Origin of the sequence: Actinomadura litoris (assembly GCF_009733595.1) — a bacterium.
GTDB lineage: Bacteria > Actinomycetota > Actinomycetes > Streptosporangiales > Streptosporangiaceae > Spirillospora > Spirillospora litoris.
On record NZ_WOFH01000009.1, the window covers coordinates 341,277 to 398,947 of the forward strand.

Consider the following 57,671-nt stretch of genomic DNA (forward strand, 5'->3'; position numbering starts at 1 on the left):
AGCCCGATCCCCGCCACGCCCGCGAGGCCCATCGCCGCCGTCACGCCCGCCCCGACCGCGGCGCCCGCGCCGACCGTGGCCAGCACCGACAGCAGCAGCGCGCCGCGCACGCGCGGGTCGAACCGGTCGAACACGGTGAGGCTGTCGCCGACCCAGCTCGTCTGCACCGCCGTGATCATGACGAGCACGGAGACGAACAGCGCGTACGCGCCGTAGCCGGACGGGCCGACCGTCCGCGCGCACAGCGCCTGGACGACCAGGCTGCCGCCCGCCGTGACGAACTGGACGGTGACCGCGCCGCCCGCCGATGCCAGCACGCGGGCGACCTTGCCCCCGAGCCCCCCGGGACGCCGCACGCCCGGCCCGGAGGCGGCCTGGTCTACCTGTCCAGGTCGTAGTGCATCAGGGACGTGTCGCCTTTTCCCTTGCCGGACCCGTTGCCCGAGTCGGGCGTGCCCGAGTCGGACGAGCCGGACGGCGTGCTCCCGAGGGAGCCCTTGCCGCCGAGCAGGGAGGCGGGGTCCTCGGCGGTGCGGGTCGGGTCGCCGCCGTCGGCCCACAGGTCGGCCGGGACGTCCGTCCCTGTGCCGCCCTCCGGTTCGGCCGGGGTCTCGCCGCGCGGCTTGCCGCGCCCGCCCTTCCCGCGCGGCGCCTTGCCCAGCGCGGCCGACCCGTTGCCGGAGCCGCGCGAACCCCGCGAACCCGAACCCGACCCGGAGGCCGGGGTCACCGGAAGCCCGGAACCCGGGCTTGAGCTGGAGCTGGCGGGACTCGACCCGTTCAGCCGCGGCCTGCCCCGGTCACGCTCGGGGGGCAGCGGCGGCGGCGCCGCCGGGACGGCCTGGGTGGCGGACGCCGGACGCGGCGCCGCCGGGGTCGCGGACCGGCCCCGGCGCGGCTGGCGCCCGCGCCCGGACGCGGGGGCGAGGGGGTCCTCCCGCTCGCCCTGTTCGGGCCGCTCGCGCAGCGGCTCGCGGGAGTCCTCGGGGCGGGCGCCGCCGACCCGCACGTCGGAGGCGTGCCTGCGGCCCTGGTAGGAGCGTCCGGCGGGGAGTTCGGGCGCGCCGCCCGTGAGCTGCCCGCTGCCGAGCGCGCCCACCGGTGCCCCTCCGGCCGCGCCGCCGAGCCCTTCCGGCGGCCCGCCGGCGGGACCGCCCGCGGGCAGCGGGCCGGGGCCCACCGGACGGCGCGGACGGGCCGAGGCCCGCAGGAACGACACCACGCACGCCAGGATCACGCCGATCGCGAAGCCGATCGCGGCGTTCTGCGGGAGCTTGCTCGGCATGGGCGCCGACGGGTCGGCGGTGTCGAGGAACTGGACGCCGTCGTTGGTCTTGGACCGGGCCGACAGCAGCCCGCTCTCCTCGCCCTGGAGCTTGGTGAGCTGGTTGGCGAGCAGGCGGTAGGCGCGGCTGCCGGACTGGGTGACCTCCATGTCCTGCGTGACCTTGGTCTGGAGCGCCTTGATGCTCTTGATCTGCTCGTCCAGCTTGCCGGTGTTGGTGCTGATCGTCACGTCCTGGTACGCCTGCAGCACCGAGTTGGCGATCACCGCCGCCTCGGTCATGTTGGCGCCGGACGCGGTGACGATCACGACGCCGCCGTCGGGCTTGCTGGAGGTCTTCACCCGGCCGCGCAACTGCTCGCCGGTGAGCTTGGGGCCGCGCTTGTCCCGGACGATCTGCGCCGCCCGCGCCATCACCGGCGTGGACCCGGCGAACGCCGCCCGCTGCGCGGTGTAGGTCGCATACCCCTGGCCGGAGATGACGCCCATGCGCAGCGCGTTATTGTTGTTCGTCGGGTCGGTGACGGCGAACCGCGCGGTGGCGGTGGCACCGCTGAACAGGATCTGCGTGGCCGCCACCGACGCCAGGAGGCAGGCCAGGACGATGATGAGGGACATCAGCCGGTAGCGCCAGACGGCCTCGACGAGGCTGATCTCCGGTGTGACGGGTGTCTGTGCTGTCATCGGGTGCTCTGGGTCCTCAGGAGGCCGGGTGCAGGGGGGACGGGGACGTCGCGGTCAGGCCGTGGACGACCTCCCGCAGGTCGCGGTGGTAGCGGTCGGCGCCGAACCGCTCGGCGGCGTCGGCGGCGGCCCGCTTGGCCATCGCCCTGGCGCCGTCCCAGTCGGCGAGCAACCGGGCGACGCCGTCGGCCAGCGCGGACGGGTCGTCCGGCGCGACGACCACGCCGTTCTCGCCGTCGGTGAAGATCTCGACCAGCCCCTGGGTCGCGCAGGCGACCACGGGCCGGCCGGCCAGCATCGCCTCGACCGCGCCGTTCCCGAAGGATTCGACGCGCGAGGGCACGACCGCGATGTCGGCCTCGGCGAAGGAGTTCCAGACCGAGGGGCGGAACCCCGCGAAGACGACGGTCCCGTCGCCGTCCGCGAGGGCCCGGAGCTCGCTCTCGAACCACTCGTAGCCTGGGTAGACGCTGCCGACCAATGTCAAGGTGACATCGTACCCGCGCTCGCGCAGGACCTGGACGGCCCGGACCGCGATGTCGGACCCCTTACGCTGCGAGAGCCGCCCCACCAGCACGATCCTGGCGGGTGGCCCCGGTTCGGAGCGCGGCGGCGCCACCTGCTCCGGCGGCGGCCCGTCCACCCCGTTGTAGATGATCCGGGTGCCGCCCTTCCCGGCGGACCCGCCGACGGCGGCGGCGCTGGCCCGGCTGTTGACGATCACCGAGCGGGCGAGCCGGAGCGGCGCGTACAGCACGGCCCGCATCGGCCTCGCCATGCCGTCCTCGGCCTCGTGCACGTGGCAGATCGCGGGCACGCGGGCGACCCGCGCGGCCAGCAGCCAGAACGGCAGCGTCACGGTGTTGACGTAGAGGGCGGCGGCGCGCTCGCGGCGCAGCAGGCGCCGGGCGCGGGGCAGGGCGCGGGCGGCGGCCGCCGCGAGCCGCAGGAGGCCGAAGGGCGTGAGGAACGCCTTGCGCAGGACGGGGACGGGCAGCACGACGATCTCGGCGCCCGCTTCGCGAAGGACGTCCGACAGCGGCCCGTCCTCCGGTAGCGTGACGATGACACGCCAGTGAGTGACGAGAGCCCGCACCGACTCGATGAACGTCCGGTCGGAGCCGTAGAGGTCGGGTGACGGATGCGCCAGCACCACCACGGACCGCGAGTCCCGTTCGGCCACTTGCCCTCCTTAGGGCGACCGCGTCCACCAGCGGCGCCACCGTTCTCGCAACCTTCAGATTAACTGTTATTCGCCCCTGGGACGTGCGGTGTCCCTTGCGCATAATCTGTGCGGATCGTAATGAAGCGTCCACAAAGAGAGCGAGGGGTCAGGGTGCGCATCGCCATGGTAGGGACCCGCGGGGTGCCGGCGCGCTACGGCGGGTTCGAGACGGCGGTGGAGGAGATCGGCCAGCGGCTCGCGGCGGGCGGCCACGAGGTCATGGTCTACTGCCGCGGCGAGCGCCACCCCGAGCCGGAGTACCTCGGGATGCGGCTCATCTACCTCCCGGCGATCGAGAAGAAGGTCGCCGAGACGCTCAGCCACACCGGCCTGTCGGTGCTGCACGCCTTCCGGGGCAAGATCGCCCGCGAGGGCGCCGACGTCGCGCTGCTGTTCAACGCGGCGAACGCGCCGCTGCTGCCGGTGCTGCGGACGCTGCGGATCCCGGTGGCCACGCACGTGGACGGCCTGGAGTGGAAGCGCACGAAGTGGAGCGGTACAGGCCAGCGCTACTACCGCGCCGCCGAGTCGATGGCCGTCCGGTGGTCGGACGCGCTGATCGCCGACGCCGCCGGCATCCAGGACTACTACCGCGAGAAGTTCGGCGCCGAGTCGGTGTTCATCCCCTACGGCGCGCCGATCCTCGCCGCGACCGACACCGCCAAGCTCGCCGCCGCGGGCTATGAGCCGGGCGGGTTCCACCTGGTCGTGGCCCGGTTCGAGCCGGAGAACCACGTCCATGTGGCGGTGGAGGGCTACCGGCGCAGCGGCGCGCGCAAGCCGCTGGTCGTCGTCGGCTCGGCGCCCTACGCCGACGAGTACACGGCCCAGGTGAAGGAGCTGGCGGGCGACGACCCGCGCATCACCTTCCTCGGCGGCGTGTGGGACCAGGACCTCCTGGACGCCCTCTACGCGGGCGCGCTGACCTACGTCCACGGGCACTCGGTCGGCGGGACGAACCCGTCGCTGCTGCGCGCGATGGGCGCCGGGGCGTCGGTGCTCGCCTTCGACGTCAACTTCAACCGCGAGGTGCTCGGCGAGGAGGCGGGGCGCTTCTTCGGCGACCCGGCGGAGCTGGCGAAGCGGATCGAGGAGGCCGAGGCCGACCCGGGCGGCGCGGCCGACCGGGGCGACGCGGCGCGCAAGCGGGCCTCCGAGCGCTACGTCTGGGACGACGTGGCCGCCGCCTACGAGCGGCTCTGCCTCGACCTGGTCGAGCGCAGGCTCACCCGCAAGACCGTGCGCCCGAAGTGATCGCGCGCGAACCGAACCGTGGGAGAGGCGGAGCGTGAGATGTCCACTACTGGACAGGGGTTCGTCCGGCCGAGCATGGGGACCCGCAACGTCCTCGTCCCGGCGTGGTCGCGGCGCGGCGCGCTCGCGGGCATATCGCTGATCACCCGTTCCAAGCCGGCGGCGCTGGCGGCGCAGTGGGCGCTGTACGGAGCGGTGGCCGCGTTCGGGCCGCGCGCCGTCCCCGGCCCGAGGGTCGCCTGGGAGCCGCCGGGCGGCCGGGAGCGCTGGGAGGCCCTGCGCGCGCGGGTGGGGACGTTCGATGACCTGGCCCTCTACGAGCGTCCGCAGGCGTCCAGGACGGGCCTCGCGGCCGTGCTGCTGCGCGCGGGCAGGCCGACGGGGTTCCTCAAGCTCCGCGAGGAGCCGGGCGAGCTGGACCGCGAGGAGCGGGCCCTGTCGGCGTTCCCCGAGGGCCGTGCCGAGGGCTTCCGGGTGCCGCGCGTGCTCGACCGGGGCGAGACCGCCGGGTGGCACTGGATGGTCATCGAGGCGATGCCGCCCCGGCCCGCCCGCCCGGTCCGGGGGGTCGAGCTGGAGCCGCTGCTCGGCGACCTCCAGCGGCGGCTGAAGGACGTCCTGCCGCGCACGGCCGAGATCCCGCCGCACTGGGTGCCGATGCACGGCGACCTCACCGCGTGGAACCTGCGCCGCTGCGGCCCGGGGCTCCCGTGGCTGATCGACTGGGAGGACGCGGCGTGGGCGCCGCCGGGCGCGGACGTCGTCTACTACGAGGCGACGCGCGTCGCGGTGTTCGGCAAGCCGTCCTCGCCGGACGCCGGGAGGGGCCACGCGGAGGCGGCCGAGTTCTGGCTGAAGCGGGTGGCGCTGCGCTCCGACGGCGACCACGACGCGCCGCTGAAGGCCCGGCTGAGCGAGGTCCTGCGGTCGATGAACCCGCACGGCCGCCCCTGAGCACGGCCGCCCCCGAGCACGGCCGCCCCTGAGCACGGCCGCCCATGGCCGTGGTACACGAAAAGCGCGCCCCGGCGGGATCGCCGGGGCGCGCCTCGCGTTCGTGCCGGAGGTCAGCCCACCGACGGGGACGCGGCGCTGGTGAGCGTGTTGCCCAGCGGGTCCTTCACGCGGATCCGGTAGGTGTGCTTGCCCTTCGGCGCCTTGGCGTCGGTGAAGGTCAGGCTCGGCCGGTTCCAGAACGTGGAGTCCTTCTTCAGCGTGCCGACCGCCGTGGTGCCGCTGTCACGCAGGACCTCGTAGGTGAGGGCCTCGTTGTCCTGGTCCCAGGTGGACTTCCACGAGACCCGGATGCCCAGCGTGGTCTTGGCCGCGGTCGGCGCGGCCAGGTCGGCCTTCACCGGGCCGGTCTTGTTCGGCGCCTTGGCCTTGAGCGCGAACCGGACGAGCCCCTGCTGCGCCTTCCCGTTCACCTTCGGGAACTCGCCGCCCATCGCCACGTAGGTGGCGTTGCCGGTGACCGCCCAGGCGGCCTGGGACTGGCCGGTGAACGTCCCCGCCGTCAGGGTCGGGAACCAGTGCAGCAGGCTCGGGATCGGCTGGTTGCGGTAGTTGCTGTTCGCGCCGGGCGGGGCGTGGTCGGTGCCCGTCGCGGCCTTGGTCTCGGCGAGCGCCCGGTGCCAGGTCTGCGGCTTGGTCTCGGGGAACGCGCCCAGCGACTCGCAGGCGTGCGCGTGCGACACGCTGTAGACGGCCGACCCCTGCGCGTACATGCCGTAGGTGGCGCCGTAGCAGTTGTCGAGCCAGACCAGGTCGCCCGTGGCGGCCTTGGCGGCGAAGCGCCCGTCGAACCAGTGGCCGCCCTCGCCGTCCGCCGCGCCGTAGACGGTGTCGCCGTCCACGAACAGGTCGGTGACGTAGGAGAAGTGCTTGTTGTCCTGCTTGGTGGGGATCGGGCGGCTGCTCCACGCGGCGGACGCGCCGCTGGTGGTGTTGACCGCGCCGATGCCGACGTGGGCGGCGCCGTTGAGCTGCTGGAACCGGCCGCCGATCAGCACCCGCTCGTTGCCGGGCGCCATCGCGAGCGCGAACACCTCGTTGTCGTCGGCGGTCGGGCGCCAGGTGTTGTCGTTGTCGCCGTCGGAGGCGTTCACGGCGGCCAAGCGCGTCCGGGACTTGCCGTTGACGTTGAAGAAGTTGCCGCCGAAGTAGACCTTGGAGTTCGTCGCGGCGATGCCCCGGACGATGTTGGACACCTTCGGGTCGAACGCGTCGACGAGCTTGCCGGTCGCGGTGTCGAACGCGGCGAGGCGGCTGTGCGCCTTGCCGTCGACCGCGGTGAACTCGCCGCCGACGTAGACGCGCTTGCCGTCGGGCGAGGCGACGATGCGCAGGCCCTGGCCGTTCAGCGAGTGGGCGAAGGAGGTGACGAGGTTGCCGGTGGTGAGGTCGAAGGCGAGGATGTTGCCGCGCGCGACCTCCTTGGCGTTGCCGGGCGCGGTGCCCGGCGGGCGCGCCTTGCTGAAGTTGCCGGTCGCGTAGACGGTGTTGCCGACCGTGGTCATGCTCCACACGACGCCGTTGACCTGCCATGTGGGCAGCGGGTCGGCGCTCACGGTGGCGGGCGTCCCGGACGGGGGCGCGGTGTCGGCGCCGGCGGTCGCCGCCGGCATGATCGACGCGCCTGCGAGCGTGAGGGTGGCGGTGGCCGCGAGACCGGCGCGCACGCTCGTCCGGCGCCGTCGCGATTGAGCTCCCACGAGTCGGTTCCCCTTGCGCTGAAAACCCCTGTGGCCCCTACGGCCACGCTGGATCTGGAGAGCTTAGCGGTCGCCCCGTCCGCGGCATCGGACAACCGATGAAATCGTGACCGAATTCATGGAACGCAAGAGTTCCCCGCGCGCCACGCCCGATGTCATTGTCCAACGCCATAAAGAAAGTGCCCCGGGGCGTAAACCCCGGGGCACTTTCACGCGTCACCGTTTCCGATCACGCGGACCGGTTCAGCCGGTGGCGCGGACCGCCACCAGATCGTCCACCGACGCGACGACGGGCGCGTTGGTGGAGTTGCCCGCGAGATAGGCCCACACTCCGAGGGCGCCGGCGGTCTGCAACTCTGCGGTGGAGTCGGTGCCGGTGAGCTGCCAGTCGGGCTCGGCCGCGCCGTCCGCCCACACCTTGGCCTTCAGCGTCGTCGGCGAGGTGCCCGTCACCTGGAGCCTGACGTGCAGCGGCCTGCCCGCCTCGTAGGCCACGCCCGCGACGGTCTGCTCCGCGGCGACGTCGGTCTCGGCGTTCCCCGCGGCGGTACGGCTGAGCTTGAGCGACACCGCGCCGCTCGGCCGCAGCCGGACCCGCGCCCGGTAGTCGGCGCTCCCGACCCGGCGCCCGATGGGCGAGACGTAGACGCCGTTGCCGGTGCCCTCCTTGTCGAGCGCCACCGTGAACGTCAGGTCGGTGCCGGCCGAGGACACGCCGTTGAGGTAGCCGCCGCCGCTGTTGCCGGGGGCGCCGAGCGCGATCTGCCCGGTGCCGCCCACCGACAGGACGCCGCCGGAGCCGTTGCGGGTCCAGGCGCCCCCGGAGTCGGCGTCGCCCCAGCCTCCGGTGACGGTGCGGCCGAACGCGTCGGCCGCCAGCGTCGCGGAGGTGACCGTGACCGGGTGCGAGACCTCGGCGGACGCGCCCTGGTCGTCGGTCGCCCTCAGCTTGACGGTGTAGGTGCCCGCCGTCGCGTAGGTGTGGGACGGCTTGGCGCCCTCACCGGTCTTTCCGTCCCCGAAGTCCCACGCGTAGCCCGCGACGGTCCCGTCGGTGTCGGCCGACCCCGAGCCGTCGAACGCGCAGGCGAGCTGGTCGCAGGACGAGGTGAACGCGGCCGTCGGCGGCTTGTTCGGCTGGATGCCGCCGGTGCCGAGGCCGTGGTGCCGGGTGATCTCGGCGGCGGTCAGCGCGCGGGGGTAGACGGCGACCTCGTCCAGCGTCCCGTTCAGGAAGTCGCTGGACGGCTTGGCCGGCCATCCGGTGGTGTTGTCGCCGCCGACGCGCCAGTAGCCCGCGTACGCCTCGGCGGTCTTCACCGAGGCGTCGGCGGCCTTCTGCTGGCCGTCCACGTACAGCTTGAGCCCGGCGTCGGCGTCGAGCGTGCCGGCGACGTGGTGCCACTTGCCGTCGTTCAGCCCGGCGGCGCTCTGGATCGTCTTGGCCGATCCGGGGTAGACGCCGAGGACGGCCCGCCCGTCGTTGGTCATGTACAGGTGGCGGTCGTACCGGGTGCTGAGCCCGGACGCGGCGCTCCCGTACCCGACGATCTTCCCGCCGGTCTTGGACGTGGTCTTCACCCACGCCTCGACGCTGAAGTTCTGCGGGGCGGCGGCCGCGCCGCTGGCGGCCGTCCCGGTGGAGGTGCCGCCGAACTTCACCGCGCGGTCGGGGTCACCGGAGATCGCGCCGGTCTGGGACCGGGTCACGCCGGAGCCGAACGTGAGGTCGTTCCCGCCCACGTAGTCGTAGCCGGGGCCGCTGCTCTCGCCGAGGCGCCAGTACGCGCTCGGGCCGGCGCCGCCGATCTCGCCGGAGTAGGGGCCGGGCGTGCCGGCGGCCGTCGCCGGGGCGGACGCGGCGCTGGTCACGCGGTTGCCCGTCGAGTCCACCGCGCGGATCTTGTAGGTGTGGGCCCCGGCGGGCGCGGTCCGGTCGACGAACGCGGCGGACGGCTGGTTCCAGAACGTGGACGCCTTCTCGACCGAGCCGACGGGCGTGGTGCCGTCGTCGCGGAGCACCTCGTACTTGAGGGACGCGTTGTCCATGTCCCAGGTGGTCTTCCAGCCCAGGCGGACGCTGCCGTCGGGGAGGGCCTTGGCCGTGGGGGTGCCCATCTCCCCGTTCAGCGGTCCGGTCTTGTTCGGGGCCTTGGCCTTGAGCGCGAACCGGACGAGCCCCTGCTGCGCCTTCCCGTTCACCCTGGGGAACTCGCCGCCCATCGCGACGAAGTCGTCATTGCCCGTCACGGCCCAGGCGGCCTGGGACTGGCCGGTGAACGTCCCCGGCGTCAGGGTCGGGAACCAGTGCAGCAGGCTCGGGATCGGCTGCCCGCTGTAGTTGCTGTTGGCGCCCGGCGGCGCCTTGTCGGTGCCGGTCGGGAACGTCGTCTCGGCGAGCGCCCGCTGCCAGCTCTGCGGCCTGGTCTCGGGGAACGCGCCCAGCGAGGCGCAGTCGTGGGCGTGCGAGACGCTGTAGACCGACTGGCCCTGGACGAACATGCCGTAGGTGGCGCCGTAGCAGTTGTCGAGCCAGACCAGGTCGCCCGTGGCGGCCTTGGCGGCGAAGCGGCCGTCGAACCAGTGGCCGCCCTCGCCGTCCGCCGCGCCGTAGACGGTGTCGCCCGCGACGTACAGGTCGGTGACGTAGGAGAAGTGGGTGCTGTCCTGCTTGGTGGGGATCGGGCGGCTGCTCCAGGCCACCGACGCCCCGTCGGTGGTGTTCACCGCGCCGATGCCGACGTGCGCCGCACCGTTGATCTTCTGGAACCGGCCGCCGATGACGACCCGGTCCCCGCTCGGCGCCATGGCCAGCGCGAACACCTCGTTGTCGTCGGCCGTCGGGCGCCAGGTGTCGTCGTTGGCCCCATTAGAGGCGTTCACGGCGGCCAGGCGCGTCCGGGACTTGCCGTTGACGTTGAAGAAGTTGCCGCCGAAGTAGACCTTGGAGTTCGTCGCGGCGATGCCCCGCACGATCGAGGACACCTGCGGCGCGAAGCCCTCGTCGAGCGCGCCGGTGGCGGTGTCGAACGCGGCGAGGCGGGCCCGCGGCTTGCCGTCCACCTGGGTGAACTCGCCGCCGACGTAGACGCGCCTGCCGTCGGGCGAGGCCGCGACCCGCAGGCCCTGGCCGTTCAGCGCGTGGGCGAAGGAGGTGATCAGGTCGCCGGTCGCGAGGTCGAACGCCAGGATGTTCGAGCGTGCCACCTCCCGCGTGTCGCCCTCGGCGGTGCCCGGCGGGCGCGCCTTGCTGAAGTCGCCGGTCGCGTAGACCGTGCCACCGACCGTGACCATGCTCCACACCACACCGTTGACCTGCCAGGTCGGCAGCGGGTCGGCGCTGACCGTCGGCGGCGTCCCCGAGGGCGGGTCGATGTCGGCGGCGGCCCCGGGGGCCGGCACGGCGGACAGCCCCAGCAGCGCCGCCGAAAGGGCGGTCGCGGCGGCCGTCGCCGTTCTCCGTACGCGCGGCACACGCCAATGCGAAGGTAGAGGTCTCATCGGGTGCATCCCTGCCAATCCACACCAATCCGCTCCCATGACCCCCACGGTCACGCGAGTAAAGGCAGAGTAACCGAGTCACCATGTCTAGACTGGTCAGCCCCCGGTCGGCCGCATCCGCGACCGGCCCCGCGCGCTTGAATCTTCCAGCCGGACCATTCTTACGAGGAGAACCGCATGTCCGATCGCGGACCACGTCCGCCCCGGCGGCGTCAGGGGCGCCGCCTCACCGCGGCGGCGGGCGTGGCGCTGGCCGCCGCGCTGGCGCTGACCGGATGCGGCGGGGGCGGGGACAAGAAGTCGGGGAAGGCCAAGCCCCCGCCGCCGCCCAGCACCCAGCCGGAGGCGGAGGTCAACGCCGCGCCCGGGTCGCTGGACCTGAAGTCCTCGGCGGGCCTGCGCAAGCCGGTCACCTACGACGACAAGATCACCGTCAAGGTCGGCGGGATCCGCTACGTCAGGAACAAGGTGAGCGGCCCCGGCCAGATCGCCGGACGGGTCCTCACGATCTTCACGCTGAGCTTCTCCAACGGCTCGGCCAAGCCGCTCGACCTCAACCAGGTGCGCGTCGTGGCCAGATACGGCCCGGCCAAGACCGAGGCGCGGCCGACGTCCTACGCCAACATCAACGACTTCTACGGCTCGGTGCCGCCCGGCAAGGACAAGCGGGCCTCCTACGCCTTCGACATCCCGACCTCGGGGTACAAGTCGGTCTCGCTCGGGGTCAAGTTCGACGCCCGGCACAAGGCGGCGCTGTTCGTGGGGACGCTGCACCCCTGACGGGACGCCCGGCGAGGGCGCGCGGCGCGGTGCGGGAGTGGCCGCACGGGCCCGTGGTCGGTACTTTCGTAGGTCAGGACTTATCCGGGGGTGAGGTCGCGCCATGCCGAACATTCCGCACCGGGCGACGCTCGCCGGGGTGCTCGCGCTGCCGCTGATCGTGGGCGCCGGGTTCCTCGGCTGGCGGGCTCCCCAGTCGAACGACCGCGGGCACGGGGTCGCCCCCCCGACCGCGCCGGCCGGGTCGCTGCCGGTCGGCGGCACGTCCTACAAGGTCCCGAAGGGGGCGCTGTTCGTCTCGCCGTCCGGCGACGACGGCGCGCAGGGCACCCGCGAGCACCCGCTGCGCAGCCTCGGCAGGGCCGTCGCCAGGGCGGGCTCCGGCGGCACGGTCGTGCTGCGCGGCGGCGTCTACCACGAGAGCGTCGACGTGCCGAGGGGCAAGCGGCTGACGATCCAGTCCTTCCCCCGCGAGGCCGTCTGGTTCGACGGGAGCTCGCTCGTGACCGGCTGGCGGGCCGACGGCTCCGCCTGGGCGCGCGACGGCTGGACGACGCGGTTCGACTCCAGCCCCACCTACACCAAGGGCGCGCGGCCGAGCGACAAGGCCGACTTCCGGTTCGTCTCGCCCGAGCACCCGATGGCCGCCCACCCCGACCAGCTCTGGGTGGACGGCGTCCGGCAGGAGCAGGTCGCCTCGCGCGGCCAGGTCAAGCCCGGCACGTTCTTCGTGGACGAGGGCGCCTCCCGCCTCTACATGGGCTCCGACCCGCGCGGGCGCAACGTCCGCGCCAGCACGCTCGGCATCGCCGTCACGATCGACGGCGAGGGCAGCACGCTGCGCGGCATCGGCTTCCGCCGCTACGGCACCGCGCTGCCCGACATCGGCATGGTCCGGGTCACCGCGCCGAGGATCACGGTCGAGAACGTGACGACCACCGAGTCCGCCACGACCGGCCTCACCGTGGTCGCCGCGCACGCCCGCGTCCGGCGGCTGACCAGCTCGCGCAACGGGCTCCTCGGGGTCCACGCCAACACCGCCGACGACCTGCGCCTGGAGTCGGTGCTGCTGGACCACAACAACCGCGAGCGGTTCAAGTACTCGCCGGTCTCGGGCGGCTTCAAGATCACCCGGTCCCGGACGGTCGCGGTGGTCGGCAGCACGATCACCGACAACCTCGGCAAGGGCCTGTGGATCGACGAGTCCGTCCGCGACATCACGATCACCGGCGACCGGATCCTGCGCAACGCCCACCACGGCGTCTCGCTGGAGCTGAGCGCGCGGGCGCTGGTCGCGGGCAACGTGATCAGCGGGAACGCCGGCGACGGCCTGAAGGTCAACAACACCTCCGACGTCCGGATCTGGAACAACTCCATGTCCGGCAACGGCCGCACGCTCGGCCTCGACCAGGACCCGCGCCGCCCGGACGACCCGTCCGTGCCCGGCCGCGACCCCCGGCAGAAGACCCCGGACCCGGCGATGACCTGGCGGGTCGAGAAGATCAGCATCAGCAACAACACGTTCGCGGACGCCCGTCCGGGCACCCCGTGCCTGCTGTGCGTGGCCGACCACACCGGCAAGCGCGACGCCGGGCGGATGGGCATCACCGTCAACGGCAACCTCTACGTCCGGCGGAGCGCCTCGAACCCCCGCACGCTGATCATGTGGTCGAACCGGCCCTTCGGCGCCCTTGACCGGTTCCGGTCGGCGACCGGCCAGGAGGCGAGGGGCGCCGCCCACGACGGCGGGACCGGCGCGAGCCCGGAGGGGGCCCTCGACCCGGCCATCGCCGCCCGCGCCAACACGGCCACGGCCCTGCCCCTGCCCGCCGACATCGCCAAGCTCCTCGGCCGCCCGGCGGGCACCCGCCACGTGGGCGCGTTCTTCTAGGCGCCCGGCCGCTCAGGGGCGGGAGTTCACGGGCGGGTCCAGGGGAAGGTTCGGCCGAGCAGTTCCTCCAGGTCGGCGTTGAAGGGCGCGTAGTGCTCGGCGAGCTGCTGCCGGGTGTGGGGGCTCAGCTCCTGGCTGGGCGCGGCGTTCCACACCTTGACCGCCGACGGCGGCAGCGGCGCCGGGTCGAGGCCGAGGAAGCGCGCGACCCCGTCGACGGCCGTCTGGGGGTCGGCGTAGAACTCCTCCGCCGCGACGACGTGGACCCGCTCCGCCGGGAAGTGCTCCATCCAGCGCCGCAGGTGCGGGGCGTACTCGCCCTGCGCGCGGTAGGACTGCTGCTCGTGGGCGTAGCTGAGGTAGCCGGGCTCGGAGACGATCCGCGCCTCCTCGCCCTTCAGCCGGTCGTTCTCGGCGGCGAGGGCCTCCTCGAAGGAGGGGAGGTCCTCGGCGTTCTGCCGGCGCCGCTCCCGGTAGTGCGAGAACGCCCGCTCGATCGGGTCGCGCAGGACGAGCAGGATCCGCGCCTCCGGGACGTCGCGCCCCGCGCGCTCGGCGGCGAGCGGGTGGAACAGGTAGTAGGGCGACCCCTCCCCCACGACCTTGCCCGAGCGGCGCGCCGACGCGGGGAAGTGCGACCGGTACCAGGCGCTGCCCTTGTCGTAGTGGGAGTCGAAGTAGTGGACGCCCTTGGTGTGGTTGTTCTTGGGCAGCAGCCGCGCGTTCGGGAACAGGGGCATCACCCGGGGATGCTCCAGTAGCGTGTAGTACATCGACGTCGATCCGCCGCGCTTCGCGCCGATCAGCAGGAAGTCGGGGCCGGGGCGCAGGGCGGCGGTGCCCATGCCGTACCCGCGGATCACACTTCGGCCCGCGGACACGACCGGGCCCGGCAACGTCGCTCGATTCACAGCGGACAGGTTACCGGCCCGCCGCCCGTATTCTTGGTCGCGTCTTTAGAGCCTGCGAGGACGATCATGACCGTGAAGGGGATCCTGCCGCGCCGCACCCCGCCCGCGCCCAGCGCGGGGTGGTGGGCCGCGGCGCTCCCGCTCGCGCTCATGCTCGCCAGCGACTACAAGCTGCGCAGCCGCGAGGTCGACCAGGCGGTGGGCGGCAGCGCCGACCTGACCGTGCTGGTGGAGATCGCCGTGTACGGCGCGGCGGCGATGTACCTGGTCTACACCTTCGGGCTGCGGCCGCCGACGCGGCGCACCACCGGCCTGCTGTTCGCGGGGTGGGTGTTCTGCGGGTACGTGGCGTTCACGGCGCTGTGGTCGCCGTTCAACCCGCTCGGCATCGTCCGCGGCACGCAGCTGATGATCACGATGTTCCTGGCGCAGACGCTCGCGACCCGGGCGACCCTGGCCGACCTGCGGAAGCTCGCGCACGTGTTCATCGCGATCGTGCTGGTCTCGGTCGCGATCGGCGTCGCGCACCCGTTCCCGCGCACGCGCAACACCGAGGACCGGTTCAACTGGCTGTACGTCCACCCCGTCCAGGCGGGCATCTACCTGGGCATCGCGGTGCTGCTGACGGCCGGCTACCTGATCCGCTGGACGACCCCGCGTGACCGGATGTGGCATCCGATGGTCTACCTGGGGGCGCTGGCCGTCCTGTCGGGCGCGCTCGTCGCGACCGGCACGCGCGGCGCCGCGCTCGGCTGCGCGGCAGGGCTGCTCGTGCTGCTGACCACCGCGCGCGGGCCGAAGGGCCGGGTGGACGTGCTGGTGATGGGCGCCGCCGTGGCCGTCCTCGGCGTGCTGGCCTTCTCCGACAAGATCCTCGCGTTCGTCGCGCGGGGGGAGTCCGCCGAGACCCTCGCCTCGCTGAACTCCCGCACCGACCTGTGGTCGCTGGCGATGAAGGCCTACGCCGAGCAGCCGCTGTTCGGGCACGGGCTCGGCGCGTCCCGGGGCATGTTCCTGGAGGAGATGGGCCTCGGCGGCGGGCACAACGCGTTCGTCAACGCGCTGGTCGACAACGGCACGGTCGGGACGGCCGCGTTCGTGGCGCTGCTGCTGACGCTCGCGTTCGTGCTGCTGACGCTGGCCCGGCACCGGACGCTGCGCGCCGACGCGGGCATGCTGTTCGGCATCCTCGCGTTCTTCCTCGTCGACAGCATCACCACCGAGGGCCTCGCCGCGCCCGCCAACGTGTCCAACATCTGGATGCTGCTGATCATCGCGTGGGCGGAGACGATGCGGCGGCACGGCGGCGACCCGGTCGCCCCGGCCGAGACATCCGAGACATCCGAGGCCGCCGGGGAGGCCGCGGCGGAGGCGGAGCCGCGGACCGCTCCCGAATGGTCAGCCCTGCCGGCGCCCGCGCAGGTAGAAGGCGCCTCCCAGCACCCCTAGCAGCACCAGCCCGACGAGGGCGCCGGTGCCGAGCAGGCCCCCGGGCGGCCCCGACTCCGACGGGAACGACACCGGCGAGCTCCGGTCGCCGACGGGAAGCGTACTGGCCGGTTTCGGCGCCGCGCCCTCCGAGCCCGTCGGCAGCGTGAGGGAGCGGAACAGCGGCTTCGGGCCCGGGTCGGCGAGCAGGACGCGCTTACCGTCCGCGGACACCGCGAACGCGGTGCCGCTCATCCGGACGGCCGCCCGGACGACCTGACCGACCCGCTCCCGGATCCCGGTGAGCACCCGCACGTCCCGGGTCGTCTTGAGGACCACGCGGCCGTCCCGGGTGAACTCGCCGCCGCGCACGGGGAACGCCAGCGTCCGCAGCCGGGTCAGCGCGTTCACCTGGGGCCCGAGGACGCCCGGCAGCGCGAACACGGCGGCGGCGGTCGCGTCCCTGGTGATGATGTAGACGCGGCTCTCGGCGGGGTCGGCCAGCAGCGCGCCGCCCTGGTGGCCGCCGTCGGGGTAGCGGACCTTGAACGGCTTGACCTGGAGGGCGCCGCCCGCCAGCGCGGACGGCTCGGGGACGCGGTACAGCGTGAGGCTCCCGGCGCGGCCCTGGTCGAGGTTCCCGACGAACAGCCCGGACTGGCCCGACCCGTTCTTCACGATCGTGATCGCGTCCAGGCCGCCGCTGACGCCGGCGAGGGTGTAGGCGGCGCGGGTGCGGCCGCGCGTGTCGAGCGCGAACAGCTGCGGGCGGCCGGAGGCGGACCCGATCGTCCACCAGATGTCCGGGTGGACGACGCCCGCGACCAGCCCGGCGGGGCTCGCGAGCCGGGGGTCGGCGGGGCGGAACGCCGCCGACGCGGTCACCGTGCTCGTCACGGCGGGGGACGGCTTCGGCGTCGGCGCGGCGGTCGCCGGAGCCGCCGTTACCACGAGCGCGGCCGCCGCGCCTCCGGCGGCGAGGCGGAGCGCACGCGAGGAGTGTGCTCTCACTGTGTGACGTCCATCTCTGCGGGGAACCGTGTGGCATTCTTGCGCATGTGGATCCGCTCGGCATCAACGGTACTTACTTGTTCACCCCGCGCGTGCACGGCGACGAGCGGGGGTCCTTCTACGAGTGGTTTCGGAGCGACGCGCTCCAGAAGCAGGCCGGCCACGCGCTGAACCTGGCGCAGGCGAACTGCTCCACCTCGTCCAAGGGCGTCCTGCGCGGGATCCACTTCGCGGACGTCCCGCCAGGTCAGGCGAAGTACATCACATGCCTGCGCGGCGCGGTCCTCGACGTCGTCGTGGACATCCGCGTCGGCTCCCCCACCTTCGGCCGGTGGGAGGCCGTCCGGCTGGACGACGAGACCCGCAGGTGCCTGTACATCGGCGAGGGCATCGGGCACGGCTTCATGGCGCTCACCGACGACGCGACCGTCGTCTACCTGTGCTCGGAGCCGTACGCGCCGGGCCGCGAGCATGGCGTCCACCCCCTCGATCCGGAGATCGGCATCGAGTGGCCCGGCGACGTCGAGCCGCTCCTGTCCCCCAAGGACGCGCAGGCCCCGACGCTGGCCGAGGCCCGCCGGACGGGCCTGCTGCCCGACTACCAGAACTGCCTGGACTACTACGCGGCGCTGGGCTAGCGCCCGGGCGGTGGCCGTAGCGGTCACGCGAGCCCCACCGGGAAGATCGCGAAGCGATGCCGCGCCCGCCGAGGCGCGGTCAGGGGGGCGAGCCGCCGGGCGGGTTCCCCTGGGCCGGGACTTCGGTCACCGCAGCGGCGCGCAGGGACGGCCAGGCGGCGTGCAGGGCCTCGCGCCAGCCGCGCATCGGCTCCAGGCCCGCCTCCGCCCACCGCGCGTGCCCGAGGACGCTGAACGCCGGCCGCGCCGCGGGGCGGACGAACCGGTCGCTCGTCGTCGGCCGCACCCGGCCCGGGTCGAGGCCGAGCAGCGTGAACACCTCGCGCGCCAGGCCGTACCAGGTCGTCCGCCCGGCGCTCGTGCCGTGGTAGACCCCGGGGGGCGCCTCGCCCGAGGCGGCGCGGGCGGCGAGGGCCGCGACCCGGTCGGCGAGGTCGCCGGTCCAGGTCGGCTGGCCCGTCTGGTCGTCGACGACGTCCACGGTCTCCCGCTCGGCGGCCAGCCGCACCATCGCCTGGACGAAGTTCGGCCCGTGCGCGCCGTAGAGCCACGCCGTCCGCACCACGTACCCGCGCTCGTAGGCGAGGACGGCCCGCTCCCCGGCCAGCTTCGTCCGCCCGTAGGCGTTGACGGGGTCGGTCGGATGGTCCTCGGGGTAGGGCTCGGCGCCCGCGCCGTCGAAGACGTAGTCGGTCGACAGCTGGACGAGACGCGCGCCGATCTCCGCGCAGCCCTCGGCGAGCGCGGCGACCGCCGTGCCGTTGACGGCGAGCGCCTCGTCCTCGCGGGTCTCGGCGTCGTCGACGGCCGTCCACGCGGCGCAGTTCAGCACGACGCCGGGGCGGTGCAGCCGCAGCGCGTCCCGCACCGCCGAGGCGTCGGTGAGGTCCAGCTCACCGCGCTTCGGCGCGACGGCGTCGCCGGGCAGGCGGGCGAGCAGGTCGGTGCCGAGCATGCCCCCGGCGCCGGTGACGAGCCAGGTCACCGGGCGTCCTCGGCGCGCTTGCGCAGCGGCTCCCACCAGTCGCGGCTCTTCTCGTACCAGGCGACGGTCGCCGCCAGCCCCTCCTCGAACGGCACCTGGGGAGCGTAGCCGAGGGCGCGGAGGCGGGCGTCCGACAGCGAGTAGCGGCGGTCGTGGCCCTTGCGGTCCTCGACGCGCTCGACGCGCTCCCAGCCGGCGCCGAACGCGTCCAGGAGGCGCTGGGTCAGCTCCAGGTTCGTCAGCTCCGCCGTCCCGGCGATGTGGTACACCTCACCGGGCTCGCCGTGCTCGGCGGCGACCTGGATGCCCCGGCAGTGGTCGGCGACGTGGATCCAGTCGCGGACGTTGCCCCCGTCCCCGTAGAGCGGCACCGTCCGGCCGTCCATCAGGTTGGTGACGAACAGCGGGATGACCTTCTCCGGGTACTGGTAGGGCCCGTAGTTGTTGCCGCAGCGCGTCACGCACACCGGCAGCCCGTGCGTCCGGGCGTAGGCGCGGGCGATCATGTCGCCGCCCGCCTTGGCCGCCGAGTACGGCGAGTTCGGCGCGAGCGGGGCGGTCTCGTCCCAGGAGCCCACCTCGACGCTGCCGTACACCTCGTCGGTGGAGACCTGGACGATCCGGGGCGTCCCCGCGTCCAGGCACGCCTGCATCAGCGTCTGCACGCCGAGGACGTTCGTGCGGACGAACTCGCCCGCGCTCGCGATCGACCGGTCGACATGCGACTCCGCCGCGAAGTTCAGGACGACGTCGTGCCCCGGCACGATGTCGGCGAGCAGTCCCGCGTCGCAGACGTCGCCGTGCACGAACGTGTACCCGCCCTCGACGGGCTCCAGGTTCCGCAGGTTGCCCGCGTAGGTGAGCTTGTCCAGGACGGTCACCTCCGCCCCCGCCCACGCCGGATACGCGCCGCCGACGAGCTCCCGCACGTAGTTCGATCCGATGAACCCGGCGCCGCCGGTCACCAGCACCCGCGGCGCGCTCATTTGCTGATCTGCACTTTGCTGTGGTCTCCCAGGACGAGACGGTGGGCCTTCGGGACGCGGGGGGCGGGCGTGACCTCGGCCTCGCGGCCGATCAGCGAGCACTCGACGCGGCCGACGCCGTCGATGGACGCGCCGCGCAGCACGATGGAGTACTCGATCTCGCTGTCCAGCACCGCGCAGTCGCGGTCGATCGAGGTGAACGGGCCGAGGTAGGAGTCGCGGACGAGCGACCCGGCGCCGACGATCACCGGGCCGACGATCCGGGAGCCGGTGACGCGGGCGCCCTCCTCGACCACGACCCGGCCGATCAGCTCGCTGGCCTCGTCGACCTCGCCGCGCACGGCGGGCTCGACGCTCTCCAGCACGAGCCGGTTGACCTCCAGCATGTCGGTGACGTTGCCGGTGTCCTTCCAGTAGCCGGTGATCACCGTGGACTCGACCCGGTGGCCCTTGTCGATCAGCCACTGGATCGCGTCGGTGATCTCCAGCTCGCCCCGGCCGGACGGGCTCAGCCCCGCGACGGCCTCGTGCACGGCCGGGCCGAACAGGTACACCCCGACCAGCGCCAGGTCGCTCTTGGGGAACTCGGGCTTCTCCTCCAGCGCCACGACCCGCCCGTCGCCGTCGAGCTCGGCGACGCCGAACGCGCGCGGGTCCGACACGTGGGTGAGCATGATCTGCGCCTGCGGGCGCTCCGCCCGGAACCGCTCCACCAGCCCGTCGATGCCGCCGACGACGAAGTTGTCGCCCAGGTACATGACGAAGTCGTCCTCGCCGAGGTACTCGCGGGCGATGAGGACGGCGTGGGCCAGCCCGCGCGGCGCGTCCTGGACGAGGTAGGTCACCTCCAGGCCGAACCGCGAGCCGTCGCCGACCGCGCGGCGGATCTCGGCGGCGGTGTCGCCGACGACGATGCCGACCTCGCGGATGCCCGCGTCGCGGATCGCCTCCAGCCCGTAGAACAGCACCGGCTTGTTCGCCACCGGGACGAGCTGCTTGGCGGAGGTGTGGGTGATCGGCCGCAGCCGGGACCCGGCGCCGCCCGCCAGCACGAGCGCCTTCACGCGGCGGCCGGGACGCGCGGGCCCGGGGAGCACGCGCGCGGCGTGCGGTGCCCCGGGGGGACGGGCAGGTTCAAGGGGACTCCAACGATGCCGGAAACCGGAGGGGAATGACTCCCGACATTACCGGCACAACCCAGGTGCGAAGGCGAGGCGACCGGCCCTGGCCGCGCGCGACCGGCCCTGGCCGCACAGGTGAACGGCCGGGCCGGTTCCCGCGTCCCGCTACCGTCCCGCTACCGGGTGCTGGTGATCATGCCGGCCGCCACGGTGTTGTTGGTGGCCTCGTCGATCAGGATGAACCCGCCGGTCAGCCGGTTGCGGCCGTAGTCGTCGACGAACAGCGGCTGGGTGACCCGCAGCGAGATCCGGCCGATCTCGTTCAGCCCCAGCTCGGTCGCCTCGTCGTCGCGGTGCAGGGTGTTGACGTCCAGCCGGTAGTGCAGGTCCTTGACCATCGCCTTCGCGGTGCGGGTGGTGTGCTTGATCATCAGCTTCATCCGCGGCGACATCGCCCGGTTCGGCGTCATCCAGCACACCATCGCGTCGAGGTCCTGCGCGGCCTCCGGGCGGTTGTTCGGCCGGGCGATCATGTCGCCCCGGGAGATGTCGATGTCGTCGGCCAGCCGCAGCGTGACCGACATCGGCGCGTACGCCTCCTCCACCGGGCCGTGCGGGCCGTCGATGTGGGTGATCGTCGTGGTCAGCCCGGAGGGCAGGTGCACGACCTCGTCGCCCGGCTTCAGCACCCCGCCCGCGACCTGCCCCGCGTAGCCCCGGTAGTCGTGCAGCTCGGGGTCGGTCGAGGCGTGCGGGCGGATCACGTACTGCACCGGGAACCGGACGTCGATCAGGTTGCGGTCCGAGGCGATGTGGACGTGCTCCAGGTGGTGCAGCAGCGACGACCCCTCGTACCAGGGCATGTTCACGCTGCGCTCGACGACGTTGTCGCCGTGCAGCGCCGAGATCGGCACGAACGTCAGGTCGGTCACCTCCAGCTTGGAGGCGAACGCGGTGAACTCCCCGACGATCCGCTCGTAGGTGTCCCGGTCGTAGTCGACCAGGTCCATCTTGTTGACCGCCACCACCAGGTGCGGGACCTGGAGCAGCGTGGTCAGGAACGCGTGCCGGCGGGACTGCTCCAGGATGCCCTTGCGCGCGTCCACCAGGATGATCGCGAGATCGGCCGTGGACGCGCCGGTCACCATGTTGCGCGTGTACTGGATGTGCCCGGGGGTGTCGGCGATGATGAACTTGCGGCGCGGCGTCGCGAAGTAGCGGTAGGCCACGTCGATCGTGATGCCCTGCTCCCGCTCGGCCCGCAGGCCGTCGGTCAGCAGCGCCAGGTTCGTGTACTCCTCGCCCCGGTCGGCGCTCGTGCGCTCGACCGACTCCAGCTGGTCCTCGAAGATCGACTTCGAGTCGTAGAGCAGCCGTCCGATCAGCGTGGACTTGCCGTCGTCGACGCTGCCGGCGGTCGCGAACCGCAGGATGTCCATCTGCGCGGCCATCAGAAGTAGCCTTCCTTCTTGCGGTCCTCCATGGCGGCCTCGCTGGCCCGGTCGTCGGCGCGGGTCTGCCCCCGCTCGGTGATCCGCGTCGCCGCGATCTCCTCGATGACCTGCTCCAGCGTCACCGCCGCCGACTTCACCGCCCCCGTGCAGGACGCGTCGCCGACCGTCCGGTACCGGACGGTCGCCTCGAAGGCCGGCTCGTCCTCGCCCCGGTTCGCGTACGGCAGGTCGGCCAGCAGCATCCCGTCCCGCTCGAACACCGGCCGGTTGTGCGCGAAGTAGATCGGCGGCAGCTCCAGCTCCTCCCGCCGCACGTAGTCCCAGATGTCCAGCTCGGTCCAGTTGGACAGGGGGAACACCCGGACGTGCTCGCCGCGCCGGATCCGCGTGTTGAACAGGTTCCACAGCTCGGGACGCTGGTTCTTCGGGTCCCACTGGCCGAACTCGTCCCGGAACGAGACGACCCGCTCCTTGGCGCGGGCCTTCTCCTCGTCCCGCCGGGCCCCGCCGAACGCCGCGTCGAACTCGTGCGCCTCGATCGCGTCCAGCAGCGTCACGGTCTGCAAGCGGTTGCGGGACGCGCGGCGCCCCCGCTCCTCCACGACCCGTCCCGAGTCGATCGACTCCTGGACGGAGGCGACCACCAGACGGACGCCGATCTCCGCGACCCGCCGGTCGCGGAACTCGATCACCTCGGGGAAGTTGTGGCCGGTGTCCACGTGCATCACCGGGAACGGGATCGGCGCGGGCCAGAACGCCTTCTGGGCCAGGCGCAGCATCACGATGCTGTCCTTGCCGCCCGAGAACAGCAGCACGGGCCGCTCGAACTCGGCCGCCACCTCCCGGAAGATGTGCATGGCCTCGGCTTCGAGGACGTCTAGCTGAGACAGCAGATAGTCACAACGCTGCATGGTCTGGAGCTCTCTTCACAATGGTCTGGCAGAAGCGCCGGTGGCATGGGACTGGCGGGGATGCCCACCCACCGTTTCGAACGTCGGCCCGCCGGGATTTCGTCCCGGCGGGTCAGAACGGGGTCAGCGCCTTGGGTCAGCGCCGTCGATCGGACCCGCGGTCAGCCGTCCCTGATGCCGGTCAGCAGCGTCGACGCCGACACCGGGTGACAGACAAGGATATCCGGCAGCCGGGGGTCCTCCCGGTTGTAGGCGAGCGGCGACCCGTCCACGCGGGACGCGTGCGCGCCCGCCGCGAGCGCCACCGCCGCCGGGGCCGCCGAGTCCCACTCGTACTGGCCGCCGGCGTGCACGTAGGCGTCGACCTCGCCGAGCAGCACCGCGGAGATCTTCGCCCCCGCCGAGCCGATCGGCACCAGTTCCACGTCCAGGTCGATCTTCGCGGCGAGGCGCTCGACGAACTCGGGGGGCCGGGTGCGGCTGACGGCGATGCGGAGCTTCCCGGCGTCCGGCGCGGGCGCGTGCAGCGGCACCTCGCGCGGCTGGTCGCGCCCGCCGGCGCGGCCCGTCGCGGGGTCGGGCCCCACCGGCTCGTCCCGCACCAGCAGCGCCCCGCCCGCCGCGGCCGTCCGCAGCGTCAGGCCCTGCGCCGGGAGCGCCACCGCCCCCGCGGCCAGCCGGCCGGCGCCGCCGGAGCCGCGCTCCCACAGCGCCACGTGCACGGCCCAGTCGCGGCGGCCCTCCTCGGAGAACTCGCGGGTGCCGTCCAGCGGGTCGATGATCCAGACCCGCTCGGCGGTGAGCCGCTCGGCGGTGGCGGTGTTGCGCGTCGGGGCCTGGTCGTCTCCCCGCGCCCGCTTGCCGGCGACGGAGGAACGGCCTTCTTCGGAGAGGACGGCGTCGCCGGGACAGCGCTCGCGCAGCGCCGCCATGAGGTGCTCGTGCGCCCGTAGGTCGCCGGTGTCCTTCAGGGCCCGCGCGTCGGCGAACCCCACCTCGTCCCGCACGCCCAGCAGCACACGCCCCGCCGCCGCGGCCAACTCGGCGGCCAGGGCGTGGTCGTCCGCCGCGGGGGCGTCTCCGTCCGTCATCCCTCGATCACGTTCCTGTCTCGGAAGATACGTCCGACCCACGATCTCATGGATACCCGATCCCGGCTTGTGCCAGGGTGCCAGGATGCCCGAGGACGCTTACCGATCCCAGACGTCTGTGATAGGTGATTCAGACCGCGGGGTCAGTACGCGCCGGAGCCCCGGAACACCGCCGACCACGTCTTCCACATGATCTGCAGGTCGAGCGCCAGCGACCAGTTGTCCACGTAGCGCAGGTCGAGCCGGACCGACTCCTCCCAGGTCAGGTCCGAGCGGCCGCTCACCTGCCACAGGCCCGTGAGACCCGGCTTCACCACCAGCCTGCGGTAGACGTCGCCGCCGTACTGGGCGACCTCCTCCGGCAGCGGCGGACGCGGCCCCACCAGCGACATGTCGCCCCGCAGCACGTTGATGAGCTGCGGCAGCTCGTCCAGGGAGTAGCGGCGCAGCCACCGCCCGACCCGGGTGATCCGCGGGTCCTGCCGGATCTTGAACAGCACGCCGTCGTTCTCGTTGCGCTCCATCAGCGCGCCCTTGCGCGACTCCGCGTCCTGCACCATCGTGCGGAACTTCAGCACGGTGAACTCGCGGCCGCCGCGCCCGACCCGCACCTGCCGGAACATCACCGGGCCCGCGCTCGTCGTCTTGATCAGGAACGCGACGACCAGCAGCAGCGGGCTCATCAGCACCAGGCCGCCGAGCGCCGCCGTCCGGTCGAACAGGCCCTTGAGGATCTTGCGGCCGCCGTCCAGCTCCGGGTGCTCCACGTGCAGCAGCGGCAGCCCCGACACCGGGCGGATCGAGATGCGCGGGCCCGTCACGTCCATCAGCGCGGGCGCCACCACCAACTCGACGTCGTCGCGCTCGATCTGCCACGCCAGCCGCCGCAGCGCCACCCCGTCCATCTCCGGGCACGCCAGCACCGCGACCGAGTCGGCGCCGATCCGCTCGGCGACCGCCGCCGCCTGCCCGAAGTGGCCGAGCACCGGCACGCCCTCGACCTCGCCGACCGCGTCGTCGCCCGACACCAGCGGCGCCGGCAGGCACACCGCCGCGATGCTCATCCCGTGGTAGCGCTTCTGCTTCAGCAGGCGGATCAGGTCGGCCACCGACGTGCGGTGCCCCACCGCCACCACCCGCCGCATACACTCGCCGTTCCAGCGCTTGCGGTGCAGCCACTTGCGCAGCCGGTACCGGGCCACGAGGTCCAGGAACGTGCCGAGCGGCATCGCCATCACCACGTAGCCGCGCGCGACCTCGGTCTTCGTCGCGTAGGCGAGGATCGCGAGCGTCGCGGTGAAGATGAACCCCGCCCGCAGCACCCGGTGGAACTCCTCGTACCCGACGCCGATGTAGCGCGGCTGGTAGGCCCGGCACAGCATCAGGATCGGCACCCACAGGACCGGCAGCGCCACCGTCAGCGCCACGTACGGCGCCGTCGGGTCGCTCGGCACACCGGGGAAGCGGAGCGCGAACGCGATCACACCCGCCGCGAACATGCTGAGGAAGTCGAGCGCGCCCGCGAACCGGCGGTACCGCACCCCCCAGTTCTGCGCCGGGGGACGTCGTTGATCACGGCTCACCGGTGACTCGGCCTCGACCTTGTCAACGATGGCCATACGCCCTCACCGTCCCCTGTAACGCCCGCCCCGGAATGCCCGGCTCACCTCGAAGACGGGCGAGGGGCGCTCCAGGTTCACAAACATCACGATGCTCATCCGTGATGAATCTTACGAGGCCATTACCGTTGTCGCGCTCCCGCGGCCGACATAGGACGAAACCGACCTGTCACCCCGCGTGATAGGTGTTCTGTGCCGCGCCGAGCCCCTCGCGCAGGAGCGCCTCCACCGCGTCCGCCGCCCGGTCGACCTCCAGCGCCAGCTCCTTGCGCTCGGCCGCCGAGAAGTCCTTCAGCACGAACGCCGCCGCGTCCATCCGCCCCGGCGGGCGCCCCACCCCGAAGCGGACCCGCAGGTACTCCTTGTCCCCCAGCGACCTGGTCACCGAGCGCAGCCCGTTGTGACCGTTGTCACCACCGCCCCGCTTCAGCCGCAGCGCCCCGTAGGGGACGTCCAGCTCGTCGTGGACGACCACCAGCCGCTCCACCGGCACCTTGTAGAAATCCCGCAGCGCCTTCACCGGGCCGCCGGACTCGTTCATGTACGTCCGCGGCTTCGCCAGCACCACCCGCTCACCCGCCAGCCGCCCCTCCAGCACGTCCGACCGCGCCTTGTGCGACTTGAACCTGCCGCCGGCCCGCTCCGCCAGCACGTCCGCCACCATGAACCCGGCGTTGTGCCGGTTGCCCGCGTACGACGGGCCCGGATTGCCCAGGCCCACCACCAGCCAGACGTCCACCACGCCTCCTTCACCGCGAAGGCCCCCGCAGGTATACCTGCGGGGGCCTGCACACGTTCAGCCCTACTCGGCGGCGGGCTCCGCGCCCTCGGCGCCCTCGCCCGCGGCCTCCTCGCTCTCCTCGGCGGCCGGCTCGGTCGACACCGTCGCGTCCACGATCTGGACGATCAGCGTCTCCTCGTCCGCCGCGAGGTCGGTGCCCTGCGGCAGCTTCAGGTCCTTCGCGAGCACCTGCGAGTCGATGTCCAGGCCCGTGATGTCCAGGCTCACCGACTCCGGAATGTGCGTCGCCTCCGCCTCCACCGAGATCTGCACCTCGGTCTGGACGAGGCGGCCGCCCGCGACCACGTCGCCGACCACGTTCACCGGCAGGTCCACGACGACCTTCTCACCGCGCTTCACCAGCAGCAGGTCGACGTGCTCCAGGAACCCCTTGATCGGGTCGCGCTGCACGTCCTTCGGCAGCGCCAGCTCCGACCCGTCCCCGAGCCCCTCGATCGTCAGCAGCACGTTCGGCGTCTTCAGCGCGAGCATCAGCTCGTGCCCCGGGAGGGAGATGTGCTGCGGGTCGGTGCCGTGACCATAGAGGACGGCGGGCACCTTGCCGGCCCGGCGGGTGCGCCGCGCGGCACCCTTGCCGAACTCGGTGCGCGGTTCGGCGGCGATGCGTACCTCGGACACGGCGAAAACTCCTCGTTTGTTGCGATCCACGGCCGTCCGTCATGGACGTCCGCTACGGACAGAGCGAATCAGGCGATGCTCGACGCGTCAGGCGCCTCGAAGATTCTTTGCGTTCCCCAGGGAGTGCGACTCCAGACAGGCACCGCACTGAACGACCCGGGGCATACGCGGATTGCACAAGTCTAGCAGTATCTATTGGAGTGTCCTTGGCGTCGGGCGCAGAGCGCCCTCCTTCGGCGGACACTCCGGGCGATCGCTGGCATCGCTTCGTCTCGCCTGGCGGCTCGCTTCGCGATCAAGTTCTCGCAGGCTCGAACTTGCCTTCGGACGCGATCGCAACCGTCCCTTGCCGCGGGCCGGGCCCCGCGCTGGTCGCCCTCTGCGCGTTCGTTCGGGCTGGTCTCTTCACGCGACGCAACGACCTCAGGCGGCTGCTCAGACGTCGGCTGCCTCGCCGCCAGGCGCGTTCGGAGCGATGCGGCGATCGCCGCGGGGCCCGCCGAAGGAGGGAGCGGCAGCGACCGGCGCCAAGGGCGCCGCAAGGTTAACTATGGCCGCCGAAGAGGCTTGTTACCGATCCGTCGCTGAAGACCTCGTTGATGGCCCTGGCCACCAGGGGGGCTATGGACAGGACGGTGAGCTTGTCGAACTGCTTGTCCTCGGGGATGGGGAGGGTGTTGGTCAAGACGACCTCGGAGACCCTGGAGTTCTTCAGGCGGTCCACCGCGGGGCCCGACAGGACGCCGTGGGTGGCGGCCACCACCACCTTGGTCGCGCCGTGGTCGAAGAGGGCGTCGGCGGCCTTCACGATGGTGCCACCGGTGTCGATCATGTCGTCGACGACCACGCAGGTGCGGCCCTTGACCTCGCCGACGACGTCGAAGACCTTGACCTCGTTCGCCACGTCCGGGTCGCGCTTCTTGTGGATGATCGCCATCGGGACGCCGCCGAGGCGGTCCGACCAGCGCTCGGTGACGCGGACGCGGCCCGCGTCGGGGGCCACGACCGTGACCTTCGAGGTGTCCAGGCGGCGCTCGAAGTGCTGGGCCAGCAGGTCCAGGGCGAACAGGTGGTCCACCGGGCCGTCGAAGAAGCCCTGGATCTGCGCGGTGTGCAGGTCCACGGTGATCAGGCGGTCGGCGCCCGCGGTCTTGAACAGGTCGGCCATCAGGCGGGCCGAGATCGGCTCGCGGCCGCGGTGCTTCTTGTCCTGGCGGGCGTAGCCGAAGAACGGGGCGACGACCGTGATCCGCTTGGCGGACGCGCGCTTCAGCGCGTCCACCATGATCAGCTGCTCCATGATCCACTGGTTGATCGGAGCGGTGTGGCTCTGGATCACGAAGGCGTCGGAGCCGCGCACCGACTCCAGGAACCGGACGAACGTCTCACCGTTGGCGAAGTCGTACGCGGATGTCGGTGTGAGGTCGACCTGGAGGTTGTCGGCTACTTCCTTGGCCAGGTCCGGGTGGGCTCGGCCGGTGAAGAGCATCAGCTTCTTCTGACCGCTCGCTTTTATCCCACTCACCTCTGACAACTCCCCTTGCTCGAACTGTTTTCCTACGTGGGTTGTTGTCCCCACTCGCCGTGTGTCACACGGACTGCCTTGTTGTTCGGGGGAACGTCGTTGTCCCGCCTGCCGGGCCTACTCGCCCGCGTCCTCCGTGGCCCGGCGGGCCGCCTCGGCCGACGGGGTGCCGGCGCGGCGGCGCTCGACCCAGCCCTCGACGTTGCGCTGCGGGGCCCGCGCGACCGCCATCGCCCCCGGCGGGACGTCCTGGACGATCACCGAGCCGGCCGCCGTGTAGGCGCCGTCCCCGACCGTCACCGGCGCGACGAACATGTTGTCGCTGCCCGTCCGGACGTGGGAGCCGATCACGCTGCGGTGCTTGTCGACGCCGTCGTAGTTCACGAACACCGAGCCGGCGCCGATGTTGGAGTGCTCGCCGATCTCGGCGTCACCGACATAGGTCAGGTGCGGGACCTTCGAGCCCTCGCCGATGTCGGCGTTCTTGGTCTCGACGTAGGTGCCCGCCTTCGCCCCGCGGCCCAGCCTCGTGCCGGGGCGCAGGTAGGCGTAGGGGCCCACGGACGCCTCGGGGCCGATCTCGGCGCTGACGCAGACCGCGTTGGCGACGGTGGCGCCCGCGCCCACCCGGGTGTCGGTCAGCGTGCAGTTCGGACCCACCCGGGCGCCCTCGCCCAGGTGCGTCTCGCCGTGCAGCTGGGTGCCCGGGAGGATCTCGGCGTCCGGCTCGGCGGTCACGCCCGCGTCGATCCAGGTGGTCGCCGGGTCGACGATCGTGACCCCGGCGCGCATGTGCGCCTCCAGGATCCGGTCGTTGAGCTGGCGGCGCGCCTGGGCGAGCTGCACCTTGTCGTTGACGCCCTGGGTCTCGACCCAGTCGGCGGCGAGGTGGGCGCCCGCGCGGTGGCCGTCGGCGCGCATGATCTCGACGACGTCGGTGAGGTACTCCTCGCCCTTGGCGTTGTCGGTGGTCACGCGCTTGAGCGCGGCCTCCAGCAGCGACCCGTCGAAGGCGTACATGCCGACGTTGATCTCGTTGATCGCCCGCTCGGCCTCGCTCGCGTCCTTGTGCTCGACGATCGCGGCCACGCTGCCGTCGGCCGCCCGCACGATCCGGCCGTACCCGGTCGGGTCGGGGAACTCGGTGGTGAGGATCGTCGCCGCGTTCCCCTCGTCCTCGTGGGACCGGACGAGCGCCGCGAGCGTCTCCCCGCGCAGCAGCGGGTGGTCGCCGTTGGTGACCACCACGGTGCCCTCCAGCGCGCCGGTCTGCTCCAGCGCCATCCGCACGGCGTGCCCGGTGCCGGACCGCACCTCCTGGACGGCGGTCTCGGCGTCCGGCGCGTGCTCGGCGAGGTGCTCGGCGACCTGCTCCCGTCTGTGCCCCACGACGACGACGAGCCGCCCGGGTTCCAGCTCGCGGGCGGCGGCCAGCACGTGGCCGAGCATGCTGCGCCCGCACAGCTCATGGAGCACCTTCGAGGTGCGGGACTTCATTCGGGTGCCCTCGCCGGCGGCGAGGACGATGACGGCTGCCGGGCGGCTGGCGCTCACTGGGGAGGCTCCTCGGCGTCGCGGACAGGTTCCTTGGTCGGGCTGTCTACCTGCTGCGACGGCCTCGGACAGGCCACAGCGCACCCGACACGGGGAAGGATACCGCCCGCCACCCCCGCCGCGTCCGCCCGCACCCGGCGACCCGCTGATCGCGACGTTGCGGACAGCTCCGGCGCAAGGACTCGAACCTTGTCTAAGGGCACCAAAAACCCTTGTGCTGCCAATTACACCACGCCGGACCAAAGCGGACAGTTCGGACATGAGCCGACCGTCCGGGCGCCCCAACGATACCGAGCCTCGGGGGGTGGGCCCAGTCTATTGTCCCGCGCCCGCCGCCTCCGGTGTCGTGCGACCGACATGTCGATGTCTGTCCGGATCGGTTTAGGTCGGCCGGATGCGAGCACTCCGTCCTCGTGCCGACGCGTGAACCTTTGCCGCGGGTCGTGCGTTCGTGCTGGGTGAGGGGCATGTCACGTCCCTCCGGCGGGGTCCGTCGGACCGATGGGCCGCAAGAGTGTTATGTGGCCTGTGGGGGAGATTCCCACTGTTTTTACCGTTTGCCCCTGCACAACTTACGAACCCGTAGGTTACGGTGGCGTAGGTAGGACAGCCCAGACACAGGAAGCGGTGACTCTATGACCACGGCCCCGGCCCTCGACCCTCCCCGGCCGCAGCGCCGACCCGAACTCGACCCGGACCGGCAGGGCAACGCGGAGCGGCTGCTCGTCGCCGTGTTCACCGGTGTGCCGTTCCTGGCGCTCTTCGCGGCCGTCCCGCTCGCCTGGGGCAGGTTCCTCGGCTGGACGGACATCGCGATCATGGCGGTGTTCTACGTGCTGTCGGCGGCGGGGATCACGGTCGGCTACCACCGCTTCTTCACCCACGGGTCGTTCAAGGCGCGGCGGCCGCTGAAGATCTTCATGGCGCTGGCGGGGGGCCTCGCGATCGAGGGGCCGGTCATCACGTGGGTCGCCGACCACCGGCGCCACCACAAGCACTCCGACAAGGACTTCGACCCGCACTCGCCGTGGCGGTTCGGCAACGACTGGAAGGCGCTCGGCAAGGGGCTCGTGTGGGCGCACTACGGGTGGCTGTTCGACGGGAACCGCACGTCCAAGCCGCGCTACGCCAAGGACCTGCTGAACGACCGCGACATGGTCCGCATCCACCAGTTGTTCCCCGCGCTCGTCGCGTTGTCGTTCTTCCTGCCCGCCGCGCTCGGCGGGCTGCTCACGATGTCCTGGACGGGATTCCTCACCGCGCTGTTCTGGGCCGGATTCGTGCGGATCACGCTCGTCCACCACGTGACGTGGTCGATCAACTCGATCTGCCACACGTTCGGCAAGGAGCACTTCGAGGTGCGCGACAGGTCCCGCAACGTGTGGTGGCTCGCCATCCCGTCGCTGGGCGAGTCGTGGCACAACCTGCACCACTCCGACCCGACCTGCGCGCGCCACGGCGTCCTGCGGGGGCAGATCGACATCAGCGCGCGGATCATCTGGGCGTTCGAGCGGGCGGGGTGGGCCTATGACGTCCGCTGGCCGAACGCGGAGCGGCTCGCCGCCAAACGCACCGAGCAGGCTCGTTGACCGCCACAATTGAGCCCGTGACGGAACCCGCTCCCAGACCCCGCAGAAAGCGGATGACAGGCAAGGAACGCCGCGAGCAGCTCCTCGACATCGGGCGGACGCTGTTCGCCGAACGCGGTCTGGACGGCACCTCGGTGGAGGAGATCGCCTCCGCCGCCGGGGTCTCCAAGCCGGTGGTGTACGAGCACTTCGGCGGCAAGGAGGGACTGTACGCGGTCGTCGTCGACCGGGAGTTCGAGAAACTGCTGAGGCTGATCACCGAGTCGCTGAATTCGGCGACCCACTACCGCGGCAAACTGGAGAAGGCCGCGCTGGCGCTGCTGGAGTACATCGAGGGGAATCCGGACGGGTTCCGCATCCTCGTGCGCGACTCGCACGGCGGCACCGGGACCGGCAGCTACGCCAGCCTCCTCAGCGAGATCGCCGGTGAGGTCGAGTACATCCTCGCCCAGGAGTTCGACCGGCACGACTACGACGACAAGTTCGCGCCGCTGTACGCGCAGAGCCTCGTGGGAATGGTCGCGATGACCGGCCAGTGGTGGCTGGACGTGCGCAAGCCGCGCCGCGAGGAGGTCGCCGCCCACATCGTGAACCTCGCGTGGAACGGGATCTCGGGCCTGGAGCCGCGGCCCTCGCTCGATCCGAGGCAGCGCCGCAAGGAGATGGAGCGCCAGGAGAAGCGCGCCGAGAAGGCGGCGGCGAAGGCGGAGAAGGCCGAGGAGAAGGCCGCCGCGAAGGCCGAGAAGGCCCAGCGCAAGGTCCGGGGCGAGGGCGACGCCGAGCCCCAGGAAGGCTGAGCGGGACCGATTCCCCGTGAAACCGCCGGCCGTCCGGAGTTCGCCCGGACGGCCGGCGGCCGGGGTCGCCGGCGCCGGGTCACGGTGCCGGGATCTGGTCCGGATGCCGCCCGTCCGCCGAGGTCGCGCACCGCAGGGGAACGAGTCGCTCACCTCTGATGGACGGACGGCACCCCGTCTAGGGCGCGTTCCGGCGCGCGACGACGAACACGCGGCGGAACGGGAACACGGTCCCGTAGGTCGCGGCCGGATACGCCTCGTTCAGCCGACGCCGATAGGCGTCGAGGAACTCCTCGGTCTCGGCCGCGTCGAGTTCGGTCAGGATGGGCCGCAGCGTGCTTCCCTTGACCCATTCCAGGACCGGGTCGTCGCCGTGCAGGATCTGCGCGTAGGTCGTTTCCCAGGCGTCGACCGCGTATCCGTGCCGCGCCAGCAGATCGAGGTATCCCGCCGGGGTGAGGACGGGCGAGGGCGGCATCATGTGGCCGACCCTGCCCTTCCATCGGGGCGACCGGCAGAGCGCCCGCAGAAGGGTATGGCTGGGCTCGTCGAAATTGCCGGGCACCTGGAACGCGAGCCGCCCGCCGGGGGCGAGGGCGCCGGCCCATTGCGGCAGCAGCTCGAAATGCTCGGGAACCCAGTGCAGAACGGCGTTGGAAATGAGGAGGTCGACCGGGTCGTGCGGCCGCCAGGCGGCGACGTCCCCGACCGCGAAGCTCAGCCGGCCGGGGATCTCGTGCGCCTTCGCCGCCGCGATCATGTCGGGTGAGCTGTCCCGGCCCTCGATGACGGCCTCCGGCCACCGCTCGGCGAGGGTGGCGGTCAGCTCGCCCGAGCCGCACCCGAGATCGACGACGGACCGGGGTTCCAGGCCGTGGAGCCGTCCGACCAGCTCGGCGAACGGCCTGGAGCGCTCGTCGCCGTAGCGCCCGTACTGCGCGGGGTCCCATTCAGCATCTCTCGACATCAAGACACAGGATGCCCCGCCCCTATCTTGATGTCAAGAATCCGGTCGGCGCGGCGCGCTAGAAGTCCTCCCCCTTGAACTCCATCGGACCCTCGTCCATCTCGAAGGTGCCGTCGGTGTAGAGCATGGGACGGGCCTCGCCGCCGTCGCTGTAGCGCTCCACGTGCCTGATCTCGAAGCCGTCCGGGACGGTGAAGTCCACCAGGGCGATCGCGACCCAGTACGAGTAGTCGTCGCTGTGGAACAGCGGGACCGTCACCGTGGAGCCCCGGCCGTCGGTCACGACCGCGCGGGCGCCGTAGGACTTGAACGAGCCGGTGCCGTTCTCGACGGCGCTGTAGGCACAGATCAGGACATATCCCTGCTGGTCGGGACGTGTGATCCGGACCGTCTCCCGGCCGGGCACCGTGGCGTCGCCGTCCAGCTGGATGAAGGGCGGCGCGGTGAGCGTGCCGAGGTCGCGGTAGTAGACGACACCGTCGCTCTCCTTGCGGCCCTTCTTCAGCTTGGAGGGCGGCGATACCTGGTGGGCGGGGACGAACAGGGCGTAAAGGTCCAGGTCCGCTCCCTCGGACTTCCGCTTGCCCCCGTCCCATTCCAGCGAGGCGGTGACCGTCGCCGTGGTGTCGCGCTTGTCCAGGCTGATCGACGCCTTGCCCGCCTTCTTCAGCGTGATCTTGCCTAGCGGTGCCGCCGCCGGGGCCGCGACCGGGGGCGCGGCCGGCGCGGGGGCGGCGGGGCCAGGGTCGTCCACGGTCACGCCGTAGTCGGCGGCCAGCCCGGCCAGGCCGCTGGCCCACCCCTGCCCGACCGCGCGCACCTTCCAGCCGTCACCGCGCCGGTACAGCTCCAGCAGCACCGCGACCGTCTCGCCGTCCACCAGCGGGGGCGGCTCGAAGGCGACCGTGCCCTGCCCGCAGACGACGGCGGCGCGCGGGGTGGTGGAGGCGTCGAAGCGCGCCCCCGGGCGGTCGGCGTCGACGCTCGCCACGATCGCGACCGTGTGCACCTCGGGCGGCACCCGGCCGAGGTCGGCGGTGACCGTGGCGTTCTCGACGCTCACCCCGTCCTGCTCCGGATGGTTGAAGAACACCAGGTCGTGGTCGCCGCGGACCTTGCGCTCCCCGGTGAGCAGCAGCGCGGAGACGTCGACGGGCACGGCCGCCGTGATCGTGACCGCGGCGGACCGGCCGTCGAGTGGAGCGTTCCCGCCTTTGCCGAGGGTGTGCTGCATGGTTCTCTCCGAGGGGATGGGCGTCGGCCGTCTGCCTGCGGCAACGCGGTTGAAGATCATTACAGCAGGGCTTGATCGCCACCGGCGCCGCCGGGGTGGCCGGAGTCGGCCGCCCGACGATCATCCGCCGGGACCGCCGTCCGCGGCGGGCGTCTCGATATCGAGATGGGTAGGGTGGCGGGATGGAGGATGAGGTCGACCGGCTGGTCGGCGCCTGGAACACCGAGCGTCCCGACCTCGATGTCGCGCCGCTGCACGTCCTCAGCCGGATCTCGCGGCTCGCGCGCCATCTCGACCGCGCGCGGCGGGCGGTGTTCGGCGCGCACGGCCTGGAGTCGTGGGAGTTCGACGTCCTCACCGCGCTGCGCCGGGAGGGCTCCCCCTACCAGCTCAGCCCCGGTCGGCTGCTGCACGCGACGCTGGTCACGTCCGGGACGATGACCAACCGCATCGACCGGCTCGCGGCGGCGGGCCTGGTCGAGCGGCATCCCGACCCGCTCGACAAGCGCGGCGTCATCGTCCGGCTGACACCGGCGGGGCTGCGGCGCGTGGACGCGGCGTTCGCCGACCTCCTCGACCGCGAGCAGGTGTTCCTGGAGGGGCTCAGCCCCGCCCAGCGGAGCGCGCTCGCCGACCTGCTGCGGACGCTGCTGGTCCCCTTCGACTCCTAGGCGGCGGCTCCTAGCCGGCGGCTCCTAGCCGACGTCCTCGGCGAGCATCAGCCACTCCTCCTCGACCTGGGCGGCCTCGGCCTGGATCTCCTTGAGGCGGCCGTCCAGCTCCTGGAGCTTGGCGTAGTCGGTGGCGTGCGCGGCGAGCCGCTCGTGCAGCTCGGCCTCCTGCCCGGCGAGCTTCTCCAGGCGGCGTTCGAGCCGGTCGAGCTCCTTGCGGGCCTTCCAGTCCTGGCCGCCCTTGGGCCTCGGCGGCGCGGCCGCGGCGGGCCCGGCGGGCGTGGCGGGGGCGACCGCGCCGGCGGTTCCGGCGGCGCGGCGCTCCAGGTACTCGTCGACGCCGCCGGGCATCATCGTCACGCGGCCGTCGCCGAGCAGCGCGACGACGTGGTCGGTGATGCGCTCCAGGAAGTAGCGGTCGTGGCTGACGACGACGAGTGTGCCGGGCCAGCCGTCGAGCAGGTCCTCGACCTCGGTGAGCGTCTCGATGTCGAGGTCGTTGGTCGGCTCGTCCAGCAGGAGGACGTTCGGCTCGCCCATGAGCAGCCGCAGCACCTGGAGGCGGCGCCGCTCGCCGCCGGACAGGTCGCCGACCGGCGTCCACTGCCGGTCCCCCGCGAAGCCGAGCCGTTCGAGGAGCTGGCTCGCCGTCCACTCGCGCTTGCCGACGGTGATGCGGCGGCGGATCTCCTCCACCGACTCAAGGACGCGGCGGGACGGGTCGAGGTCCTCAAGGTTCTGCGACAGGTGCGCGAGCTGGACGGTCTTGCCCCGCACCACCCGGCCCGCCACCGGGTCGACCGAGCCGTCCAGCAGGCGCAGCAGCGTGCTCTTGCCGCTGCCGTTCACGCCGACGAGCCCGACCCGGTCACCGGGGCCGAGCCGCCAGGTCATCCGGGAGAACAGGTCGCGTTCGCCGAGCCGGACGGTGGCGTCCTCGACGTCGTAGACGGTCTTGCCGAGCCGCGCGGTCGCGAAGCGGGTCAGCTCCACCGAGTCGCGCGCGGGCGGCTCGTCGGCGATCAGCGCCTGCGCCGCGTCCACCCGGAACTTCGGCTTGGACGTGCGGGCCTGCGGGCCGCGGCGCAGCCACGCCAGCTCCTTGCGCAGCAGGTTCTGCCGCTTGGCCTCGGTCGCGGCGGCGATCCGCGACCGCTCGGCCTTCGCCAGGACGTAGGCGGAGTAGCCGCCCTCGTAGCGCTCGACGCGGCCGTCGACGACCTCCCACGTCCGCTCGGTGACCTCGTCGAGGAACCAGCGGTCGTGCGTGACGACGAGCAGCGCGACCCGGCGGCCGCGCAGGTGCCGGGCGAGCCAGTCGATGGCCTCGATGTCGAGGTGGTTGGTGGGCTCGTCCAGCACCAGCAGGTCGGACTCGGGGACGAGCAGCCGGGCCAGCGCGACCCGGCGCCGCTCCCCGCCGGACATCCCGGCGAGCGGGGCGTCGAGGTCGAGCCCGGCGAGCAGGCCCGCGAGGATCTCGCGGGCGCGGGTGTCGCCCGCCCACTCGTGCTCGGCGCGCTCCCCCAGCACCACCGACCGGACGGTCGCGCCCTCGGGGAAGTCGTCGCGCTGGGTCAGGTAGCCGAGCCGCAGGCCGCGGGCGTGGGTGACGCGCCCGGCGTCGGGCTCGGCCTCCTTCGCGAGGACGGACACGAGCGTGCTCTTGCCGCCGCCGTTGCGCCCGACGACGCCCACGCGGTCGCCGTCGTCGAGCCCGAGGGACACGGCGTCGAGCAGCGGGGCGGGGCCGTAGGCCTTGGCGACGTTCTCAACGTTGATCAGATTCACGACGCCTCCAGCCTATTGCCCCCGGCGAACCGGTCGCGCGGCCCGCCGCGCGGCCCGGTCGCGGGGCTCAGCGGGGCGGCGGGCCGCCCTCGGGCCGCGCCGTCGCGCCGGCGACGGCCGCCGGGACGGCGTTGGAGGTGCTCGCGAGGGCGGGGTCGGGCGCGGCGACGGTGCCGGCGACGGTGCCGGGGGCGTTGCGGCGCAGGTCCCGGTCGCGGCGCACCGACCTCCCGACGAGCGTGACCATCATGGCGATGGCCAGCAGTGCCAGCAGCCCGGACAGAATCGTCATCGCTCCACCTCGTCCGCGGATTTCGGGCGTTCACCCTAAGGACGCCCCCGGCGGGCTCGGAGTTCGCTTGTATGACTAGAGCAGCTAGTGTGCCACCGATCACTCACCGTGCGGTGACCCCCGCGCGCGGCCGTCAGACGAGCGTCGCGCCCGGGACCGGGCCGGACGCGCGGACGACCGACGCGGCGACCCCCGCGCCGTCCAGGTCGGCGGCGAGCTCGGCGGCGTGCTCGTCGTTCGCGGCGAGGAACGCGCAGGTGGGGCCGGAGCCGGAGACGAGCGAGCCGAGCGCCCCGAGGTCGCGCCCGGCGGCGAGCGTGCGGCGCAGGGACGGCCGGAGCGCGAGCGCGGCGGGCTGGAGGTCGTTGTCGAGCGCCTCGCCGAGGCCCTTGGCGTCGCCGGTGGCGAGCGCGGCCATCAGGTCCTCGCTGACGCGCGGCCGGGGCGCGGCGCGCCCGTCGGCGGCGCGGATCCGGTCGCACTCGGCGTAGACGGCGGGCGTGGACAGGCCGCCGCCGGCGGTCGCGAACACCCAGTGGAAGGTTCCGCGGGCGAGCGCGGGGGTGAGCCGCTCGCCGCGTCCGACCCCGATCGCGGTGCCGCCGAGCAGCGCGAACGGGACGTCGCTGCCGAGGTCGGCGGCGAGCTCCAGGAGGTCGTCGCGCGACAGCACGGGCGACTCGCGGTCGTCCCAGAGCCGGGCGCAGGCGACCAGCGCGGCGGCGGCGTCGGCGCTGCCGCCCGCCATGCCGCCCGCGACGGGGATGGCCTTGCGGATGCGCAGCGCCACCGCGGGCGGGGTCCCGAGCCGCGCGGCGACGAGCGTCGCGGCGCGGGCGGCGAGGTTGTCGGCGCCGGTGGGGACGCCCTCGACCGACACCCGCGAGTAGGGCGCCGGCTCGACGCTCACCTCCAGCCGCGCGGCGGGCACGGCGCGCACCTCGTCGAACAGCGACACGGCGTGGAAGACGTTGACCAGGTCGTGGTAGCCGTCGTCGCGGAGCGGCCCCACGGCGAGCTGGAGGTTGACCTTCGCGGGAACGCGTACGCTCACTGCCGTCACGTCACCGAAGCGTACGGGACGCGGCGCCCCCGTACCGAAACCGGCCCGTCCCCGCAGGTCGCGCGGGGTGCCCGGAGGTCAGTCGCTGGTCACCGGGAGGTTGCGCGGGTTGAAGTAGGGGGTGGTCGCGATCTCCCGCAGCGCCGAGACGGCGCGCTTGTCGCCGGTCACCGCGAACGCCCGCCGGGTGTCGCGCGCGTCGTCGGCCTGCTCGTCGGAGTCGAAGTAGACGACGGCCTTGACCTGCGGGTCCTGGAGGGTCCTGGCGGCGGCGCGGAGCCACTCGGCGCGGCGCTCGCCGTAGGACTTCGGGACGCCGAACTCGGCGATCATGATCGGCTTGGCGCGTCCCCGGGCCCACTGCACGAACAGCTTCACCGCCTCCGACAGGTCGCGGTAGTCGTAGTCGCCGCCCGGCTGGGCGTCGGCGCAGATCCAGTCGACCTCGTCGTCGCCGGGGTAGAACGACCCCGCGTTGCCGGAGCCGAAGCCGCGCGCCGACGGGCACCACACCCAGGCGACGTTGTCGACCTTCTCCTGCTTGAAGACGGCCCGCAGGTGCTTCCACGCGGCGATGAAGTCGGCGGCGGAGTGCACGCGCTTCTGCGAGCTCTTCTTGTCCATGTCCCGCGACCAGCGCAGGAAGATCGGCTTGCCGGTGGCCTTGATCGCGCGGGCGCGGGAGCGGATCAGCTCGTCGTGCTCGCCGAGGATGATCTCCTTGGTGTCGGCGCCGCCCCAGGTCAGCAGCAGGTAGCGGCTGCTGGCGAGCACCGAGGAGTCCAGGCCGGTGGGGAAGGGCGACTTCCAGCCCCGGTAGCTCTGGACGATGTCGAGCTGCCGTCCGAGCCCGCTCTCGAACGCGGCGACCGGCTCCATGCCGGGCCTGCCCGCGTCCTTGCCCGTCGGCTTGCCGGACGGGCTCCCCGAGGGGCTCTGCGACGGGCTTCCCGAAGGCCCGGCCGAGGGGCTCGCCGAACCGTCCGGGGAGCCGGAGGTCTTGGAGGGCGACCCGGCGGAGGACTTCGGCCTGGCGACGTCCTCCGGCGGGACGTAGGCGCCGAAGTAGGCGCCCTTCGCCGGGGGCGTCGGGGCGACGCCGGCCCGCGCGGTCGTCGTGATCTTCGGTGCGGCCCCCGCGCCGCTACCGCAGCCGGCGGCTGCCAGCGCCGCCAGCGCCGTGATCACGATCGGCGCCGCCGCGGGCACCCCGACCCGCGCCGTCCGCGAACGCGCCTTCACCATCGCCCTCCGCCTCTTCCGGATGTGATGCGCCCCCTGGAGCACCCGTGGGGGGACAGTGGGAATCGCCCACTGGACCATACTCGGCAATCCGGGCGAAGGAGGCCACGTCAATGGCTTCGCCCCGAGCCCGTGGATCAACGTCCGCCGCGCGCAGCGCCCGCTCGGCCGCGGCCGCCGACCCGGCCCACCCCGCGAGGGCCGCGCGCAGCGTCTTGCGGCGCTGCGCGAAGGCGGCGTCGATCACCGAGAACACCCGCTCGCGGGGGGCGGTGGTGTCCGGCGGGTCGCGCCGGGTGAACGCGACCAGGCCGGAGTCGACGTTCGGGACGGGCCAGAAGACCGCGCGCCCGACCGGCCCCGCCCGGCGGGCCTCGCCGTACCAGGCGAGCTTCACCGACGGCACCCCGTAGATCTTGGAGCCGGGCGCGGCGACCATCCGGTCGGCGACCTCGGCCTGCACCATGACGAGCGCGCGCCGCAGCGACGGCAGCGCGGCCAGCAGGTGCAGGACGACCGGGACGGCGACGTTGTAGGGGAGGTTCGCGACCAGCGCGGTCGGCTCCGGCCCCGGCACCGATGTGATCTTCATCGCATCGGCGCGCACGACCTCCAGCCGTCCCGCGAGACCCGGCTCGCGCGCCGCCGCCGTCGCGGGCAGCTCGGCCGCGAGCGCCGGGTCGATCTCGACCGCGACGACCCGCCGCGCCTCCGGCAGCAGCGCCAGCGTCAGCGACCCGAGCCCCGGCCCGACCTCGATCACGACGTCGTCGGGGCGCAGGTCGGCGGCCCGGACGATCCTCCGGACGGTGTTCGCGTCGATGACGAAGTTCTGCCCGAGCGTCTTGGTCGGCCGGATGCCGAGCCGCCCCGCCAGCGCCCGCACGTCGGCGGGCCCGAGCAACCCCTGTTTGTCCCCCACGGAGCAAGTGTCTCAAACCCGCGGACGGTATTAGAGGCAGACCGATGTCAGGAGAAGACCGATGTCAGGAGAACAGGAACCGTCCGCAGTTGGGCCACTGGCCCTGCCAGCGCCCGTTCACCTTGTTGTAGAGGAGCTGCGCCCGGTAGGTCTGCTCGCCCGGACTGGCGTCCGACGGCCTGCCCGAGCCCCCGACCGACGCCCACGACTGCATCGAGAACTGGTACAGCCCGTAGTACCCGGCCGGATTGACCGCCTTCGGGTTGTTGTGCGACTCGCAGTTGGCGAGGCCGTGCCAGTTCAGCCGGGACGCCGAGCCCCCGGCCGCCGACTGCGGCCCGACCGCGAGGATCCGCGCGACGGGCTTGCGCTTGACCTTCTCGGAGATGACCGTCTTGACCTTCTTGCCCTTGCGCCGGACGTAGGCGGTCCGCACGATCCTCAGGCCCGGCCTGCCCTTGCGCAGCTCCTTCTCGCTGAAGGGCGGCACCGACGAGCTCTTCTTGCGGATCGTCGGCGCCGTGACCGCGACGACCTTGGTCACCGGGGCCGACAGCAGCCGCACCACCTTGATCCTCGCCCCGGCGGGCCGGTCGCGCGGCGGCGCGACCAGGTCGTGCGGGCCGAGCCGGATCTTCGCCTGGTCGAGGACCTGCTGGACGGTCGTCCCGGTGGTCATCGTCTCGGTCTTCTTCTTGTCGACCACGATGACGACCTTGCGCGGCGCCGGGGCGCTGGTGCGCGGCGCGTCCGCGACGGGGGCCGTGCTGCCGGCGGGCTTGGCCGCTCCGCCGCCTCCTCCGCCTCCGCACGCGGCGGCGAGCAGCGCCGTCACCAGCAGGACGGGAACCGCAGGGGTCGTGGGGGCTCGACGCACCGTTTCCTCCAGGGCCGACCGGGCTCGGGGGCGCCCGCTCCGGCCAGAGAGTAGAGCCAACCGGCGGTGCCCGCCACCTCCTCAGCCCCGAACGTCGCTTTCGGACACGCCGCCCTCACCGCCGCGCGGAGCCTCCGGCGCCGGCAGGAGCGCGAGGTGCTCGTCGCGGACGAGGTTGAAGCGCAGCGCCAGCGACACCAGCGCGGCGCGCTGCCAGTCGGCCTTGGCCGCGCGGCCCTCCGGCGCGGGGTCCTTGACGCGCAGCTTCGCCGCGGCCAGGTAGTCGATGTGGAAGTTGACGGCGGCGCGCGTGAGTCCGCCGCGTCCCGGGGCGTCGCCGAGCCGCTCGATGATCTCCGGGACGGTGGGGATCACGACGCTGGAGGGGTCGCGGAGCCGGGGCTCGCACAGGGCGACGAGCACGAGGAAGTACTTCGCGCCGACGTCCAGCGGATAGGGGATGGCGGTGGCGTCGCCGCCGGTGTCGTCCGGCGCGTCGGGGTCGGCGTACATCTGGGCGGGCGCGAAGACCAGGAACGACACCGTGCCGGTGCCGGCCGGGATCAGCACGCGGGCGAACTCGAACGGGACCGGCATGTCGAGCCGCCGGGGCCGGGCGCGCAGGTACTCCCCCGCCCCCTCGGGGTTCTCGACGACGTAGGTCGCGGCGCGGCTGAGGTTGCTGAGCAGCCAGTAGCCGTCCATGGCGCGGACGCGCCCGGCGACACGGGAGACGGCGGGGTCGGCGAGGGTCAGCCCGGTGGACGGGTCGCGCCCGAACGTCAGCTCGCCGCCGGGCGCCACCTCCGTCGAGCCGGGCCCGCCCTCCCGCTGGACGATGATGCCCGGCATCGGCGGCTCCTACCGGACGGTTCGGGAACGGTCCACGCCACCCTATAACCTTCCAGGTTGCCTCTCGCCCGTCCATTCAGCATGATTGCCCATTGGCGCGGGCCTAGTGCGCGCCACTGTGCGAGTCACTGTGCACGCCACTGTGCGCGCCACCCGAATCCCCGCAGCGGTCGAAATCCACTCGAAGAATGAACCCGGCGACATCTGCGAGCGTCGAAGCCTCCAGGGCGCCGGGCCTACTCGAACACCGGGGGACCCATGAACGGCGACCGGACGACCAGCCCAGCCCGCCTTCCCATACCACTCGCGGGCGGCGCGGCGCGCCATTTCTGAGCCATTGCCGACACGGCATGCGATGCCACGGAACCGGCGCCGAAAATGATGCGTCGATTTCATCGGGACCGGCTCGGAGAGGCCGGGGTGGAAACACGTCCACCGCACCGGCTCCCGGCCGGATGGGGCGCGCGGGGACCCCGGGCGCCGATCGGAGGTCGTAGAGATGTGGTCTGAGATCCCGGACGCGCTGCCCGGCCTGCTCGCCGGGCCGCTCGCGGTCGCGGGCGCCGCGAAGGCGCTCGTCCCGTCCGGGCGGCTGGCGTGGCCGTTCGAGCGGGGGATCCTGCGCTCGCCCTGGGGCCCCCGGATGACGGGGGCCGCGGAGACCACCCTCGCGGTGGCGCTCGTCGCGCTCCCGGCCGGGCCCGCGGCGGCCATCGCGCTCGCCGCCTACACCGCGCTCGCCGGAATCGCCTACAGGCTGCGGGGCCGGCGCTGCGTGTGCTTCGGCGCGGCGCGGCTCGCCTCCGTCGGGCGCGTCCACGTCGGCGCCAACGCGGGGGCGGCCGGGCTCGCCCTGATCGCGCTCGCCGCGTCCGGCGGCGCGGGGGGCGGCGCGGGGGGCGGCGGCACCGCCGTCCGGATCGGGGCGGCGGTCGCCTCGGCCGTCGCGACGGTCGCCATCGTCCTGCTGGTCGACCGCCGCGCGGGCGGCGGGAGCGACGCCCCGCCCCCCGAGGAGAGCCCGTCCGTGGAGCCGTGCGACGAAGTGATCACGGGGGTGCGGATCTACCTGACGGAGGGCTGCCCCTCCTGCCGGGCCCTCGGCCGCCTGCTGGAGACCGTCGGGCCCGCCCGCCGCGCGGCCGTCACCACCACGCTCGTCGGACGCGGCGCCGCGCTGCCCGCGCCGCTGACCGGGATGGGCTTCCCCTGCGCGGTCGGGACCGGCGCGTCCGGCGCGCCGGTGTGCGACCCGGCCGAGGGCGTCGGCGCCGTCAAGGCGCTGGTCGACCGGGTCGCGGTCCGCGCCGAACCGTGCCCGGCCGACGCCCGCTGACCACCAGGGGCCGGATCACCCCGTACCGGATCACCCGTACCGGATCACCCGTACCGGATCACCAGGGGCCGAAGACCCGCTCGCCGTTCGCCGCGATCGCGGCGCACAGGTCCGCGACGTCCACGCCCTTGATCTCGGCCATCGCGCGGACGGTGTGCGGGACCAGGTACGAGGCGTTCGGCTTGCCCCGGTGCGGGACCGGCGTCAGGAACGGCGCGTCGGTCTCCACCAGCACCAGGTCGAGCGGGGCGGCCTTCAGCGCGGCGCGCAGCGGGTCGGCGTTCTTGAACGTGACGTTCCCGGCGAAGCTCATCACGTACCCGCGTTCGGCGCAGACCCCGGCCATCCGCTCGTCGCCGGAGAAGCAGTGGAAGACGACCCTCTCGGGCGCGCCCTCCTCCAGCAGGATCGCCAGGACGTCGTCGTGCGCCTCCCGGTCGTGGATCACCAGGGCCTTGCCCGTGCGCTTGGCGATGTCGACGTGCGCGCGGAACGCGGTGTGCTGGTCGTCCTTGGGCGCCCAGTCGCGGTAGTAGTCCAGCCCGGTCTCACCGATCGCGCGGACCTTCGGGTGCGCGGCCATCGCGGCGATGTCGTCGAGCACGGCGTCGGAGATCCCGGCCGTCTCGTTCGGGTGGATCGCGACCGCCGCGTACACGTCGTCGAACTCGGCGGCGGTCTCGACCGCGAACCGGGAGGAGGGCAGGTCGCAGCCGATCGTGACGATCCGCGTGACGCCCGCCGCCTTCGCGGCCGCGAGCTGCTCCTCCACCGGCGTCTCGACGATGTCGAGGTGGCAGTGGCTGTCGAAGACGTCGGCGGGCAGCCGCTCGGGCAGCGGCGGGTAGGCCCGGGACGCCTGCCCGTCCTGGTCGTCGCTCACGGCTTCTCCAGGCGGGCGAGCTCCTCGTCCACCACGGACGTGTCGAGCTTCTTGAACAGCGGCACCGGCTTGGCCAGCGGGACGCCCGGCCTGATCGGCGCCGACTCCCAGCGCGCCTTCGTCGCGTAGTCGCCGGTGAGGACGCGGTAGTCGGGGCCGCCCTCCTCCGACACCGTCTGGATCTCCGGCATGCCGCTCCACTCGCCCTCGCCGCCGAGCATCTCGTGCACCTTCTGCGAGGAGTTCGGCAGGAACGGCGTGAGCAGCGTCTTCGCGTCGTCCACGACCTGGAGCGTGGTGTGCAGGATCGACCCGACGCGGGCGGGGTCGTCCTTGAGCTTCCACGGCGCCTGGTCGGACAGGTAGCGGTTGGCGTCCCGGACGACGTCCAGCGCCTCGGTGATCGCGTTCTTGAACCGCGACCGCTCCAGCTCCGCGCCGACCGCGCCGAACGCGGCGCGGCTGCGCTCCATCAGCGCCCGGTCGGCGTCGGTGAGGTCGCCGGGCTCGGGGATCGCGCCGAAGTTCTTCGCGGCGAGGTTCACCGACCGGTTGACCAGGTTGCCCCAGGCCGCGACCAGCTCGTCGTTGTTGCGGCGGACGAACTCGGACCAGGTGAAGTCGGTGTCCTGGTTCTCCGGGCCCGCGACCGCGACGTAGTAGCGCAGCGCGTCGACGTCGTAGCGCTCCAGGAAGTCCTTCACGTAGATGACGACCTGCCGGGACGAGGAGAACTTGCGCCCCTCCATCGTCAGGAACTCCGACGACACCACCTCGGTCGGCACGTTCAGCCCGCCGAGCGAGCCGGGTGTGCCGCCCCTGTCGCCCCGGCCGCTGTAGCCGAGCAGCATCGCCGGCCAGATCTCGGCGTGGAAGACGATGTTGTCCTTGCCCATGAAGTAGTAGGACAGGGCGTCCGGGTCCTGCCACCAGGCGCGCCACGCCTCCGGGTCGCCGGACCGGCGCGCCCACTCCACCGACGCCGAGAAGTACCCGATGACGGCGTCGAACCACACGTAGAGCTTCTTGGCCGGGTTCTCGCGCCAGCCGTCCAGCGGGATCGGGACGCCCCAGTCGAGGTCGCGGCTGATCGCCCTGGGCTGCATGTCGTCCAGCAGGTTCAGCGCGAACTTCAGCACGTTCGGCCGCCAGTCGCCCTGCTTGCCGCGCAGGTACCGGCCGAGGACGTCGGTGAAGGCGGGCAGGTCCAGCATGAAGTGCTCGGTCTCGACGAACTTCGGGGTCTCGCCGTTGATCCGGCTCACCGGGTTGATCAGGTCGACCGGGTCGAGCTGGTTGCCGCAGTTGTCGCACTGGTCGCCGCGCGCGCCGTCGTACCCGCAGATCGGGCAGGTGCCCTCGATGTAGCGGTCGGGCAGCGTCCGCCCCGTGGACGGGGAGATCGCGCCCATCGTCGTCTTCGGGAAGATGTAGCCGTTGTCGTAGAGGCCCTTGAAGACCTCCTGGACGACCGCGTAGTGGTTGCGGGTCGTGGTGCGGGTGAACAGGTCGTAGGACATGCCGAGGCCGTACAGGTCCTCGGCGATCACCCCGCTGTAGCGGTCGGCCAGCTCGCGGGCCGTCACGCCCTCCTTGTCGGCCTGCACCTGGATCGGCGTGCCGTGCTCGTCGGTGCCGCTCACCATCAGGACCTGGTTGCCCGCCATCCGCTGGTAGCGGCTGAACATGTCGGCGGGCAGCGCGAATCCGGAGACGTGCCCGATGTGACGGGGCCCGTTGGCGTACGGCCAGGCGGGCGCGGTCAAGATGTGTCGGCTTGACGAGGACATGGAATCAAGGGTAGTCGCGTCGGCCCCCCGCGCCGCACGGTTATCGCCCCCGAGCGCCGGACGGCGGCGCCCGCGAGCCGGAAGGCGCCCAGTTTGGAAGGTTCCTGAGAATCGCGGACCGGACGACACGGAACGGACCGGGACGCGAGTAGCCTGGTCCGGCGCTCCGGGGGCCCCGGAGCCTTCGGCGGAGACGGCGCCCCGGCGCCCCCGGCGGACCACGGCACCGCCGCCCGTCCAGGCGGAGATCTACCTAGCGAGGCAGTAGCGAGGCATGGCCCAGACCACGGCCGGGGACACCGACGTCCAGCAGGCAGCGAGCGGCGCCGGGCGCGCCGGGGCGTACCGCCGATGGCCCGGCCGGGCGCTGCGCCGCGTCCGGCGGACGCGGCGGGTCGTGTGGCTGACCCTCCTGGTCGCGGCGGCCACCGTGCTCGCCCAGTGGGCGGTCATGACGCCGCCGCTGTACTTCGACCCGTACTACGTGTGGCTCGGCGCCCGCGACTGGCCCGACATCCCGCTCTCGCGGTGGCCGTTCGACGAGGTACCGCACCAGGTCACGCGGATCGGGCTGGTGCTGCCCGCGCGGCTCGTCCAGGAGGTCCTCGGGCAGGGGCAGGCGTCCTACTTCGTCATCACGGCCCTGGGCGGCTGCGCGTTCTTCGCCGGGACCTACCTGCTCGTCCGGTCGCTGTTCGGCGACGTGGCGGGCGTCCTCGCGGTGGCGGCGCTGCTGGTCAACCCGCTCTTCACGATGACCAACCCCTACGGCCACGACGTCACCTGGTCGACCGGCGTGATGCTGCCCGACATGCCGGGCGCGGGGCTGCTCACGATCGGGATGGCGGGCCTGGTCGTCGCGAGCCGCCGGACGGGCCGCGCCCAGACCCGGATGCTCGTCGCCGCCGGGCTGCTGCTGGCGTCGGCGTTCCTCGTCCGGGAGTTCCTGGCGTTCCTGTTCCTGCCCATCCCGCTGTACCTGTGGCTACTGCGGATCCCGTGGCGGCGCAACGTGACGGTCGGGCTGCCGATGCTGGCGGTGCTGGCGGTCAACCTCGTCCACAACGCGGTGGTCTGGGGTGATCCGCTGGCCGGGCTGATGTCGGCGGCCGAGCACGGCGGCCAGTCCCGCGACTACGTGACCCGCGAGCTCGCGCTCCGCTCCTTCATCCGCGCCATGCACGACTGGCAGCCGCTCGGCACGGTCTTCGCCGGCGCGCTGGTGCTGACCGTGATCGGCTTCGCCGTCACCCGCGACCGGCGGCTCGCGCTCGTGCTGGTGTGGTTCTTCGCGCTCGCCGTCCCGCTGACGGCGCTGTCGGGCGTCCTCGACCCGAACAGCATCTCGCTGCGCGCGTGGCTGCCGCGCTACTGGTTCGCGGTGCTGCCCGCGCTGCTGGCGGGAGCGTTCGGGTCGCTGATCCTGATGGCACGGATGCTGCCGGACGGCCTGAGCCGGAAGCTGCGCGTCCGCACGGTCGTCGCGCCGCTGCTGGTGGTGGCGCTCGGCGGAACCTACACGGTGGCGTGCGTGCGCGCCGTCCCCGAACTGCCGCGCGACACCGCCTGGAGCGAGCTGCGCGGCTACCTCGGCGAGCACGAGGAGATCCGGCTGATCTGCGCCGACCGGCGGCTCGCGCAGACCCTCACCTTCTACACCCGCGACGTCTGGGGCGACCCGGTCTGGCACGGCGAGATCCGCGACTTCCCGCACTACGTGCCGCAGATCCCGCGCGACGCCTTCGACGGGCCGATGCTCTACACGCGCTGGCGCGGCCAGGAGTCGCCGATCGGCGCCGGCTGGCGGCCCTCACCCGCACGCGGCTGGCGCCTGCTGTGGCGCTCCTCCGACAACGTCCTCCAACTCTGGAACCCGCCCCCCGGCGCGACCCGTTGAGGACGGCTCCATCGCCGACACGCGATCGCGTGCGAGGCCGGATTCGAGCGAAGCGGGAATCTGGTCGCGCGGCGAGCCGCCAGGCGAGTTCGGAGCGATGCTAGCGATCGCCGCAGGGCCCGTGGATGGAGGGCCCCCCGGGCCCGGCGCCGAGGGCACTGCAATTGACGAACGCGACCCAGTCGCCTTCGGGTGAGCGTCGGCTGTCGACGACCTTCCAGCCGTCGGGGGCGCCGTGCGGCCAGGACGCCTCCGGGGGGACGCGCTTGGGCCAGTGCAGGACGACCATGTCCACGTCCTGCGGGGGCTTGGTCCAGCGGGCGTTGAAGAGGCTGCCGTCGCCCCACCAGGCCCAGTAGTAGTGCGAGAGCCGGACCGTCCATGGGACGTTCCAGTCGAGCGCGATGGAGCGGGTGTGCTCCAGGTCGGCGCTGCCCCGGATGTCGGTGTAGGCGGTCGTGCTGCGCACGGACGGGCGCGCGATCCGGTCGGTCGCGGTGTAGCTCATCGCGAGCGCGACGGTGGCGAGCAGGCCCGCGAGCACCAGCGGGCCCCAGCGCCGCCGCGTCAGCGTCGTGAGGACGGCGAGGCCGAGCAGCACGAGCCCCGCGAGCGTCGCGTCCCACAGCCGGAAGGAGCTCCAGTCCCAGGTCAGGAACGAGGTCTCCGGGAAGTCGTAGCGGGTGAAGGTGTAGCGGGCCAGCCGGTCGCCCGCGTACCACCGGACGACGCTCGCCGCCAGCACGGTCACGGCGACCGCGGCGGCGACCGCGGACAGCAGCGTCCGGCGCGAGGCGCGCAGCAGCACCGCGACGCCGACCGCGAACAGGATGGGGGTGACGCAGGCGAGGTAGCGGCCGTAGACGTAGTTGCCGACGCGGTACTCGTCGGGCAGCGCGCCCGAGGTCGCGAACGCGATCCCCGCGACGATCGCGAGGATCGCCAGCGCGAGCGCCCGCAGCCGTCCCGGGGTGCCGCGCCGCGCCGCCGCGAACCCGACCGCGGCGAGGCCGACCGCCGCCAGGCCGCCGGTCGCGACGCACTGGTACCAGACCTGGCCGGTGCCGAGCGACAGCGTCCAGCCGAGGCCGCCGGAGGTGGTGAGGCGCCGGGCGAGGTTGCCGCCCAGGTTGTTGTCGCCGTCCGGGTACAGGTGGGGCAGCAGCGAGTGGTTCAGGACGGTCCCGGCGGCCGTCCCCGCGCCCGCGACGAGCGCCGCGAGGGCCGCGCCGCGCCAGTGCCGCCACCGGCACGCCACCGCGACCGCCAGCAGCGCGCCGTGCACGACGAGGAAGATGGCGCCGCGCGTGTGCGAGGTGTAGGCGAACGCGACCAGCAGCGAGGCGCCCACCCCGTACAGCGCCACACGGCGGGACGGCCGCTCCCCCTTGGTGTAGGGCGCCTTCAGCCACGCGTGCACGAGCAGCAGCCAGCCGAGCAGCACGACCGGCAGCACCGCGTCGGTCAGCACGAACTCGGAGTAGAACACCACGCCCGGCAGCAGCGCCGTCACGTGCCCGAACACATACGACCAGCGCGGGCGCACGCGCAGCGCGCGCAGCAGCAGGTAGGCCAGCGGCAGCATCGCGGCGCTGACCAGCGCGTTGATCACCAGCGCGCAGCGGTAGACGGTGACGGGGTCGTCGGCGAGCCAGTAGGCGGGCATCAGCAGCAGCGGGTACCCGCCGCGGTAGACCGTCCCGTAGGACAGGTCGGCGTCGGCGCCGCCGGTCATGACGCGGGCGGCGAACAGGTAGCCCGCCTCGTCGGGGATCGCGATCGGCATGGTCTGCCCGGACGCGAGCCAGACCCGCACCGCGACCTGCGCCAGCCAGCCGAGCAGGAACAGCCAGACCCAGCGGCGCCGGCGCGCCCGCGCCGGGGCGCCCGCGCCCTCCGGGAGGGTGCCCGCCCCGCGCAGCGGCCCGCGCGTGACGGCCGCGCCCCCACCGGTGCCGGTGCCGCCGCCGGGCGGCGGCATGGTGCCCGTGCTCATAGGCTCGTGCTCATAGGCCCGCGCTCACCGGGGTCCGGCGGGGCGGCGGCAGGTCAGGGAAGGAAGATCCATCGTCGTGCAAGCCTGTCACAGCGATGCCGGCGCATCGCCCGCGACCCCGAAACGTTCAGGGAGTTCTCGGTTCGCGGCCCGGCTCGCGCCCGGCGGGGGAACGCCCGGGGGGACGGCTCAGCCCTCGGCCTTGCCGCCCGCCTCGACCGACGCGCCGTCCTCGGCGCCGGACGCCGGGTCCGTGGCCTCGCCGTCCCCGGTGGCCGCGGCGTCCTGCGACTCGGCGGCGTCGGCCCTGGTGAGGCCGCCCTCGACGGCCTTGCGCTCGCCGGCCTTGCGCTCGCCCGCGACCTTCGCGGCGGCGGCGTCCACGACGCCGGCGGCCTCCTCGGTCGGGTCGACCAGCGGCGGGTGCTGGCGGCGGCGGATGCCGAGGATGCTGACGAACAGCGAGGCGAAGATGGCCTGGAGGCTCATCACCAGCGCGGTCGCGGCCGGGACGACGATGCGCAGCGAGTGCCGGGGGTCGAGTTCACCGAAGCTGTTGACGCGCCAGTGCAGCAGCGAGGCGACCAGGCCGCCGAGGCCGGCGACCGCGAGCAGGCCGCCGAGCAGCAGACCGCGCTCCAGGCTCCACCAGTCGATGATCTTCTGGACCCGCCGGTCGTGCGGCAGGAACCCCTCCTGCATCGCGTAGACCTTGGTGAGCAGCGCGAACAGCACCGCCTGGAAGCCGATCACCAGCGCGGCCGACGCGCCGACGAGCGTGTCGACGTCGAAGGCGACCTCGCCGACGGTGACCGGGCCGGTGGACAGCGCGATCCCCGCGAGCAGCCCGAGCGTCATGAAGACCAGGCCCGGGATGAGGAACAGCCAGCGCGGGCTGTAGAGCATGAGGAAGCGCAGGTGGCGCCAGCCGTCCCGCCAGGTGTTGAGGTGCGGGGCGCGGGTGCGGCCGTCCGGCGACAGCGTGGTGGGGACCTCGCGGATGTCGTACTTCTGCAGGGTCGCCTTGACGACCATCTCGCTGGCGAACTCCATGCCGCCGGTCTGGAGGCCGAGCCGCAGGATCGACTCCTTGTTGAAGGCCCGCAGCCCGCAGTGGAAGTCGCCGATCTTGCTGCGGAAGAACAGCCGCCCGACGAAGCTCAGCACCGGGTTGCCGAGGTAGCGGTGCAGCGGGGGCATGGCGCCGGGGGCGATGCCGCCCTTGAAGCGGTTGCCCATGACGAGGTCGGCGCCGTCGCGCAGCTCCTCCACGAACGGGCCGAGGGTGGCGAAGTCGTAGGAGTCGTCGGCGTCGCCCATCGCGACGTAGCGGCCCCGCGCGGCGCGGATGCCGCCCATGAGCGCGTTGCCGTAGCCCTTGTCGATCACCGGCACGACACGGGCGCCGGCGTCGCGGGCGAGCTGCTGGCTGCCGTCGGTGCTGCCGTTGTCGGCGATGACCACCTCGCCGTCGATGCCGCTGTCCTCGAAGAAGCGGATCGTCTTGCGGACGCAGGTCTCGACCGTTTCCGCCTCGTTCAGGCATGGCATCACTACGGAGAGTTCCACGCGATCTCCTTCGTTACCCCTGGTGACCGTCTGCGGTGTTTACCATGAATCTCATATGTATTCCGCCGAGCGGCCCATCTGGTTCATGATGCCTGCCGGGAACGGAGGATGCCGGGCACTCCCCACAAGAGCGCCCGTATCGTGTTGCTCACTCGCAACCGAAAAACCATCCCCGGCCACGGTCGCGGGCGGCAGGCTAGGACGTCAAGCATACGGGCACGGCGGCCCGGAAAGGTTGGGTCGGCTGTGACGCTCGCGGGAAACGCACTGCCACCAGGCGGAACACCAGGCATGGAAGGGGAGGTGCGGTAGTGGCGGGGGAATCGCCGCACGGCACCGTACTCGACGGGGGCGCGCTGGAGCAGGCCGCGCTCGACGAGGCGGCTCGGGACGCCGCGTCCGGCACGTCCGGCGACACGCCCGGGGGCACAACGACGGTCACCGATTCGGCGACCGAGGTCGAGCCGGGGCCCGGCACGGGCACTGACCTCGAAGAAGACACGGGCAAGCCGGGCGAGCCCGGCGATTCACCGGCGGTGGACGAGCCGCCCGCGCAGGAGGACGAGGGCCGCCGGGGGCGCGCCGCCGGACTGTGGGCGACGGTGCGGCGACACCCCGCGTTCACTGTGATCATCACCACAGCGGCGCTGCTGCGGCTGGTCGCGATGATCGGCTACCAGCCCGCGATGTACTTCAACGACACCTTCGACTACCTGCACGTCGCGACGGACCCCTACCCGCACCCGCTGCGGCCGGACGGCTACTCGTTCCTGCTGATCGGGCTGAAGCCCTTCCACAGCTTCGCGCTCGTCGCGCTCGTCCAGCACCTGATGGGCCTGGGCATGGGCGTGATGATCTACATGCTGCTGCGCCGCAGGTTCACCCTGCCCGGCTGGGGCGCCGCGCTCGCGGCGGCGCCGGTGCTGCTGGACGGCTACCAGATCCAGCTCGAAGAGCTCGTCCTGTCCGACACGATGTTCACCTTCCTGGTGATGTGCGCGGTGACGCTGCTGCTGTGGCACGACCGCCCGACCTGGAAGATCGCCGCCTCGGTGGGGCTCATCATCGCGCTGGCGTGGCTGACCCGGTCGGTCGGCATGCCGGTGCTGCTGGGCGTGCTCGCCTACATGCTGGTGCGGCGCAGCGGCTGGCGGCTCATGGCCGTGACGCTCGTGGCGTGCGTGCTGCCCATCCTCGGCTACATGGGCTGGTACAAGGCCGAGACCGGCAAGTTCGCCATCACCGAGAGCAACGGCATCTTCCTGTACTCGCGGGTCTACAAGTTCGCCGACTGCCACAAGGTCCACGACCTGCCGGTCGAGGAGTACGCGCTGTGCACCGAGCGGGTGAACCGGCTGCCGAACTCCCAGGACGGCATCTGGAACCAGGCGTCCCCGCTCAACCGCTACACCGGCAAGCGGTTCAGCCCCGAGAACGACAGGCTCGCCAACGACTACTCCAAGCGCGTGATCCTGTCCCAGCCCGTCGACTACGCCCGGGTCGTCGCGCACGACTTCCTCAAGGTGTTCCGGTGGAACCGCACCGTCTTCCCCGACGAGGCCACCTACAACCAGTACGAGTTCCGCAAGGTGAGCAAGCCGCTGCCCGACTGGAACATGGGCTCGGGCGTCACCGCCGCCGACGAGGCGAACGCCTACGAGAACGGCAACGCCCGCACCCGCGTGGTCGAGCCGTTCGCGGGGCTGATCCGGGGCTACCAGGACCACGTCTTCCTGCGCGGGACGATGCTCGCCGCCGTCCTGGCGATGGGGCTCGCCGGGATGGTGCCGCTGTGGCGGCGGTTCGGCGGCGTGGCGTTCCTGCCGTGGACGCTCGCGGTCGGGCTGCTGCTCGCGCCCGCCGCGACCGCCGAGTTCGACTACCGGTACGTGCTGCCCGCCGTCCCGCTGGCCGCGCTCGCGGCCGGGATGACGTTCAGCCCGGAGGTCAGGGCGCGCTTCGCCGCGCTGGGGCGCCGCGTCCGCCGGATGGGCCGCATCGACGGGGGCCCGGACCGGGCCGCCGAGGACGTGACCGCGGAGGAGGGCCCCGCCGGGGTCGCCGCGCCCGACCCCGCGACCTGATCGGAGGTCGCGGGACGGGCGTGCCACCGGCTGGAGCGCTCTACCAGGCGTGCAGGCGCCGGAGGTGGAAGACCATCGCGACGTCGCCGTCGGCGCGGGCCTTCGGCACCTCCGCCTGCCTGCCGAGCGGTTTGGAGAACACCTTGATGTTCTGGCTCTGGCAGTTGGGGCAGACGTGGTCGGTCCAGGGCGTCGTGCAGCGCTGGCCGCCCCGTTCGTACACCGCCGCCTCGCCGCCGTGCCCGTCGTCGTAGTGGCGGACCTCGAACTGCTCGTCCCAGCTCGTCATGCAGGCCAGGCATTCATAGACCCACATCTCGTGGTCTGACCATGTGTCATGCATGGCCCTCATCCCCTTGTGACGCCGGGTACGCACACGTCACGCAGCGCGTCGATCCCATGCGCTTCATCCCCTATTCACCCCGAACATGTCGCCCGACGAGTTATTCCCCGGATCCGGTGGTTAGACAGCTCCGAGTGGGGTGTCTATTAGGTGCGGGTTTCATGGCCCCGCCCGGCGGCGCGGCCCCGGCCTATCCCCTGGCCTGGACGACGGCGTCGTAGACGACCCGCTTCGGCACGCCGTTCTCCTTGGCGATCTCCTGGATCGCCTGCTTGCGCGGGGTCCCGGCGTCCTCCCGGACGGCCACGGCGGCGGCCAGGTCGGCCGGTTCCGACAGGCCCTCGGGCTCGGGCGCGCCGCCGACGACCACGGTGATCTCGCCGCGCACGCCGTCCCGCGCCCAGGCCGCCAGATCGCCGAGCGGGCCCCGGCGGACCTCCTCGTAGGTCTTGGTCAGCTCCCGGCAGACCGCCGCCGGACGGCCGGCGCCGAACGCCTCCGCCATCGCGGCGAGCGTCTCCTCCAGCCGGTGCGGCGCCTCGAAGAACACCATCGTGCGGGGCTCCCGGGCGAGGGCCTCCAGGCGCCGGGCCCGCTCCCCCCGCTTGCGCGGCGGGAACCCCTCGAAGCAGAACCGGTCGGTGGGCAGGCCCGACACCACCAGCGCGGTCGTCACGGCGGACGGCCCCGGCAGCACCGTGACCGGCACCCCCTCCGCCACCGCCGCGCGGACGAGCCGGTACCCCGGGTCCGACACGCCCGGCATCCCCGCGTCGGTGATCACCAGGACGTCGCGTCCGGCGAGCAGCTCGGCCAGCAGCTCGGCGGCCCGGGCCCGCTCGTTCTGGTCGTAGTAGGACACGATTCGCGCCGACAGCTCGACGCCGAGGTCGCCCGCGAGCCGCCGCAGCCGCCGGGTGTCCTCGGCGGCGATCACCGGGGTGCCCGCCAGCGCCGCCCGGAGCCGCTCCGACGCGTCCTCGGGCCGCCCGATCGGCGCCGCCCCCAGCAGCAAGGTCCCCATCACGCCGCCATTGTCCCACCGGCCCTGTCCCACCGGCCCCTTCCCATCGGCCCGCCCGGCGGGCGGTTCGTCCGGCGCGGTGGAGATCGCCCGATGCCGCCGGAGTCCGCCCTTACGATTGCAGGATGGCGACGACGGATCTGGTAGCCGCCCCGGTGGCCTCACCGCGGCGGCGGACCCCCACCCTCCGGGAATGGCTCGCCCCCGCGATCCCCGGCGGCGCATTGGCCGGCTGGCTCGGCCCGCTGCTGGTCACGGCCCTCGCGGGCTTCCTGCGCTTCTACCGGCTGGGGTCGCCGCACGCGGTGGTCTTCGACGAGACCTACTACGCCAAGGACGCTCTCGCGCTGTGGAGGTTCGGCTGGGAGCACAACACCGTCGACAACGCCGACAAGATGCTGATCGCCGACCGGCACGCGGACATCTGGTCGGACGGGCCCTCCTTCGTCGCCCACCCGCCGATGGGCAAGTGGATGATCGCGATCGGCGAGTGGCTGTTCGGCGCGACGCCGTTCGGGTGGCGGTTCGTCCCCGCGCTGGTCGGGACGCTGTCGGTGCTGATCCTGTGCCGGGTCGCGCGGCGGATGACCGGCTCGACGCTGCTCGGCTGCGCCGCCGGGCTGCTGCTGGCGCTGGACGGCCTCCAGTTCGTCACGAGCCGGGCCGCGCTGCTCGACATCTTCGTGATGTTCTGGGTCCTGGCCGGGTTCGCCTGCCTGGTGAACGACCGCGACCGCTCCCGCCGCCAACTCGCGGAGCGGATCGAGGGCGGGGACCCCTCGCCCTACGGGCCGTTCCTCATGCACGGATGGCGGTGGGGAGCCGGGGTCTGTCTCGGCCTGGCCTGCGCCACCAAGTGGACGGGCGTGTTCTACATCGCCGGGTTCGGCCTCATGGTCGTGCTGTGGGACTACGGCGCCCGCCGCGCCGCAGCCGTCCGGCGGCCGGCCGCCGGGACGCTGCTGCTGGAGGCCGGGCCCGCGTTCGTCCAGCTCGTCGTGGTCGCGGTGGTGGCCTACATCGCGTCCTGGTGGGGGTGGATCTTCAAGCCGGGCGGCTGGGGACGCGGCGAGGTGTCGGGGAACCCGCTGTGGCGGCCGGTCGAGGCGATGCCCGACCTGTGGCACTACCACAAGGAGATGCTGCACTTCCACACCGGCCTGGACGCCTCGCACCCCTACCAGTCCTGGCCGTGGGACTGGCCGATCCTGCGCCGCCCGGTCGCGTTCTTCTACAACGAGCCCAAGTCCGGCTGCGGCGCCGCGCGCTGCTCCCGCGAGATCCTCGGCATCGGCACGCCCGCGCTGTGGTGGGGCGCGCTGGCCGCCCTCGTCGGCGTCCTGCTGCTGTGGCTGGTCCTGCGCGACTGGCGGGCGGGCGCGATCCTGATGGGCTTCCTCGCGGGCTGGCTGACCTGGTTCCCCTCGGCGTTCGCCGACCGCACGATGTTCCTGTTCTACGCGACGCCGATGATCCCGTTCATGGTGCTCGCGGTGGTGCTGGTGCTGGGCTACCTGATCGGCCCGGCGTCGACGACGGCGGGGGCGCACGCCGCGTCCGTCCCCCGCGCCGACCCGCCGGACTTCGGCCACCCCCTGGACGACGTCCCGGAAGGCGCCGGAGCGACCGCGCAGCGCCTGCAACCGCCGCCCCCGGCGGGGCTGCGCCGCGTCATCGGCGCCGCCGCGGCGGGCGCGTTCCTGCTGGTGGTCCTGGCGAACTTCGCCTACTTCTATCCGATCCTGGCCGCGCAGACCCTCCCCTACGACGACTGGCACGCCCGGATCTGGTTCGGCACCTGGGTCTGACCCCGCCTCCTCCGGGCCGGACGCGCGTCCCGAACCGAAGGGCGCACCTCCACGCGACCTGTCCCCCTCGGCGCGGTGCGGCGTCGGCCTGAGGGGTGCGGGTGGTGGGCGTCCCGCGCGTCCCCTAGGCGGCTTCCTCGGCTTCGTCGGCACGCCACTGCGGGGTGTCCTGGACGGGACGGAAGGTCCGCCCGCCGACCAGGCAGATCGCCAGGGCCAGCACGCCGCCGCCGCCCGCGCCCGCGAACGCGCCGGGGACGCCCGCGACGTCCTGGCCGAGTCCGGCGACCGCCGAGCCGAGCGAGCTGCCCGCGCCGACCGCCGCGACCACCCACGCGAACGCCTCGGTGACGGTGCCGCTCGGGGCGAGCCGGTCCACGAGCGTGAAGCTGCACGCCAGCGTGGGCGCGAGGAACACGCCGCTGGCGAACGCGAGCACCGACATGGCCGCGAGGCCCGGCGCGAGGACGAGCGGGACGTACCCGGCGGCGAGCGCGGCCATCAGCCACGGCAGCCGCCGGTGCGCCTCGCCGACCCAGCGCCGGGCGCCGTAGACGAGCCCGCCGACCAGCGCGCCCGCCGCCATGCAGGCCAGCAGCAGCCCGGACGCGACGCCCGAGTCGAGCCGCTCGGCGTAGGCGACGACCGCGACCGCG

At 72.8% G+C, this 57,671-nt stretch carries 46 protein-coding genes, 1 tRNA gene and 1 pseudogene (2 of these 48 cut by a window edge); 13 read left to right on the top strand and 35 right to left on the bottom strand.

Annotated features, from left to right (window positions below):
• The 3 genes from GNZ18_RS25700 to GNZ18_RS25710 all read right to left on the bottom strand — a co-directional run.
• On the bottom strand, positions 1 to 317 hold the beginning of the coding sequence (locus tag GNZ18_RS25700; protein ID WP_156219083.1) for a hypothetical protein. It extends 949 nt beyond the left edge of the window; only the first 317 of its 1,266 coding nucleotides appear in the window; its start codon is at positions 315 to 317; its stop codon lies beyond the left edge, outside the window.
• 62 nt (positions 318 to 379) lie between these two features.
• Positions 380 to 1,969, bottom strand: a complete 1,590-nt coding sequence (locus tag GNZ18_RS25705; RefSeq protein WP_156219084.1) for a YveK family protein — start codon at positions 1,967 to 1,969, stop codon at positions 380 to 382.
• A gap of 16 nt (positions 1,970 to 1,985) precedes the next feature.
• Entirely contained in the window at positions 1,986 to 3,152 is a 1,167-nt protein-coding gene (locus GNZ18_RS25710; RefSeq protein WP_308166521.1) for a glycosyltransferase family 4 protein, read from the bottom strand.
• 165 nt (positions 3,153 to 3,317) lie between these two features.
• Between GNZ18_RS25710 and GNZ18_RS25715 the strand changes: the two genes are divergently transcribed.
• Together GNZ18_RS25715 and GNZ18_RS25720 are read left to right on the top strand one after the other, a co-directional pair.
• The gene (locus GNZ18_RS25715; protein ID WP_214620850.1) at positions 3,318 to 4,448 is read left to right on the top strand and encodes a DUF1972 domain-containing protein; all 1,131 of its coding nucleotides are present in this window, start codon (positions 3,318 to 3,320) and stop codon (positions 4,446 to 4,448) included.
• A gap of 39 nt (positions 4,449 to 4,487) precedes the next feature.
• Positions 4,488 to 5,402 (top strand): phosphotransferase, encoded by a 915-nt coding sequence (locus GNZ18_RS25720; RefSeq protein WP_156219086.1) that lies wholly within the window; start codon positions 4,488 to 4,490, stop codon positions 5,400 to 5,402.
• Between the two features lie 113 nt (positions 5,403 to 5,515).
• Here GNZ18_RS25720 and GNZ18_RS25725 read toward each other — a convergent pair whose 3' ends face one another.
• Positions 5,516 to 7,162: a PQQ-binding-like beta-propeller repeat protein gene (locus GNZ18_RS25725; protein ID WP_156219087.1), complete on the bottom strand. Its 1,647-nt coding sequence runs from the start codon at positions 7,160 to 7,162 to the stop codon at positions 5,516 to 5,518.
• 243 nt (positions 7,163 to 7,405) lie between these two features.
• Positions 7,406 to 10,636, bottom strand: coding sequence for a LamG-like jellyroll fold domain-containing protein (locus GNZ18_RS43785; RefSeq protein WP_156219088.1), 3,231 nt, complete (start codon positions 10,634 to 10,636; stop codon positions 7,406 to 7,408).
• 204 nt (positions 10,637 to 10,840) lie between these two features.
• Here GNZ18_RS43785 and GNZ18_RS25735 point away from each other — a divergent pair, with 204 nt between their 5' ends.
• Both GNZ18_RS25735 and GNZ18_RS25740 read left to right on the top strand, forming a co-directional pair.
• Positions 10,841 to 11,443, top strand: coding sequence for a hypothetical protein (locus GNZ18_RS25735; RefSeq protein WP_156219089.1), 603 nt, complete (start codon positions 10,841 to 10,843; stop codon positions 11,441 to 11,443).
• Positions 11,444 to 11,546: 103 nt separating this feature from the next.
• A complete protein-coding gene (locus GNZ18_RS25740) occupies positions 11,547 to 13,334 on the top strand; it encodes a right-handed parallel beta-helix repeat-containing protein (protein WP_156219090.1) in 1,788 nt (595 codons plus the stop codon).
• Positions 13,335 to 13,360: 26 nt separating this feature from the next.
• On the opposite strand, the gene GNZ18_RS25745 is transcribed toward GNZ18_RS25740, so the two are convergent.
• Positions 13,361 to 14,245: a sulfotransferase gene (locus GNZ18_RS25745; RefSeq protein ID WP_156219091.1), complete on the bottom strand. Its 885-nt coding sequence runs from the start codon at positions 14,243 to 14,245 to the stop codon at positions 13,361 to 13,363.
• Positions 14,246 to 14,311: 66 nt separating this feature from the next.
• Between GNZ18_RS25745 and GNZ18_RS25750 the strand changes: the two genes are divergently transcribed.
• Entirely contained in the window at positions 14,312 to 15,694 is a 1,383-nt protein-coding gene (locus GNZ18_RS25750; RefSeq protein ID WP_156219092.1) for an O-antigen ligase family protein, read from the top strand.
• On the opposite strand, the gene GNZ18_RS25755 is transcribed toward GNZ18_RS25750, so the two are convergent.
• On the bottom strand, positions 15,644 to 16,684 hold the full coding sequence (locus GNZ18_RS25755; RefSeq protein WP_156219093.1) for a hypothetical protein: 1,041 nt from the start codon (positions 16,682 to 16,684) through the stop codon (positions 15,644 to 15,646). The genes GNZ18_RS25750 and GNZ18_RS25755 overlap by 51 nt on opposite strands.
• Before the next feature lie 47 nt (positions 16,685 to 16,731).
• On the opposite strand from GNZ18_RS25755, the gene rfbC reads away from it, so the two are divergent.
• The gene (rfbC, locus tag GNZ18_RS25760) at positions 16,732 to 17,322 is read left to right on the top strand and encodes a dTDP-4-dehydrorhamnose 3,5-epimerase (protein WP_214620846.1); all 591 of its coding nucleotides are present in this window, start codon (positions 16,732 to 16,734) and stop codon (positions 17,320 to 17,322) included.
• Between the two features lie 79 nt (positions 17,323 to 17,401).
• Here rfbC and rfbD read toward each other — a convergent pair whose 3' ends face one another.
• The 12 genes from rfbD to GNZ18_RS25820 all read right to left on the bottom strand — a co-directional run bounded on the left by rfbD (position 17,402) and on the right by GNZ18_RS25820 (position 30,227).
• Positions 17,402 to 18,307 (bottom strand): dTDP-4-dehydrorhamnose reductase, encoded by a 906-nt coding sequence (gene rfbD, locus GNZ18_RS25765; protein WP_308166516.1) that lies wholly within the window; start codon positions 18,305 to 18,307, stop codon positions 17,402 to 17,404.
• On the bottom strand, positions 18,304 to 19,293 hold the full coding sequence (rfbB, locus tag GNZ18_RS25770; RefSeq protein WP_156219094.1) for a dTDP-glucose 4,6-dehydratase: 990 nt from the start codon (positions 19,291 to 19,293) through the stop codon (positions 18,304 to 18,306). Before rfbB ends, rfbD begins: the two co-directional genes overlap by 4 nt.
• The gene (locus tag GNZ18_RS25775) at positions 19,290 to 20,357 is read right to left on the bottom strand and encodes a glucose-1-phosphate thymidylyltransferase (protein ID WP_214620915.1); all 1,068 of its coding nucleotides are present in this window, start codon (positions 20,355 to 20,357) and stop codon (positions 19,290 to 19,292) included. Before GNZ18_RS25775 ends, rfbB begins: the two co-directional genes overlap by 4 nt.
• Before the next feature lie 233 nt (positions 20,358 to 20,590).
• A complete protein-coding gene (locus GNZ18_RS25780) occupies positions 20,591 to 21,853 on the bottom strand; it encodes a sulfate adenylyltransferase subunit 1 (RefSeq protein ID WP_156219184.1) in 1,263 nt (420 codons plus the stop codon).
• A gap of 11 nt (positions 21,854 to 21,864) precedes the next feature.
• Positions 21,865 to 22,779: a sulfate adenylyltransferase subunit CysD gene (gene cysD / locus GNZ18_RS25785; protein ID WP_156219095.1), complete on the bottom strand. Its 915-nt coding sequence runs from the start codon at positions 22,777 to 22,779 to the stop codon at positions 21,865 to 21,867.
• A 161-nt stretch (positions 22,780 to 22,940) separates the two neighbouring features.
• Positions 22,941 to 23,870, bottom strand: a complete 930-nt coding sequence (locus tag GNZ18_RS25790) for an inositol monophosphatase family protein (protein WP_156219096.1) — start codon at positions 23,868 to 23,870, stop codon at positions 22,941 to 22,943.
• Between the two features lie 143 nt (positions 23,871 to 24,013).
• Positions 24,014 to 25,489, bottom strand: coding sequence for a sugar transferase (locus GNZ18_RS25795; RefSeq protein ID WP_156219097.1), 1,476 nt, complete (start codon positions 25,487 to 25,489; stop codon positions 24,014 to 24,016).
• A gap of 169 nt (positions 25,490 to 25,658) precedes the next feature.
• On the bottom strand, positions 25,659 to 26,228 hold the full coding sequence (pth, locus tag GNZ18_RS25800; protein ID WP_242894867.1) for an aminoacyl-tRNA hydrolase: 570 nt from the start codon (positions 26,226 to 26,228) through the stop codon (positions 25,659 to 25,661).
• Positions 26,229 to 26,291: 63 nt separating this feature from the next.
• Complete coding sequence (locus tag GNZ18_RS25805) at positions 26,292 to 26,909, bottom strand: 50S ribosomal protein L25/general stress protein Ctc (RefSeq protein ID WP_214620842.1); 618 nt, start codon at positions 26,907 to 26,909, stop codon at positions 26,292 to 26,294.
• 544 nt (positions 26,910 to 27,453) lie between these two features.
• Positions 27,454 to 28,434: a ribose-phosphate diphosphokinase gene (locus GNZ18_RS25810; RefSeq protein WP_214620841.1), complete on the bottom strand. Its 981-nt coding sequence runs from the start codon at positions 28,432 to 28,434 to the stop codon at positions 27,454 to 27,456.
• A 117-nt stretch (positions 28,435 to 28,551) separates the two neighbouring features.
• Entirely contained in the window at positions 28,552 to 29,988 is a 1,437-nt protein-coding gene (gene glmU / locus GNZ18_RS25815; RefSeq protein ID WP_214620840.1) for a bifunctional UDP-N-acetylglucosamine diphosphorylase/glucosamine-1-phosphate N-acetyltransferase GlmU, read from the bottom strand.
• A gap of 167 nt (positions 29,989 to 30,155) precedes the next feature.
• Positions 30,156 to 30,227, bottom strand: a tRNA-Gln gene (locus GNZ18_RS25820).
• A gap of 396 nt (positions 30,228 to 30,623) precedes the next feature.
• Between GNZ18_RS25820 and GNZ18_RS25825 the strand changes: the two genes are divergently transcribed.
• Both GNZ18_RS25825 and GNZ18_RS25830 read left to right on the top strand, forming a co-directional pair.
• Positions 30,624 to 31,577, top strand: a complete 954-nt coding sequence (locus tag GNZ18_RS25825; protein ID WP_156219099.1) for an acyl-CoA desaturase — start codon at positions 30,624 to 30,626, stop codon at positions 31,575 to 31,577.
• 53 nt (positions 31,578 to 31,630) lie between these two features.
• Positions 31,631 to 32,374 (top strand): TetR/AcrR family transcriptional regulator, encoded by a 744-nt coding sequence (locus GNZ18_RS25830; protein ID WP_156219100.1) that lies wholly within the window; start codon positions 31,631 to 31,633, stop codon positions 32,372 to 32,374.
• Positions 32,375 to 32,552: 178 nt separating this feature from the next.
• Here the strand turns inward: GNZ18_RS25830 and GNZ18_RS25835 are convergent, their stop codons facing one another.
• Together GNZ18_RS25835 and GNZ18_RS44205 are read right to left on the bottom strand one after the other, a co-directional pair.
• Positions 32,553 to 33,341, bottom strand: a complete 789-nt coding sequence (locus tag GNZ18_RS25835; RefSeq protein ID WP_156219101.1) for a trans-aconitate 2-methyltransferase — start codon at positions 33,339 to 33,341, stop codon at positions 32,553 to 32,555.
• Positions 33,342 to 34,092: 751 nt separating this feature from the next.
• Positions 34,093 to 34,635 (bottom strand): annotated as a pseudogene (locus GNZ18_RS44205) (TerD family protein); the annotation flags it as partial.
• 122 nt (positions 34,636 to 34,757) lie between these two features.
• Between GNZ18_RS44205 and GNZ18_RS25845 the strand changes: the two are divergent.
• Entirely contained in the window at positions 34,758 to 35,246 is a 489-nt protein-coding gene (locus tag GNZ18_RS25845; RefSeq protein WP_156219103.1) for a MarR family winged helix-turn-helix transcriptional regulator, read from the top strand.
• 24 nt (positions 35,247 to 35,270) lie between these two features.
• On the opposite strand, the gene GNZ18_RS25850 is transcribed toward GNZ18_RS25845, so the two are convergent.
• From GNZ18_RS25850 to GNZ18_RS25880, 7 genes are all read right to left on the bottom strand, one after another.
• Positions 35,271 to 37,037 (bottom strand): ABC-F family ATP-binding cassette domain-containing protein, encoded by a 1,767-nt coding sequence (locus tag GNZ18_RS25850; protein ID WP_312874734.1) that lies wholly within the window; start codon positions 37,035 to 37,037, stop codon positions 35,271 to 35,273.
• Between the two features lie 67 nt (positions 37,038 to 37,104).
• Positions 37,105 to 37,329 (bottom strand): hypothetical protein, encoded by a 225-nt coding sequence (locus tag GNZ18_RS25855; RefSeq protein WP_156219104.1) that lies wholly within the window; start codon positions 37,327 to 37,329, stop codon positions 37,105 to 37,107.
• Between the two features lie 133 nt (positions 37,330 to 37,462).
• Entirely contained in the window at positions 37,463 to 38,383 is a 921-nt protein-coding gene (locus GNZ18_RS25860) for a 4-(cytidine 5'-diphospho)-2-C-methyl-D-erythritol kinase (protein ID WP_312874740.1), read from the bottom strand.
• Positions 38,384 to 38,470: 87 nt separating this feature from the next.
• Entirely contained in the window at positions 38,471 to 39,637 is a 1,167-nt protein-coding gene (locus GNZ18_RS25865; RefSeq protein ID WP_246250331.1) for a glycoside hydrolase family 26 protein, read from the bottom strand.
• Complete coding sequence (rsmA, locus tag GNZ18_RS25870) at positions 39,537 to 40,556, bottom strand: 16S rRNA (adenine(1518)-N(6)/adenine(1519)-N(6))-dimethyltransferase RsmA (RefSeq protein ID WP_214620835.1); 1,020 nt, start codon at positions 40,554 to 40,556, stop codon at positions 39,537 to 39,539. The genes GNZ18_RS25865 and rsmA overlap by 101 nt, the downstream gene beginning before the upstream one ends.
• Before the next feature lie 64 nt (positions 40,557 to 40,620).
• Positions 40,621 to 41,433, bottom strand: a complete 813-nt coding sequence (locus tag GNZ18_RS25875) for a resuscitation-promoting factor (protein WP_312874735.1) — start codon at positions 41,431 to 41,433, stop codon at positions 40,621 to 40,623.
• Between the two features lie 81 nt (positions 41,434 to 41,514).
• Entirely contained in the window at positions 41,515 to 42,285 is a 771-nt protein-coding gene (locus tag GNZ18_RS25880) for an FHA domain-containing protein (protein WP_156219106.1), read from the bottom strand.
• A gap of 499 nt (positions 42,286 to 42,784) precedes the next feature.
• On the opposite strand from GNZ18_RS25880, the gene GNZ18_RS25885 reads away from it, so the two are divergent.
• Complete coding sequence (locus GNZ18_RS25885; RefSeq protein WP_156219107.1) at positions 42,785 to 43,621, top strand: hypothetical protein; 837 nt, start codon at positions 42,785 to 42,787, stop codon at positions 43,619 to 43,621.
• Positions 43,622 to 43,679: 58 nt separating this feature from the next.
• Here GNZ18_RS25885 and GNZ18_RS25890 read toward each other — a convergent pair whose 3' ends face one another.
• A complete protein-coding gene (locus GNZ18_RS25890) occupies positions 43,680 to 44,504 on the bottom strand; it encodes a TatD family hydrolase (RefSeq protein ID WP_214620832.1) in 825 nt (274 codons plus the stop codon).
• The gene (metG, locus tag GNZ18_RS25895) at positions 44,501 to 46,294 is read right to left on the bottom strand and encodes a methionine--tRNA ligase (RefSeq protein ID WP_156219108.1); all 1,794 of its coding nucleotides are present in this window, start codon (positions 46,292 to 46,294) and stop codon (positions 44,501 to 44,503) included. The genes GNZ18_RS25890 and metG overlap by 4 nt, the downstream gene beginning before the upstream one ends.
• Positions 46,295 to 46,568: 274 nt before the next feature.
• Here metG and GNZ18_RS25900 point away from each other — a divergent pair, with 274 nt between their 5' ends.
• Positions 46,569 to 48,191, top strand: a complete 1,623-nt coding sequence (locus GNZ18_RS25900; RefSeq protein WP_156219109.1) for a glycosyltransferase family 39 protein — start codon at positions 46,569 to 46,571, stop codon at positions 48,189 to 48,191.
• 100 nt (positions 48,192 to 48,291) lie between these two features.
• Here the strand turns inward: GNZ18_RS25900 and GNZ18_RS25905 are convergent, their stop codons facing one another.
• Both GNZ18_RS25905 and GNZ18_RS25910 read right to left on the bottom strand, forming a co-directional pair.
• On the bottom strand, positions 48,292 to 50,187 hold the full coding sequence (locus tag GNZ18_RS25905) for a hypothetical protein (RefSeq protein ID WP_156219110.1): 1,896 nt from the start codon (positions 50,185 to 50,187) through the stop codon (positions 48,292 to 48,294).
• Between the two features lie 189 nt (positions 50,188 to 50,376).
• Positions 50,377 to 51,756, bottom strand: coding sequence for a glycosyltransferase family 2 protein (locus GNZ18_RS25910; RefSeq protein ID WP_312874736.1), 1,380 nt, complete (start codon positions 51,754 to 51,756; stop codon positions 50,377 to 50,379).
• Between the two features lie 311 nt (positions 51,757 to 52,067).
• Here GNZ18_RS25910 and GNZ18_RS25915 point away from each other — a divergent pair, with 311 nt between their 5' ends.
• Positions 52,068 to 53,840, top strand: coding sequence for a hypothetical protein (locus tag GNZ18_RS25915; RefSeq protein WP_312874737.1), 1,773 nt, complete (start codon positions 52,068 to 52,070; stop codon positions 53,838 to 53,840).
• Between the two features lie 40 nt (positions 53,841 to 53,880).
• On the opposite strand, the gene GNZ18_RS25920 is transcribed toward GNZ18_RS25915, so the two are convergent.
• Positions 53,881 to 54,183 carry a hypothetical protein gene (locus tag GNZ18_RS25920; RefSeq protein ID WP_156219111.1) on the bottom strand — a complete coding sequence of 101 codons (303 nt, stop codon included), beginning with the start codon at positions 54,181 to 54,183 and terminating at the stop codon, positions 53,881 to 53,883.
• Positions 54,184 to 54,373: 190 nt separating this feature from the next.
• The gene (gene rsmI, locus GNZ18_RS25925) at positions 54,374 to 55,207 is read right to left on the bottom strand and encodes a 16S rRNA (cytidine(1402)-2'-O)-methyltransferase (RefSeq protein WP_156219194.1); all 834 of its coding nucleotides are present in this window, start codon (positions 55,205 to 55,207) and stop codon (positions 54,374 to 54,376) included.
• 125 nt (positions 55,208 to 55,332) lie between these two features.
• Here rsmI and GNZ18_RS25930 point away from each other — a divergent pair, with 125 nt between their 5' ends.
• Positions 55,333 to 57,015, top strand: a complete 1,683-nt coding sequence (locus GNZ18_RS25930) for a dolichyl-phosphate-mannose--protein mannosyltransferase (protein ID WP_156219112.1) — start codon at positions 55,333 to 55,335, stop codon at positions 57,013 to 57,015.
• Between the two features lie 124 nt (positions 57,016 to 57,139).
• On the opposite strand, the gene GNZ18_RS25935 is transcribed toward GNZ18_RS25930, so the two are convergent.
• Positions 57,140 to 57,671 carry the 3' portion of an MFS transporter gene (locus GNZ18_RS25935; RefSeq protein WP_156219113.1) on the bottom strand. The gene runs 683 nt beyond the window's last position, so 532 of the gene's 1,215 nt are visible here — the last part of the coding sequence; its start codon lies off the right edge, out of view — the gene reads right to left on this strand; it ends in the stop codon at positions 57,140 to 57,142.

What these genes read in the sequence shown, in the direction of transcription:
- GNZ18_RS25740 (WP_156219090.1), top strand. Translation starts at nt 11,547, where the DNA reads ATGCCGAACATTCCGCACCGGGCGACGCTCGCCGGGGTGCTCGCGCTG.
- GNZ18_RS25885 (WP_156219107.1), top strand. Translation starts at nt 42,785, where the DNA reads ATGTGGTCTGAGATCCCGGACGCGCTGCCCGGCCTGCTCGCCGGGCCG.
- GNZ18_RS25720 (WP_156219086.1), top strand. Translation starts at nt 4,488, where the DNA reads ATGTCCACTACTGGACAGGGGTTCGTCCGGCCGAGCATGGGGACCCGC.
- GNZ18_RS25920 (WP_156219111.1), bottom strand. Translation starts at nt 54,183, where the DNA reads ATGCATGACACATGGTCAGACCACGAGATGTGGGTCTATGAATGCCTG.
- GNZ18_RS25845 (WP_156219103.1), top strand. Translation starts at nt 34,758, where the DNA reads ATGGAGGATGAGGTCGACCGGCTGGTCGGCGCCTGGAACACCGAGCGT.
- GNZ18_RS25865 (WP_246250331.1), bottom strand. Translation starts at nt 39,637, where the DNA reads ATGGTGAAGGCGCGTTCGCGGACGGCGCGGGTCGGGGTGCCCGCGGCG.
- GNZ18_RS25830 (WP_156219100.1), top strand. Translation starts at nt 31,631, where the DNA reads ATGACAGGCAAGGAACGCCGCGAGCAGCTCCTCGACATCGGGCGGACG.
- GNZ18_RS25795 (WP_156219097.1), bottom strand. Translation starts at nt 25,489, where the DNA reads ATGGCCATCGTTGACAAGGTCGAGGCCGAGTCACCGGTGAGCCGTGAT.
- GNZ18_RS25905 (WP_156219110.1), bottom strand. Translation starts at nt 50,187, where the DNA reads ATGAGCACGGGCACCATGCCGCCGCCCGGCGGCGGCACCGGCACCGGT.
- GNZ18_RS25825 (WP_156219099.1), top strand. Translation starts at nt 30,624, where the DNA reads ATGACCACGGCCCCGGCCCTCGACCCTCCCCGGCCGCAGCGCCGACCC.
- GNZ18_RS25855 (WP_156219104.1), bottom strand. Translation starts at nt 37,329, where the DNA reads ATGACGATTCTGTCCGGGCTGCTGGCACTGCTGGCCATCGCCATGATG.
- GNZ18_RS25790 (WP_156219096.1), bottom strand. Translation starts at nt 23,870, where the DNA reads ATGACGGACGGAGACGCCCCCGCGGCGGACGACCACGCCCTGGCCGCC.
- GNZ18_RS25715 (WP_214620850.1), top strand. Translation starts at nt 3,318, where the DNA reads ATGGTAGGGACCCGCGGGGTGCCGGCGCGCTACGGCGGGTTCGAGACG.
- GNZ18_RS25835 (WP_156219101.1), bottom strand. Translation starts at nt 33,341, where the DNA reads ATGTCGAGAGATGCTGAATGGGACCCCGCGCAGTACGGGCGCTACGGC.
- GNZ18_RS25735 (WP_156219089.1), top strand. Translation starts at nt 10,841, where the DNA reads ATGTCCGATCGCGGACCACGTCCGCCCCGGCGGCGTCAGGGGCGCCGC.
- GNZ18_RS25750 (WP_156219092.1), top strand. Translation starts at nt 14,312, where the DNA reads ATGACCGTGAAGGGGATCCTGCCGCGCCGCACCCCGCCCGCGCCCAGC.
- rsmI (WP_156219194.1), bottom strand. Translation starts at nt 55,207, where the DNA reads ATGGGGACCTTGCTGCTGGGGGCGGCGCCGATCGGGCGGCCCGAGGAC.
- metG (WP_156219108.1), bottom strand. Translation starts at nt 46,294, where the DNA reads ATGTCCTCGTCAAGCCGACACATCTTGACCGCGCCCGCCTGGCCGTAC.
- cysD (WP_156219095.1), bottom strand. Translation starts at nt 22,779, where the DNA reads ATGCAGCGTTGTGACTATCTGCTGTCTCAGCTAGACGTCCTCGAAGCC.
- GNZ18_RS25900 (WP_156219109.1), top strand. Translation starts at nt 46,569, where the DNA reads ATGGCCCAGACCACGGCCGGGGACACCGACGTCCAGCAGGCAGCGAGC.
- rfbB (WP_156219094.1), bottom strand. Translation starts at nt 19,293, where the DNA reads ATGAGCGCGCCGCGGGTGCTGGTGACCGGCGGCGCCGGGTTCATCGGA.
- GNZ18_RS25930 (WP_156219112.1), top strand. Translation starts at nt 55,333, where the DNA reads ATGGCGACGACGGATCTGGTAGCCGCCCCGGTGGCCTCACCGCGGCGG.
- GNZ18_RS25880 (WP_156219106.1), bottom strand. Translation starts at nt 42,285, where the DNA reads ATGCCGGGCATCATCGTCCAGCGGGAGGGCGGGCCCGGCTCGACGGAG.
- GNZ18_RS25780 (WP_156219184.1), bottom strand. Translation starts at nt 21,853, where the DNA reads ATGGACATCCTGCGGTTCGCGACCGCCGGCAGCGTCGACGACGGCAAG.
- GNZ18_RS25705 (WP_156219084.1), bottom strand. Translation starts at nt 1,969, where the DNA reads ATGACAGCACAGACACCCGTCACACCGGAGATCAGCCTCGTCGAGGCC.